Origin of the sequence: Streptomyces sp. NBC_01013 (assembly GCF_045162765.1) — a bacterium.
Lineage (GTDB): Bacteria > Actinomycetota > Actinomycetes > Streptomycetales > Streptomycetaceae > Streptomyces.
Window position 1 is genome coordinate 1,608,203 of sequence record NZ_CP108687.1, and the last position, 57,671, is coordinate 1,665,873.

At 69.4% G+C, this 57,671-nt stretch carries 39 protein-coding genes (1 of these 39 cut by a window edge); 16 read left to right on the forward strand and 23 right to left on the reverse strand.

From position 1 onward, the window contains the following. A protein-coding gene (locus OG538_RS06925; protein ID WP_406091197.1) for a TIGR04222 domain-containing membrane protein crosses the window boundary here: on the forward strand, nucleotides 1-191 show its 3' portion. The gene continues 613 nt to the left of window position 1, outside the view; only the last 191 of its 804 coding nucleotides appear in the window; its start codon lies off the left edge, out of view; the stop codon is at nucleotides 189-191. Nucleotides 192-325: 134 nt separating this feature from the next. Here the strand turns inward: OG538_RS06925 and hemQ are convergent, their stop codons facing one another. Both hemQ and hemG read right to left on the reverse strand, forming a co-directional pair. Further along, complete coding sequence (hemQ, locus tag OG538_RS06930) at nucleotides 326-1,060, reverse strand: hydrogen peroxide-dependent heme synthase (RefSeq protein WP_406091199.1); 735 nt, start codon at nucleotides 1,058-1,060, stop codon at nucleotides 326-328. 4 nt (nucleotides 1,061-1,064) lie between these two features. Then, complete coding sequence (gene hemG / locus OG538_RS06935) at nucleotides 1,065-2,561, reverse strand: protoporphyrinogen oxidase (protein WP_406091201.1); 1,497 nt, start codon at nucleotides 2,559-2,561, stop codon at nucleotides 1,065-1,067. Nucleotides 2,562-2,688: 127 nt separating this feature from the next. Between hemG and OG538_RS06940 the strand changes: the two genes are divergently transcribed. Together OG538_RS06940 and OG538_RS06945 are read left to right on the forward strand one after the other, a co-directional pair. Further along, on the forward strand, nucleotides 2,689-3,657 hold the full coding sequence (locus OG538_RS06940) for a DUF4349 domain-containing protein (RefSeq protein WP_406091203.1): 969 nt from the start codon (nucleotides 2,689-2,691) through the stop codon (nucleotides 3,655-3,657). Between the two features lie 85 nt (nucleotides 3,658-3,742). Then, nucleotides 3,743-5,125, forward strand: a complete 1,383-nt coding sequence (locus tag OG538_RS06945) for an FAD-dependent oxidoreductase (protein WP_406091205.1) — start codon at nucleotides 3,743-3,745, stop codon at nucleotides 5,123-5,125. A gap of 25 nt (nucleotides 5,126-5,150) precedes the next feature. On the opposite strand, the gene hemE is transcribed toward OG538_RS06945, so the two are convergent. Then, nucleotides 5,151-6,224 carry a uroporphyrinogen decarboxylase gene (gene hemE / locus OG538_RS06950; protein ID WP_406091207.1) on the reverse strand — a complete coding sequence of 358 codons (1,074 nt, stop codon included), beginning with the start codon at nucleotides 6,222-6,224 and terminating at the stop codon, nucleotides 5,151-5,153. Nucleotides 6,225-6,316: 92 nt separating this feature from the next. On the opposite strand from hemE, the gene OG538_RS06955 reads away from it, so the two are divergent. From OG538_RS06955 to OG538_RS06975, 5 genes are all read left to right on the forward strand, one after another. Continuing rightward, the gene (locus OG538_RS06955) at nucleotides 6,317-6,976 is read left to right on the forward strand and encodes a DUF3000 domain-containing protein (RefSeq protein ID WP_406091209.1); all 660 of its coding nucleotides are present in this window, start codon (nucleotides 6,317-6,319) and stop codon (nucleotides 6,974-6,976) included. 376 nt (nucleotides 6,977-7,352) lie between these two features. Next, entirely contained in the window at nucleotides 7,353-8,015 is a 663-nt protein-coding gene (locus OG538_RS06960) for a response regulator transcription factor (RefSeq protein ID WP_093899280.1), read from the forward strand. 125 nt (nucleotides 8,016-8,140) lie between these two features. Then, nucleotides 8,141-9,415, forward strand: a complete 1,275-nt coding sequence (locus OG538_RS06965; RefSeq protein WP_406091211.1) for a ribonuclease D — start codon at nucleotides 8,141-8,143, stop codon at nucleotides 9,413-9,415. Between the two features lie 245 nt (nucleotides 9,416-9,660). After that, complete coding sequence (locus tag OG538_RS06970; RefSeq protein WP_406091212.1) at nucleotides 9,661-10,881, forward strand: thiolase family protein; 1,221 nt, start codon at nucleotides 9,661-9,663, stop codon at nucleotides 10,879-10,881. After that, nucleotides 10,878-13,010, forward strand: coding sequence for a 3-hydroxyacyl-CoA dehydrogenase NAD-binding domain-containing protein (locus OG538_RS06975; protein ID WP_406091214.1), 2,133 nt, complete (start codon nucleotides 10,878-10,880; stop codon nucleotides 13,008-13,010). The genes OG538_RS06970 and OG538_RS06975 overlap by 4 nt, the downstream gene beginning before the upstream one ends. Nucleotides 13,011-13,082: 72 nt before the next feature. Here OG538_RS06975 and OG538_RS06980 read toward each other — a convergent pair whose 3' ends face one another. Next, a complete protein-coding gene (locus OG538_RS06980) occupies nucleotides 13,083-14,381 on the reverse strand; it encodes a phosphodiester glycosidase family protein (protein WP_406091216.1) in 1,299 nt (432 codons plus the stop codon). Nucleotides 14,382-14,636: 255 nt separating this feature from the next. On the opposite strand from OG538_RS06980, the gene OG538_RS06985 reads away from it, so the two are divergent. Further along, nucleotides 14,637-16,322 carry a hypothetical protein gene (locus OG538_RS06985; RefSeq protein ID WP_406091218.1) on the forward strand — a complete coding sequence of 562 codons (1,686 nt, stop codon included), beginning with the start codon at nucleotides 14,637-14,639 and terminating at the stop codon, nucleotides 16,320-16,322. Between the two features lie 68 nt (nucleotides 16,323-16,390). On the opposite strand, the gene OG538_RS06990 is transcribed toward OG538_RS06985, so the two are convergent. The 5 genes from OG538_RS06990 to OG538_RS07010 all read right to left on the reverse strand — a co-directional run bounded on the left by OG538_RS06990 (nucleotide 16,391) and on the right by OG538_RS07010 (nucleotide 25,954). Next, on the reverse strand, nucleotides 16,391-17,119 hold the full coding sequence (locus tag OG538_RS06990) for an Ig-like domain-containing protein (protein WP_406091220.1): 729 nt from the start codon (nucleotides 17,117-17,119) through the stop codon (nucleotides 16,391-16,393). Between the two features lie 84 nt (nucleotides 17,120-17,203). Then, on the reverse strand, nucleotides 17,204-21,664 hold the full coding sequence (locus tag OG538_RS06995; protein WP_406091222.1) for a glycosyltransferase: 4,461 nt from the start codon (nucleotides 21,662-21,664) through the stop codon (nucleotides 17,204-17,206). Next, the gene (locus OG538_RS07000) at nucleotides 21,661-22,851 is read right to left on the reverse strand and encodes a CDP-alcohol phosphatidyltransferase family protein (RefSeq protein ID WP_406091224.1); all 1,191 of its coding nucleotides are present in this window, start codon (nucleotides 22,849-22,851) and stop codon (nucleotides 21,661-21,663) included. Before OG538_RS07000 ends, OG538_RS06995 begins: the two co-directional genes overlap by 4 nt. Nucleotides 22,852-23,065: 214 nt before the next feature. Further along, a complete protein-coding gene (locus OG538_RS07005) occupies nucleotides 23,066-24,559 on the reverse strand; it encodes a hypothetical protein (protein WP_406091226.1) in 1,494 nt (497 codons plus the stop codon). A gap of 315 nt (nucleotides 24,560-24,874) precedes the next feature. After that, on the reverse strand, nucleotides 24,875-25,954 hold the full coding sequence (locus tag OG538_RS07010; protein WP_406091228.1) for a hypothetical protein: 1,080 nt from the start codon (nucleotides 25,952-25,954) through the stop codon (nucleotides 24,875-24,877). Nucleotides 25,955-26,261: 307 nt separating this feature from the next. On the opposite strand from OG538_RS07010, the gene OG538_RS07015 reads away from it, so the two are divergent. Further along, nucleotides 26,262-27,359: an LCP family protein gene (locus tag OG538_RS07015; protein ID WP_406091230.1), complete on the forward strand. Its 1,098-nt coding sequence runs from the start codon at nucleotides 26,262-26,264 to the stop codon at nucleotides 27,357-27,359. 57 nt (nucleotides 27,360-27,416) lie between these two features. Here the strand turns inward: OG538_RS07015 and OG538_RS07020 are convergent, their stop codons facing one another. The 9 genes from OG538_RS07020 to ngcE all read right to left on the reverse strand — a co-directional run bounded on the left by OG538_RS07020 (nucleotide 27,417) and on the right by ngcE (nucleotide 39,530). Continuing rightward, nucleotides 27,417-28,922, reverse strand: a complete 1,506-nt coding sequence (locus OG538_RS07020; RefSeq protein ID WP_406091232.1) for an amino acid permease — start codon at nucleotides 28,920-28,922, stop codon at nucleotides 27,417-27,419. 160 nt (nucleotides 28,923-29,082) lie between these two features. Next, entirely contained in the window at nucleotides 29,083-31,011 is a 1,929-nt protein-coding gene (gene dxs, locus OG538_RS07025) for a 1-deoxy-D-xylulose-5-phosphate synthase (protein WP_406091234.1), read from the reverse strand. A gap of 169 nt (nucleotides 31,012-31,180) precedes the next feature. Further along, nucleotides 31,181-32,479 (reverse strand): sugar ABC transporter permease, encoded by a 1,299-nt coding sequence (locus tag OG538_RS07030; RefSeq protein ID WP_406091236.1) that lies wholly within the window; start codon nucleotides 32,477-32,479, stop codon nucleotides 31,181-31,183. Next, nucleotides 32,476-33,264 (reverse strand): ATP-binding cassette domain-containing protein, encoded by a 789-nt coding sequence (locus OG538_RS07035; protein WP_078622658.1) that lies wholly within the window; start codon nucleotides 33,262-33,264, stop codon nucleotides 32,476-32,478. Before OG538_RS07035 ends, OG538_RS07030 begins: the two co-directional genes overlap by 4 nt. A 231-nt stretch (nucleotides 33,265-33,495) precedes the next feature. Next, nucleotides 33,496-34,563 carry a sugar ABC transporter substrate-binding protein gene (locus OG538_RS07040; protein ID WP_406091238.1) on the reverse strand — a complete coding sequence of 356 codons (1,068 nt, stop codon included), beginning with the start codon at nucleotides 34,561-34,563 and terminating at the stop codon, nucleotides 33,496-33,498. A 123-nt stretch (nucleotides 34,564-34,686) separates the two neighbouring features. Then, the gene (locus tag OG538_RS07045) at nucleotides 34,687-35,886 is read right to left on the reverse strand and encodes an ROK family protein (RefSeq protein ID WP_406100020.1); all 1,200 of its coding nucleotides are present in this window, start codon (nucleotides 35,884-35,886) and stop codon (nucleotides 34,687-34,689) included. 215 nt (nucleotides 35,887-36,101) lie between these two features. Continuing rightward, nucleotides 36,102-36,968 (reverse strand): carbohydrate ABC transporter permease, encoded by an 867-nt coding sequence (locus OG538_RS07050; protein ID WP_406100021.1) that lies wholly within the window; start codon nucleotides 36,966-36,968, stop codon nucleotides 36,102-36,104. A gap of 142 nt (nucleotides 36,969-37,110) precedes the next feature. Further along, nucleotides 37,111-38,034, reverse strand: coding sequence for a carbohydrate ABC transporter permease (locus OG538_RS07055; RefSeq protein WP_406091240.1), 924 nt, complete (start codon nucleotides 38,032-38,034; stop codon nucleotides 37,111-37,113). Nucleotides 38,035-38,084: 50 nt separating this feature from the next. Beyond that, complete coding sequence (gene ngcE / locus OG538_RS07060; RefSeq protein ID WP_406091242.1) at nucleotides 38,085-39,530, reverse strand: N-acetylglucosamine/diacetylchitobiose ABC transporter substrate-binding protein; 1,446 nt, start codon at nucleotides 39,528-39,530, stop codon at nucleotides 38,085-38,087. Between the two features lie 499 nt (nucleotides 39,531-40,029). Here ngcE and OG538_RS07065 point away from each other — a divergent pair, with 499 nt between their 5' ends. After that, on the forward strand, nucleotides 40,030-43,875 hold the full coding sequence (locus OG538_RS07065) for a GH92 family glycosyl hydrolase (RefSeq protein ID WP_406091244.1): 3,846 nt from the start codon (nucleotides 40,030-40,032) through the stop codon (nucleotides 43,873-43,875). A 99-nt stretch (nucleotides 43,876-43,974) separates the two neighbouring features. Here OG538_RS07065 and OG538_RS07070 read toward each other — a convergent pair whose 3' ends face one another. From OG538_RS07070 to xylB, 4 genes are all read right to left on the reverse strand, one after another. After that, nucleotides 43,975-44,619: a histidine phosphatase family protein gene (locus tag OG538_RS07070; protein WP_406091246.1), complete on the reverse strand. Its 645-nt coding sequence runs from the start codon at nucleotides 44,617-44,619 to the stop codon at nucleotides 43,975-43,977. A 135-nt stretch (nucleotides 44,620-44,754) separates the two neighbouring features. Next, nucleotides 44,755-45,642, reverse strand: a complete 888-nt coding sequence (locus OG538_RS07075) for an aminoglycoside phosphotransferase family protein (protein ID WP_406091248.1) — start codon at nucleotides 45,640-45,642, stop codon at nucleotides 44,755-44,757. A gap of 699 nt (nucleotides 45,643-46,341) precedes the next feature. Then, a complete protein-coding gene (gene yicI, locus OG538_RS07080) occupies nucleotides 46,342-48,597 on the reverse strand; it encodes an alpha-xylosidase (protein WP_406091250.1) in 2,256 nt (751 codons plus the stop codon). A gap of 53 nt (nucleotides 48,598-48,650) precedes the next feature. Continuing rightward, nucleotides 48,651-50,135: a xylulokinase gene (xylB, locus tag OG538_RS07085; RefSeq protein ID WP_406091252.1), complete on the reverse strand. Its 1,485-nt coding sequence runs from the start codon at nucleotides 50,133-50,135 to the stop codon at nucleotides 48,651-48,653. Between the two features lie 268 nt (nucleotides 50,136-50,403). Here xylB and xylA point away from each other — a divergent pair, with 268 nt between their 5' ends. The 5 genes from xylA (at nucleotide 50,404) to OG538_RS07110 (ending at nucleotide 56,218) form a co-directional block, all read left to right on the forward strand. Then, on the forward strand, nucleotides 50,404-51,573 hold the full coding sequence (gene xylA / locus OG538_RS07090; protein ID WP_406091254.1) for a xylose isomerase: 1,170 nt from the start codon (nucleotides 50,404-50,406) through the stop codon (nucleotides 51,571-51,573). A gap of 175 nt (nucleotides 51,574-51,748) precedes the next feature. Beyond that, the gene (locus OG538_RS07095) at nucleotides 51,749-52,987 is read left to right on the forward strand and encodes an ABC transporter substrate-binding protein (RefSeq protein ID WP_406100022.1); all 1,239 of its coding nucleotides are present in this window, start codon (nucleotides 51,749-51,751) and stop codon (nucleotides 52,985-52,987) included. 11 nt (nucleotides 52,988-52,998) lie between these two features. Beyond that, entirely contained in the window at nucleotides 52,999-53,970 is a 972-nt protein-coding gene (locus OG538_RS07100) for a carbohydrate ABC transporter permease (RefSeq protein WP_406091256.1), read from the forward strand. A 5-nt stretch (nucleotides 53,971-53,975) separates the two neighbouring features. Continuing rightward, nucleotides 53,976-54,830 carry a carbohydrate ABC transporter permease gene (locus OG538_RS07105; protein WP_406091258.1) on the forward strand — a complete coding sequence of 285 codons (855 nt, stop codon included), beginning with the start codon at nucleotides 53,976-53,978 and terminating at the stop codon, nucleotides 54,828-54,830. 8 nt (nucleotides 54,831-54,838) lie between these two features. Then, entirely contained in the window at nucleotides 54,839-56,218 is a 1,380-nt protein-coding gene (locus OG538_RS07110) for a GH1 family beta-glucosidase (protein ID WP_406091260.1), read from the forward strand. Between the two features lie 138 nt (nucleotides 56,219-56,356). Here the strand turns inward: OG538_RS07110 and OG538_RS07115 are convergent, their stop codons facing one another. Continuing rightward, nucleotides 56,357-57,589, reverse strand: coding sequence for an ROK family protein (locus OG538_RS07115; protein WP_406091262.1), 1,233 nt, complete (start codon nucleotides 57,587-57,589; stop codon nucleotides 56,357-56,359). Between the last annotated feature and the right edge of the window lie 82 nt (nucleotides 57,590-57,671).

Sequence of the window (57,671 nt, forward strand, 5' to 3'; positions counted from 1 at the left end):
CCAGGATGGAGGTGCACCCGTACGGGTCCTGGGCCTCCCCCGCCGGGCAGCGACTGCTGGACGCACGCTCGGCGTCCGCGGGCAGCCGCCAGGGCGATGTCCTGCTGGCGGTCGCCGTGCGGGGCGTGCGCGCGGTGGCCGACCCGGCGCTGCGGGCCGCGCTCGGCCACGGCGCACGGAGCACCCCGTAAATGACACCGGTGCGGCGCGCTGGAAGCACGCCGCACCGTGAGCCGAACCCGGTGTCGCTGGAACGGCGGGCGGCACGGTGTGCCGCGGGTTCCGCCGTCTGATCTTCCGGGTTGGGGTGATCGGAACCCGCTCGCTACGCGAGCCCGGCCACCAGGTCTGCGACCGACTTGCGCCGGCCGGTGAAGAAGGGGACCTCTTCGCGGACGTGCATCCGCGCCTCGGAGGCCCGCAGGTGACGCATGAGGTCGACGATGCGGTACAGCTCGTCGGCCTCGAAGGCCAGCACCCATTCGTAGTCGCCGAGGGAGAAGGAGGCGACGGTGTTGGCGCGCACGTCCGGGTAGCCACGGGCCATCTTGCCGTGGTCGGCGAGCATGCGGCGGCGGTCCTCGTCCGGCAGCAGGTACCAGTCGTAGGAGCGCACGAAGGGGTACACGCTGATGTAGTCGCGCGGCGTCTCGTCGGCGAGGAACGCCGGGACGTGCGACTTGTTGAACTCGGCGGGGCGGTGCAGCGCCATGTTCGACCAGACCGGGTCGAGGCTCTTGCCCAGCCGGGTGCGCCGGAAGAGGTTGTACGCCTCCTGCAGGGCGTCCGACGTCTCGGCGTGCCACCAGATCATGACGTCCGCATCGGCGCGCAGGCCGGAGACGTCGTAGGTGCCGCGCACGGTGATGTCCTTGGCCTCGAGCTGGTCGAACAGCTCCTGCACCTCACCGGAGTACGCCGCGCGGTCGGTGTCCGCGGGCAGCACGTCGCGAAGCTTGAAGACGGACCACAGTGTGTAGCGGACGACGTCGTTGAGGTCCTTCGCCTTCTTGCCGGCGTTGGGGGCCTTGCTTGATGTCACAGTCTCAGGAGCACTCATACGGCTATTGTCCCGCCTCGCTCCGTGTGCCCTGAACCAGGGTCGAAGTGGCGATGATCTCTCCCGTGCTCGCGCGGTCCTCCCCCGACATGTCCCGGACGATCTCGTCCGCGGCGCGCTGGGCACTCGCGATGCAGGCAGGGATGCCGACCCCGTCGTAGACCGCTCCGCAGACGCGCAGCGCGGGCAGTTTGGCGACCTCGTCGCGGATCCGGGCGACGCGGCCGAGATGGCCCACGGGGTACTGGGGCAGTCCGCCGATCCACCGGGTGACCCCACTGGCTACGGGCTTCGCGGCCAGTCCGGTCGCTGCGGCGAGGTCGCTCAGCGACACGTCGACGAGTTCGCCGTCCTCACGGTGCAGATGGTCCTCCTCGCCGTAGCGGCCCACCGAGGTCCGCAGGACGAACAGGTCCGGTGCCGCGTCGGAGACCCACTGCCACTTGTGGGTGGAGAAGGTGGCGGCCTTGATGGTGTGGCCGTCGACCGGGGGCACCAGGAAGCCGGAGCGGCCGTCGAAGGCCTTGGAGCCCGTCACGTCGGAGCGCCGGAAGGCCATGGTGACCAGGGCCATCGACGCGTACTCGACGCCCGCGAGCTCCGCGGAGGCGGCCGGGGACTCGGCGGCGAGCAGGGTGGAGGCGGACCAGGCGGGGGTGGCGAGGACGATGCCGTCGGCGGTGATCACCCGGGTGTCGGTGCGTACGGTCCAGCCGTCGGCGTTGCGGGTCAGGCCCAGCACGGGGGTCTCGGTGAGGATCTCGCCGCCCCCGGCACGTACGGCGTCGGCCACGGCGCCGGGCAGGGTGCCGAGGCCCCCGTCGATCCCCTGGAAGACCGGCCCGCTCTGCTGCCGGGCGGCGGCCTGCTCCTGGATCCGGGTGACCCCGTCGAGCAGGGAGCCTCCCTGCCGGGCGACCTCGAAGAGCTGCGGTACGGCGGCCCGCATCGAGATCCGGTAGGCGTCCCCCGCGTACACCCCGCCCAGGAGCGGCTCGACCAGCCGGTCGACGACCTCGCGGCCGAGCCGGTCGGCCACGTACGCGCCGACGGCCACGTCCTCACCCACGGCGCTCGAGGTCAGGTCGCGTTCCTGCGCGATGCGCGCGAGGCCCTCGGCCGAGAGAACGTCACCGAGAACCGACGGGTCGCCGGGTACGCCCATCACGTGGCCCTTGGGCATGGGGCGCAGCGCGTCGCGCGTCCACAGCGAGGCGTTGGCGGTGGCGGGCGGCTGGAGCCGGTCGCCGAGGCCCACGGCACGGGCCAGGGCGACCGTCTCGGGCCGGCGGGCGAGCGTCGACTCTGCGCCGAGGTCGACCTGCACGCCCGCGACCTCACCGGTCATGAGCTTGCCGCCGAGGCGGCCGGTGGCCTCCAGGAGGGTGACCCTCAGACCGGTGCCGAGGAGCCGGTGGGCGGCCGCGAGTCCGGCGATGCCGCCGCCGATGACGACGACGTGGCCGGGGACCCTGTCCGCGCGGTGTGGTGAACGCTGCATGCCCCCACTCTCTCAAACCTCTTCCGAGTCCTGACCGTGACCGCTTCGAAACCGGCGTTCCGAAACCCGGACCCCCGCCTCGGACGTCGAACCGGAGCCAGTAATCACCCGTCCTGGGGGGACAGTTATGCAGTCAGCGCCCACTACCCGTACCGGCAGACGCACGGCCCGCCGCTCGCGCACGGCTCTCGCCGCCGGGCTGCTCACCGCAGTCCTCGCGCTGAGCGGCTGCGGCGCCGGTGCCGACGACTCCACTTCCGATCAGCGCGCCCTTTCCGCCGACGAGCGCGACGGTGCGCAGAACAAGGCGGACGCCGCCGCCGGGGAGGCGGCCGCGGGCGCCAAGGAGAGCGGCGCCGAGGAGGGGGCTTCGAAGTCGGGGACGCCGAAGAAGCCGAATCCGGCGACCGCCACGCACGTCATCCGTACCGCCTCGCTGTCCGTCGAGGTGAAGAGCGCCGCCAAGGCGGCCGCCACCGCCCGCACCGTCGCGCAGAACGCGGGCGGGCTGGTCGCCGGCGAGTCCACCGAGCAGGTGGACGACACGCACGACTCCTCGCACCTCGTGCTGCGCGTTCCGCAGGGCGAGTACGACGGTGTGCTGCGGGAGCTCTCGGGGGCGGGAAAGCTCCTCTCCCGCACGTCGACCGCCAAGGACGTCACCGACCAGGTCGTCGACGTGGAGAGCCGGATCGCCACCCAGCGCTCCAGTGTGGCGCGGGTGCGCAAGCTGATGGACCGGGCCGACAGACTGGTCGATGTCGTCACGCTGGAAGGTGAACTGAGCAGTCGTCAGGCCTCGTTGGAGTCCCTGCTCGCCCAGCAGGCCTCGCTGAAGGACCGCACGGCGCTGGCCACGATCACGCTCGACCTCATGGAACCGGAGGCGGTGCCCGAGAAGGACGAGGACCCGGGCTTCCTGGACGCGCTGAGCGGCGGCTGGCACGCCTTCCTGACGATGCTGCGGTGGCTCGCCATGGCGGTGGGCGCCACGGCGCCGTTCCTGGCCGTCGCGGCCGCCCTGCTGGTCCTGTGGCGGCTGCTGCGCCGCCACCGGAGCGGGAGGGAGGGGACGCAGCCGCCGGCCGGCACGTGAGGGCCGCCCGGGGGCGCCGCCGCGCCCCCGGGGTCCGCCGCGCCGTAGCGTGGGCCTTTTCGCAGTGGCGTCGAAGGGACCTGGCATGGCGGCGGAACGACTGGTGGTCATCGGCGGTGACGCGGCGGGCATGTCCGCCGCATCCCAGGCACGCCGGCTCAAGGGCCCGGACGAGCTGAGCATCACCGCCTTCGAGCGCGGTCACTTCACCTCGTACTCGGCCTGCGGCATCCCGTACTGGGTCGGCGGTGACGTCGGGCAGCGGGACGACCTGATCGCGCGGACCCCCGAGGAGCACCGGGCCCGCGACATCGACCTGCGGATGCGCACGGAGGTGACGGAGATCGATGTCGCGGGGCAGCGGGTGCGCTCCCTGGACCGGGAATCGGGCGAGACCTCCTGGACGGGCTTCGACAAACTGGTGATCGCGACGGGAGCCCGTCCCGTACGGCCCGCGCTGCCCGGTATGGAGGCGGCCGGGGTGCACGGCGTGCAGACCCTGGACGACGGGCAGGCCCTGCTCGACACGCTGGACCGGGCGAAGGGCCACCGCGCGGTCGTCGTGGGCGCGGGCTACATCGGCGTCGAGATGGCCGAGGCGATGCTGAAGCGCGGCTTCGCGGTGACCGTGCTCAACCGCGGCGAGCAGCCGATGGCGACGCTCGACCCCGACATGGGACGCCTGGTCCACGACGCGATGGACGGGCTGGGCATCACGACCGTGAACGGGGCCGGGGTCACCGCGATCCGTACGGGTGCCGACGGCCGGGTGAGCGCCGTGGAGACGGCCGGCGCGAGCTACCCGGCGGACGTCGTGGTGCTCGGCATCGGCGTCGAGCCGGAGACGACGCTGGCCCGCGCCGTCGGGCTGCCGGTGGGTCCGCACGGCGGCCTGCTCACCGATCTGTCGATGCGGGTCGTGGGCCACGACAACATCTGGGCGGGCGGCGACTGCGTCGAGGTCCTCGACCTGGTGGCGGGGCGCACCCGCCACATCGCGCTGGGCACGCACGCCAACAAGCACGGCCAGATCATCGGGGCCAACGTCGGCGGCGGTTACGGAACGTTCCCGGGCGTGGTCGGTACGGCGGTGAGCAAGGTCTGCGACCTGGAGATCGCCCGCACGGGTCTGCGCGAGAAGGATGCCCGTGCGGTGGGCCTGCGCTTCGTCACCGCGACGATCGAGTCGACGGGCCGGGCGGGCTACTACCCGGGGGCGCGGCCCATGACCGTGAAGATGCTCGCGGAGTACCGCACGGGACGGCTGCTGGGCGTGCAGATCGTGGGCCGCGAGGGGGCGGCGAAGCGGGTGGACGTGGCGGCGGTGGCGCTCACCGCCGGGATGACGGTCGAGCAGATGACGGCCCTGGACCTGGGCTACGCGCCGCCGTTCTCACCCGTGTGGGACCCGGTCCTGGTCGCGGCCCGCAAGACGGTGGGGGTGCTCCGGAAGGCGGGCACCGCCTGAGCGGCGCCCGCCTTCCGGGCCTCTGTCAGCGGGCGGTGCTGGTGTGGACGTATTCGACCAGGCGTGTCAGCGCGTCCGGGGCCATCGACGGCATCACCCCGTGGCCCAGGTTGAAGATGTGGCCCTCCAGGCCGGCGGCCGCGTCCAGCACCTCCTGGGTCTTGGCCTCCACGACGGCGGTCGGGGCGAACAGCACGGCGGGGTCGAGGTTGCCCTGGAGCGCCTTGCCGGGGCCGACGCGACGCGCTGCCTCGTCCATCGGGACCCGCCAGTCGACGCCGACGACATCCGCGCCGGCCTCGCCCATGAGGCCGAGCAGCTCACCGGTGCCGACGCCGAAGTGGATGCGCGGAACACCGTACGACGCGACAGCGTCGAACACCTTCGCCGAGGCGGGCAGAACGGAGCGGCGGTAGTCGGCGGGGGCCAGGGCGCCCACCCAGGAGTCGAACAGCTGCACCGCGGAGGCGCCGGCCTCGATCTGGACCTTGAGGAAGGCGCCGGTGATCTCGGCGAGGCGGTCGATCAGATCGGCCCAGAGCTCCGGGTCGCCGTACATCAGGGCCTTGGTGTGCTCGTGGTTGCGGGACGGGCCGCCCTCCACGAGGTAGCTCGCGAGGGTGAACGGTGCGCCCGCGAACCCGATCAGCGGGGTGGACCCCAGCTCGGCGGTGAGCAGACCGATGGCCTCGGTGACGTACGAGACGTCCTCGGGGGTGAGGTCGCGCAGCCGGGCCAGGTCGGCACGGGTGCGGATCGGCTCGGCGATCACCGGTCCGACGCCGGGCTTGATGTCGAGGTCGATGCCGATCGCCTTGAGGGGGACGACGATGTCGCTGTAGTACACCGCGGCGTCGACCTTGTGGCGGCGCACGGGCTGCATCGTGATCTCGGCGACGAGCTCCGGCATCATGCAGGAGTCGAGCATCGGGATGCCTTCGCGCACCTTCAGGTACTCGGGCAGCGAGCGCCCCGCCTGGCGCATGAACCAGACCGGCGTGTGCGGCACGGGCTCGCGCCGGCACGCCTTCAGGAACGCCGACTCGTGGGTGGCTGGGGTCTTCGTCTGGTGGCCCGAGGGGCGGTCAATGGCGCTCACACACAGAATCTTCGCACGCGCACGGAAGGAGCCCTGCCCCGCACGGGTGTCCTTCCGCGCGCGCGGCTCCGGTTCCGCCTACTCTTCCCGGCATGGCTTCGGCGCAGGGACACTTCTCCGATCAATCCGATGGTGCTGACGGCACGGACAGTGCGGAGGGTGATTCCGTCCCGCCCGCGTTCCGTTCGGCGGTGGACGCGCTGCGCTCGGCGCGCCTGCGGCCCGAGCTGGAGGTGGAGCCGACACGGCCACCGAAGCGCCTGGCCCCGTACGCCTACGCGCTGGAGGCGGCCGTCGTGGACGGCGAGGACGATCTTGCCGACGGGCGGCTCGTCCTGCTCCACGACCCTGCCGGGCACGAGGCCTGGCAGGGCAATTTCCGGCTGGTCACGCTGGTGCGCGCGGAACTGGAGCCGGAGATGGCCTCCGATCCCTTGCTGCCGGAGGTGTGCTGGTCATGGCTGACCGGTGCGCTGGAGGCGCGCGGCCTGTCCTACGGGGAGGCGGGCGGCACGGTGACCCGGGCGGGTTCGCACTACTTCGGCCAGCTGGCGACGCGGCGCCCGGCGACGCAGATCGAGATCCGGGCCTCCTGGACACCGCGCGAGGGGCGCGGCGGCGTGCCTGACACGGCGGCGCATCTGATGGCGTGGGGCGATCTGCTGTGCCAGATCGCCGGCCTGCCGCCGTCGGAGCCGGTGGACGCGGCGGTGGTGACGCTGCCGCAGCGGCGTGGACCGCAGGTTTCGTAGGGTCGTTTCCGCCACCCCGGGTTTCGCAGGCCTGCTCCGCCTCCCCCGGTTTCGCAGGCCTGCTCCGCCGCCTTTGGGTTTCGCAGGCCTGCTCCGCCACCCCGGGTGTGTGGGCCGCCTCTGACGCCGCAGGTTTCACAGGCCGTCCCCGTCACCCTGGGTCGTGACGCTGTGTCACGAAACTTCGTACAGTCACCGGCTCTCTTTTCGTACAATCGATCGCGCGTCCTATTTGCCCGAATTGTTACTCACCAAATCGTGATCTTCCTCTAAAGGAGCAGGGGTCTGCTGCCGAAGGAGTCAATGACCCTTCAAGCACGGTTCGCCCCGGCTTCATCCCCGAGCCGGCCCGTCCCGCCACTCCCCAGGAGGCCTGGTGTCCGTTCTCCTCGAGCAGCCCGCAAGCCTGGTCGCCTACCGCCCGAACAAGCCGACGGCCATGGTCGTCGTGGCCGACCCGCGCGTCCGTTCCACCGTCACCCGCCATCTGTGGGCACTCGGAGTACGTGACGTCATCGAGGCGTCGTCCATCGCGGAGGCCCGCCCCCGCGTCGGCAACCCGCGCGACATCTGCGTAGCCGACGTCCACCTGCCCGACGGTTCCGGGCTGACCCTGCTGTCCGAAACCCGAGCCGCCGGCTGGCCGAACGGCCTCGCCCTCTCCGCCGCCGATGACATCGGCGCCGTGCGCAACGCCCTCGCGGGCGGCGTGAAGGGCTACGTCGTCACCGGCACCCGTACCAACATCGGCCACCCCACCCGTCCCGGCGTCGCTCCCATCGGCGCCACCGCCGCCCGTATGCACCGCCGTCCCCCCGGCACCCCGAGCCACCCGGGCGGCTACCGCGAACTGTCCGGCCGCGAGGTGGAGGTCCTGCGGCTCGTCGCCGAAGGGCAGTCCAACAAGGCAATCGGCGTCTCCATGGGGCTGTCCGCCCTCACCGTCAAGAGCCACCTCGCCCGAATCGCCCGCAAGCTCGGCACCGGAGACCGTGCAGGCATGGTCGCCGTCGCCCTGCGGACGGGCATCATCCACTGATCCCCGACGAATACGCACCCCCGCCGGTGTGCAGAGATGCGGAACCGGCTGGTTTACATGCATCGGCGCCCGCCGGCGGATCATTCCGTCGACGGGCGCCGTACATACACAGATACCCTTGACACGTGACCGACGCCCAAGAGACCGCAGCAGACACTTCACTGCGAACCACCGGGGGCGCCCCCCCGGACGACGTCGCCCCGGCGCCGATCCCCTTGCTCGAACCTCGCGAGGGCATTCCACCGGTGGTGGCCTCCGACGATGCCCTGGCCGGGGTGATCGCGGCCTTCGCCGCGGGCTCCGGCCCGGTGGCGGTGGATGCCGAGCGCGCCTCCGGCTACCGGTACGGGCAGCGCGCCTACCTGGTTCAGCTGCGCCGTGACGGCGCGGGCAGCGCACTCGTCGACCCGGTGGGCTGCCCCGATCTGTCCGGCCTGGGCGAGGCGCTGCGCGGCAGCGAGTGGATCCTGCACGCGGCGACCCAGGACCTGCCCTGTCTGCGCGAGATAGGGATGACGCCGACCGGGCTCTTCGACACCGAGCTGGCCGGGCGGCTGGCCGGGTTCCCGCGGGTCGGCCTCGGCGCGATGGTGGAGAGCGTGCTCGGCTATTCGCTGGAGAAGGGCCACTCGGCCGTCGACTGGTCCACCCGCCCGCTGCCCGAACCCTGGCTGCGCTACGCCGCACTCGACGTCGAGCTGCTGATCGACCTGCGCAACGCCCTGGAGCAGGAGCTCGACCGGCAGGGCAAGCTGGAATGGGCGCAGGAGGAGTTCTCCGCCATCGCCTCGGCGCCCCCCGCGCCCCCGCGCCAGGACCCGTGGCGCCGCACCTCCGGCATGCACAAGGTCCGGCGCCGCAGGCAGATGGCGGTGGTCCGGGAACTGTGGACCATGCGTGACCAGATCGCCCAGCGCCGCGACATCTCCCCCGGCAAGGTGCTCGGCGACGCCGCGATCGTGGAGGCCGCGCTCGCGCTCCCGCCGAACGCCCACGCGCTGACCGCGCTGCCCGGCTTCGGCCACCGCATGGGCCGGCGCCAGCTGGAGCAGTGGCAGGCCGCCGTGGACCGGGCGAAGGAGCTGCCCGACTCGGAGCTCCCGCAGCCCGGCCAGCCCTTGGCCGGACCGCCGCCGCCGCGCGCCTGGGCGGACAAGGACCCGGCCGCCGCGGCCCGGTTGTCGGCCGCCCGCACAGCCGTGTCCGAGCTCGCGGAGCGGCTGCACATGCCGCAGGAGAACGTCATCACCCCCGACACCGTGCGCCGGGTGTGCTGGGAACCGCCCAAGAAGCTCACCCCGGACGCGATCGAGGACGCGCTCTCCGGTTACGGCGCGCGGCGCTGGCAGATCGAACAGGTGGCCCCCATCCTGATGCGCGCGCTCGCTTCGGAGGCCTGAGAACGCATCGCACAGGGGCGTATTCACGCCAGGTTGGCGCGGCCCGCTGCGCCGCGGGCGTCCTCTCCTTCCATGGCCCGGGCGGCCCCTCATGGGGCCGCCCGGGCCATTTTGCGGATGTGACCTTCGCCGCTCCCGCCACAAGGGGTGGGCAGTCCGGTTACCCGCAAGTAGCATGAGGGTGGCGGCACGCTCCCGGGCGTGCCCCGCAGCAGTGCCATCCCGCACCCTGGAGGAGAGCCACCGTGCCTCGTACCATCCGGGACGTCGTCTTCGTCGACGGCGTCCGCACCCCGTTCGGCAAAGCGGGCCCGAAGGGCATCTACCACGAGACCCGCGCCGACGATCTCGTCGTGAAGGCCATCCGGGAGCTGCTGCGCCGCAACCCGGACCTGGACCCCGCGTTGATCGACGAGGTCGCCATCGCCGCGACCACGCAGATCGGTGACCAGGGCCTCACGCTCGGCCGCACTGCCGGAATCCTGGCCGGGCTGCCGCAGTCGGTACCCGGTTACTCCATCGACCGCATGTGTGCGGGCGCACTGACCGCCGTCACCTCGACGGCCGGCTCCATCGCCTTCGGCGCGTACGACGTCGTCGTCGCCGGTGGCGTCGAGCACATGGGCCGCCACCCGATGGGCGAGGGCGTGGACCCGAACCCGCGCTTCGTATCGGAGAAGCTGGTCGACGAGTCCGCCCTGTTCATGGGCATGACCGCGGAGAACCTGCACGACCGGTACCCCACGATCACCAAGCAGCGCGCCGACGAGTACGCGGTGCGTTCGCAGGAGAAGGCCGCCAAGGCGTACGCCAACGGCAAGATCCAGCAGGACCTGGTGCCGGTCTCCGTGCGCCGCACCAACCCGGAGGCCGGTGAGACGGGCTGGGGCCTGGTCACCGCCGACGAGCCGATGCGCCCGGGCACCACCATGGAGTCCCTGGCCGGTCTGAAGACCCCGTTCCGCGCTCACGGCCGCGTGACCGCCGGCAACGCCGCGGGCCTCAACGACGGCGCCACCGCCTCGCTGCTCGCCGCCGAGGACGTGGCCCGCGAGCTGGGTCTCCCGGTCAAGATGCGTCTGGTCTCCTACGCCTTCGCGGGCGTCGAGCCGGAGGTCATGGGTTACGGCCCGATCCCGGCCACGGAGAAGGCCCTGTCGAAGGCCGGCCTGTCCATCTCGGACATCGGTCTCTTCGAGATCAACGAGGCGTTCGCCGTGCAGGTGCTCGCGTTCCTGGAGCACTACGGCATCGCCGACGACGACGCCCGCGTGAACCAGTACGGCGGCGCGATCGCGTACGGCCACCCGCTGGCCTCCTCCGGTGTCCGGCTGATGACCCAGCTGGCCCGTCAGTTCGAGGAGCAGCCCGAGGTCCGCTACGGCCTGACCACGATGTGCGTCGGCTTCGGCATGGGCGCGACGGTCGTCTGGGAGAACCCGCACTTCGACGGAGGCAACAAGTGAGCACGACCACCACTGAGCTTCTGAAGGGTGCGGCCGAGCTGTTCCCCGGCGAGGTCGTCACCCAGGCGCACGTACGCCACCTGGACCTTCCGGCCGGTGCGGGTCGTTTCGCCCTCATCACGCTGGACAACGGCCTGGACCACACCAAGCCGACCACCTTCGGACCGCAGTCGCTGGCGAACCTGAACGCCGCCATCGACCAGGTCGAGAAGGAGGCCGCCGAGGGTGCGATCACCGGCATCGGCATCACCGGCAAGCCGTTCATCTTCGCGGTCGGCGCCGACCTCAAGGGCGTCGAGCTCCTGAAGGAGCACAAGGACGCGCTCGCCATCGGCAAGGGCGGCCACGACGTCTTCCGTCGCCTCTCCGGTCTCGCGGTCCCGACCTTCGCGTTCTACAACGGCGCGGCCATGGGCGGCGGCGTCGAGGTCGGTCTGCACTGCTCGTACCGCACGGTCTCCAAGGCCCTGCCCGCCTTCTCGCTGCCCGAGGTCTTCCTCGGTCTGGTCCCCGGCTGGGGCGGCTGCGCGCTGCTTCCCAACCTGATCGGCGCCGACCGCGCCGTCTCGGTGATCATCGAGAACTCGCTGAACCAGAACCGTCAGCTCAAGGGCAAGCAGGTCTTCGAGCTCGGGATCGCCGACGCCCTCTTCGAGGGTGCGGACTTCCTGGAGCAGTCGCTGATCTGGACGGCGAACGTGCTGAACGGCACGGTCACGGTCGAGCGCCCCGAGGTCGACCGCGGTGACGCCTGGGACCAGGCAGTCGCCCGCGGCAAGGCCATCGCCGACTCCAAGGTGCACGGCGCCGCTCCGGCCGCGTACCGCGCGCTGGACATCATCGCCGCGGCCAAGGACGGCGACCTGGGCGCCGGCTTCGACCGTGAGGACCAGGCCCTGGCGGACCTGATCATGGGCGGCGAGCTGCGCTCCGGGATCTACTCCTTCAACCTCGTCCAGAAGCGCGCCAAGCGCCCGGCCGGTGCCCCGGACAAGGCCCTGGCCCGCCCGGTCACCAAGGTCGGCGTGGTGGGTGCGGGCCTGATGGCCTCGCAGCTCGCCCTGCTGTTCCTGCGCCGCCTCGAAGTGCCGGTCGTCCTGACCGACATCGACCAGGCACGCGTCGACAAGGGTGTGGGGTACGTCCACGCCGAGATCGAGAAGCTGCTCGGCAAGGGCCGCATCAACCAGGACAAGGCCAACCGCCTGAAGGCCCTGGTCTCCGGTGTGCTGGACAAGGCGGAGGGCTTCTCCGACGCCGACTTCATCATCGAGGCCGTCTTCGAGGAGATCGGCGTCAAGCAGCAGGTGTTCGCGGAGGTCGAGGCGGTCGCTCCGGCGCACGCGATCCTCGCCACCAACACCTCGTCCCTCTCGGTCACCGAGATGGCGTCGAAGCTGAAGAACCCCGAGCGGGTCGTCGGCTTCCACTTCTTCAACCCGGTCGCGATCCTCCCGCTGCTGGAGATCGTCCGCGGCGAGCAGACCGACGACGCCTCGCTGGCGACGGCCTTCGGTGTCGCCCGCAAGCTGAAGAAGACCGCGGTCCTGGTGAAGGACGCCCCGGCGTTCGTCGTCAACCGCATCCTCACCCGCTTCATGGGCGAGATCCAGAACGTCATCGACGAGGGCACCCCGGTGGAGGTCGCGGAGAAGGCCATCGAGCCGCTCGGCCTGCCGATGTCCCCGCTGGTACTCCTGGAGCTCGTCGGCCCGGCCATCGGCCTGCACGTCTCCGAGACCCTGAACCGCGCCTTCCCGGAGCGCTTCACCGTCTCCGAGAACCTGGCCGCGGTCGTCAAGGCCGGCAAGCGCGGCTTCTACGTGTACGACTCCGGCAAGCCGGAGCTGGACCCGGAGGTCGCGGCACTCCTGAAGCAGGGCGACTCCGTCCTGTCCGAGGAGCAGGTCCGCGACCGCGTCCTGGACGCGGTGGCGCAGGAGATCGGCCTGATGCTGGACGAGGGCGTCGTCGCCGAGGCCCAGGACATCGACCTCTGCCTGATCACCGGCGCGGGCTGGCCCTTCCACCTGGGCGGCATCACGCCGTACCTGGACCGCGAGGGCGTCTCCGAGCGGGTCAACGGCAAGAAGTTCCTGGCTCAGGGCGTGGCGAGCGTTCCGGCGTAACACGCTTCGCTGATACGCGGACGGGCCGTACCGGGTTGTTCCGGTACGGCCCGTCCGCATGTCACGGGTGGTTCAGGAACCCTGCCGCGGGACGACCACGAGGGCGTTGGAGACCTTGCGCTGCCGGGCGTCGTCCGTCTTCCCCGGGTCCGAGGGACTGTTGCGGACCTTGTCCCGCACCACCATCGTGCTCGATCCGCCGCCGTCGAGGTTCATGGCGTCCACGGCTCCCAGCGAGACCATGATCCTGGCCGCCTCGGTGAGACTCACGCCCTCGCTGACGCCCGGGCGGCGGCCGTCGAACACGACGAGCAGAAGGGTGCCGTCCGCCCGGATCCCGGCGACGGTACGGGGGGAACGGGTGCGCACGGCTCCTGGGGAGACCCCGTTGGCGGCCGCGTTGATCCAGGTCCGGCCGGCCCGGACGAGCGCCGGGCCCGCTCCGAGGACAGAGGCACCGGTGAGGTCCACCTCCTGTCCGCCGGGGGCCGTCACACGGGACGACACGGTGAGGGTGCGCCCCCCGGCCGCGTGCTCGCGGAGCCAGGACGCTCCGGAACCGATGCCCACCAGTGCCCGCCCGCCTCGCGGGACCGGGCCCCCGGCGGGGCTTCTCAACGCTGTCACCGCGGCACGGGCGTCGAGCACCGCCTCGACACTGCCGCGGTCCGCGCTCGGGGTCGGCCCACCCCACCGGGCGGAGAACTCGACGAGCTCGTCCGGGTCGAAACAGACACGTCCGGGAAGCGGCGCCACCGTCCGTACACCGGTGTCGGCGAGCCGGTCGCCGCCCACTCCTCCGCAGCCGACGATCCGGCCCGGCACCCGGTTGGTTCCGTCCACGCCGGCGCGAGCACCGTCGGACGAGATGACGTGCGTCGAGGAACCCAGCTCGGTGATACGGGGGCGCCGCCCCGGGCCCAGGACCAGCGCGGTGCGCCGGCCCGCCGCCTCGCTCAGCAGCGCGCCGTGCGAGACGTAGAGTCCGAGCGGATCGCCCGCGTAGCGCGCGGAGTCCATGTCGAAGAAGGTGCCGTTCACCGCGGCAACCGCCTGGGCCCGGCGGGCGATGTCGCGCACGGTGTCGGTCCCCTGCACGCTGCCGCCGTCGCCTGCCTCGACGTCGGCACGGGCGTCCTGACGTACGGTCAACACGCTGATCCGGACCGGGCTGCCGTCCTCCAGTGTGTGAACCGACTGCTGGAACGAGACGCCCTCCGGCAGTGCGGCTGCCGGGCGCGAGGCACCCGGGGCCGGGCTGGGCGGCTGCCCGTCCCCGCCGCCCGGACCGGCCCCGGCCCGGGCGGTACACGCCGCGACCAGCAGTGCGAGGGATACCGCCGTCGTGCGAGCCCGCCACCGTCTGTTCATGCCGCCACTCCCCTGCCCCCGGACGACGGACAGTCTGAGTCCGGGCACGGCTCGGGGATTCACCGTCGATATCAGCCATATGACGGTGCGGATGCTATCAACACCACCGACCGCCCGGGAGATCCCCGTTGATGAACCGGCTCAGCCTTCTTGATTAATTCGGGGTCGACTTGCGGAGCGACGGCCGGATAGACTCGGACGGCTTCCGCCGGGGGGCCGTGTCCGGAATCACACAAGAGCAGGCAGCGTATCTCGATGACTACAGCACTTCCTCCTCTCGTCCCGAATCTTGCGGCCGTCGACCGGCGCCGAGTGGTCACCGAGAAGGACACGGCGGGCGCATTCCCTGTGGAGTACCGATTCCGCCCGGCAGAGGGGGACGCACGCCATCTGATCGTGGTCTTCTCCGGGCTCGGGGCACCCAACGGATATCACTTCGCCGGTAAATCGCTCATGGAGCTGCGAGCCAATATCCTGTGGATTCGGGATGATTTCGACGGCCACTACAGCTATTACATGTGCCGGGACATGGATTTCGGAATCGAAGCCTCGGTGTCCGCAATCATCGAGCGCACGCTCGCCCGTCTCGGTCTCGGCCGGAACCAGGTCAGTCTCCTAGGCGTTTCGAAGGGCGGCAGTGCGGCCCTCTACTACGGCCTGCGCTACGGATACCGAAACATCGTGACCGTCGTACCGCAATTCTTGATCGGCAGCTATGTGCGCGACCGGCCGGTGACCGGTCAGTACATGCTGGGCGAACTGATGCCGCAGCAGAACGTCGACCTGCTGGACGGTGCCGTACCTGAAATGCTGAAGGCGCGTGGCGGGCAGGGGCACAACATCTATCTGTTCTCATCCGAGGCGGATGAGCAGTACGAGACGGAAATCGATCCGCACCTGCAGCTCTTCTGGGCCTGCGAGAACTTCAACTTCATTCGCACCGACTCCCCCATGGTTCGTCAGCACGGCGAGGTCTCCGGCTACAACATGCCGCTCATCGCAGGGCTCCTGTCGGCCCTCACGGAGGGGGCCGATCCACGCCTGGGGTTCCTGGAGAACGGAAACTGGCAGGTCAACGAAGTTGAGCGGCAGTCATACCTGCACGAGCAGCGCGCATCCGACGCGTTGACGGCCGTCGTGAAGAAGCAGGACATACGCGGGGCGAACATCCTGCTGTCCGGCGATGCCTTCATCCCCGGAGAGACGCCGCACTCCCTCCCCATGACGACGAAGAGTCTCGTCATGGAAAGCGGCAGCCGCCAGTTCGAATTCCCACTGGCCACGACGGAGGCTAAATATCTCTACAGCCAGTACTTCGACCGGTTCGCCTGCGACTACCCCTACGGAGGATTCGAACCGGAGACACCTTCGGGGATCTCGATGAAGGGAATCCCGGTCGGGGTCTACGATCTCTCCGTCAGGGTGACAAGCCGGACCGAGGGAATAGACAGGCGCACCCCCCTTGTGGCTCGTCGCCCCTTCGACATCAGGCGGCCCATAGGCGGCAACGAGGCGGCTCTGATCGGAGACGGAAAGCAGGTCCGCCTCATCCGACGGCCCATCGTCGGCCAGTTCTCGGCAGAGACCGCGTTCTCGTTGGAGACGACCTGGCTGAGGGAGCGGACCCTTCATGTGGAGGGCGTCTTCTTCGTCCACGGCGTCGAAGCCGGCGAGCGGGGGCACGGGCAGTACTATCTGGTACTTCAGGGCGGTGATGCCACGTACTCCTACCGGCTCGGAATGTCACGCAAGACGGCTGCGATCCGGAAGCACGTGAGGCGGGGCGATTTCAGCAGTTATGACTTCGCCTACTTCGCCACCTCCGGTTACAACGGGGTCGACCTGCAGCGGGCAGCAGCGGGTGTGTACGAGGTCTGCATCTCGTTGAGCACGGGTGGGTCACTGTTCTCGGCATCAGCGGGAAGTATCACGCTGGAGTGAGGGCGGGGACGATGAATTCCGCGGCACGGTGCCCGGCACCGCAATCCGCGGATCCTCCCCGCGAGTGTTCAGCTGTAGCTGGGAATCGGCCCGGGCGATGATCCGAATTCACCGATCTGTATGGCCACCTCGGACCAGGTGCGGTAGCCCCGCACATCCTCGTAACACAATTCGAACGAGTCATAGCCCACGTGTGACGGCTCGGCCTCGTAGACCACACTGCCGTCGGCACCGCAGGTGAGTACGCCGTGCCTGGCGAGGCCCACCCCCACGAGCCGCAGCCCGGCGACGGGGGTGTGTCCGGCCGGCAGGACGGCGCGGCCTCCCTGGCGCAACACCATGCTCTGTCCGGGCACCGTGTGCCGGCGGACCCGGAATCCGTTGTCGGACAGGATGGGCGACGACACCAGTTTGTCGCCCTGACTCGGCATCAGGCCGATGCTCACCCGGGGCAACAGCACAGCCCCCTCCGGGGCGTCGTCGTTCACCCGGACGAGGCAGTTCAGCACGCGGGGCTCGACACCGCTCACGTAGGTGGCGAATCGCCCGTTCTCCAAGTGGCTCATGCCGGGGTGGCGGGGCATCGTCGCGATGTCACCGAGCAGGTCGTCGAGCAGATACCCGTACGTCCGGTAGACGCCGCCCGCCGGGGTCAGCGAGAGACCGAGGCCGATCTCCTGACCGGGAACGACCGGCAGGGCCGGGTCGACATCGGCGAAGAGTTCCAGGACGCCGCCGAACTGCGGTATCCCGGGGTGCGCCACCGTGGCGCGGACGAGTGGGTACCAGTCGTTCACAGCGCCGCCCCGCCCGTCCCTGCGGTGGCGACACGACCGACCGCACGGGTCCCGTGCCACGATTCCCTCACGTACTCCACGTCGTCACGCCCTCTCACGCTGCTGTTCCTCGGGCCGCCCCATGACGAGCGGCACCGACATCCGCCCCGGGTCCCCGCCCGCCGTGGCGTCCATCGAATCGATGACGTCGAAGGCGCGGGAGCAGTTGTTGGTGTCGCGCAGGACGAAGAACTCCTCCGCGCGGCGCCGGTATTCGGGTTCGACCTCGAAGCCGCGGGCGATCGAGGCGATGATCTCGTCCACCGCCCGGTCGACGGTGCCGCACGCCGGACCGAAGCCGTCGCGCGCCAGGTCGAAGTACCCGCGCTTGTAGTGCTTGCTGTAGAACGCCTCGTCGTCGAAGTTCGTGTAGACGATCGGCTTTCCCATGTACGCGACGTCGAAGAAGACCGACGAGTAGTCGGTCACGAGCATGGAGCACTCCCGCATGGCCAGCTGTACGTCCCGGCCGGTCGAGGAGACCGTGATGGACGGGTGGTCGATCCGGAAGTGCTTCAAGTACGGACGGATCTCGTAGTGCGGCATGAACTCCAGCTCCACGCCGTAGTGCTGGAGGGCGCCGAGCAGCCTCTCGTCACGAAGCAGCGCGGAGAAGAACCGGTAGTACTCCGAGGCCGCGAACGGGATCTCGGGCTTGGCCGCCTTGTTGTACGACGGGGCCACGATGTCGCGTCGCCAGGTGGGCATGACCAGGACATTGCGCGGTCCTGCGACCGGTTCGAGGGCGTCGTAGCGCGGCAGGCCGGTCGCGGCCACCCGGTCGTACCCGTAGCCGCAGTGCTCGGCGTAGTAGGCGCGCTCGCTGCGGCCCGTGGTGAGGACCATGTCGACGTTCGTGACCTGCGCGTGGATGGACCCGACGACGTCGTTGTAGACGACGCCGTGCTGGAGGAAGACCCGCTTGTAGCGCAGCAGGTCACCGTACCCGCGCAGGAAGGCGCGCTTGGACAGGCCCGGGAAACCGAGATAGGCCTCCAGGTCGTAGGCGTTGATGAGCCGGGTCGCGTGGAGCAGGTAGGCGCGGTACTTCCAGGACAGCCGGTCGATGACCCTGCCCAGGTGGTCGATCTTCCCGCGGTCCGGGGAGTCGCCGTTGATGGCGTAGTACACCTTGCGCTTCGGCTCGTTCTCCCTGATCCACTTGAACAGGTGGTACGAGTTGTCCTGCGCGGTGTCCTCTCGCTCGCCGATGATCCAGATGTCCTTGCCGTGAAGCTTCGGATACATCAGCCAGTACAGCAGCCGGGTGCGCCAGCCGGTACGGCCCGGAAGGGAGTTGCGCACCTCTTCGCACAGGCGTCGCAGCGCGTACCGGCCCCTGCGGAACCGGCCGCTGATCCTGCGCAGGGAGACGGTCTCGCCGGCGGACACGGACAGGCGCACCCGGGCCCGGCCGGAGCGGTGCACGCCCTTGAAGCGGTGCAGCATCTGACGGGCCTCGATGGCGATGTCATGGGTGCGTTCGCCGTCGTGGACACGTATCCGCAGGGTCAGGTCACGGTTGGAGAGCGCGGTGAGGTCGCCGGGGCGGGCGGTGGCGCGCCAGCCCGCGTACCAGTCCTGTTCGTTGCGGGCGCGCCAGCGGTCGCGCCGGTAGACCTGTTCGACCGGGAGTCCGGTCTCGTGCCGGCCGTCGCTCAGCACCAGTTCGAGGCGGTTGTCGAACAGCTGGGAGATGTCGACGCCTGAGAGGACCAACAGCCCTTCGAAGTGAAGGTCCTCACCGTCGGGGACGAAGGTCTCCAGCACGGCCTTGTGCCGGTCGACGCGCAGCAGCGACGTCTCGGTGCGGTCCGCTTCGAGACGGCGGTGCATGCCCGCGTCGTCGACGAGGAGGTGGGGCAGGTAGTCGGGTTTGGCGTACGGGTCGCAGAACAGCTCGTAGTTGTCCGTGCGCACCGCGTGGTGCTGGAGGCGCGACATCGGCACGCCCGCGTACTGCAGGATCAGGTCGTCGGGTATCGGCCGGTAGATGTCGACCAGGACCGGGAAGATCCCGGCTATCTCCGTGCGGCTCATGATCCGGTGGATGTTGCGCAGGTGCGGCTGCATGGAGCGGACCACGAAACGCATGGCCAGCCGGGCGGTGCGCACGTTCAGCCGGTCGGTCATCCGGATGAGGTGGCGGCAGAGGCGGATCAGCTCCTGGGTCTTGACCGGATCGTTCCACGTCAGGTCGAACAGGGAGTCCCTGCGCTCCGGATCACGGACGAACCAGGTGGCCGTCGGCGCGGTGGTCACGGTCCGCGCGTGCAGCATGGCCGGCACCGCCAGCCAGGCGTCCTCGAAGCCGGGACCGTGACCGCTGCGCAGTCCGTGCCGGCGCAGCAGCGAGGTCCGGAAGAGCTTGGCGCCCAGCTCCGTGGAGAAGATCAGGTACGGGGCGTCCTCCAGCCGCTCGATCCGGGGCGCCTTCGCGCCGAAATAGCGTGTCCACGGCGCGTCACCGCCGGCGCGCGGCCCGGGGAAGTTGTCCTGGTCGCCGACCACCACGTCGGCCTTGCACCGTCGGGCCGCGGCCACCAGCCGTCCCATGCAGTTCTCGCCGAGGATGTCCTGCGCCCGGGAGAACGTCACGTAAGGGGCGCGCACGTAACGGAGCCCGTTGTCGTAGCTCGAACGCGCCCCCAGCCTGATCTGCGGGACCACCTCGACGTTGCCGTGGTAGGCCGCGAACTCGGCGAGCTGCGCGGACGTGGCGTCGGTGGAGCCGTCGTCGACGAAGATCACCTGGGTCGCGGCGAACTCCCGCTGCGCGAGCAGGGAGCTGAGGAACTCGAACAGGTTGTACTCGTCGTTGTGGCAGTGCACGACGAGCGCGCAGGCGTACGCCTCCGGGGTCGCCGCCGCCTCGGCAGCCGGTCCGCCCTCCCACCACAGCCACGGGGTTCCGCGCGGGTGATCGGTGGTCTGCTGCTCGGCGGTCTCGGGGCGCAGCGCGAGGTTTCCGCTGACCGTCTCGTAGATCTCGTACGTGTCGTCCGGACCGCGGTACCGCTCCCGCTCGATGTCGAGCCCGGTCACCGCGACGGCGGTGGTGGCGCGCTCCCCCGCGTGCCGCATCTGTACGAACAGGTTCCAGTTACCGGCACGGCCCGCGGCGCCGAGGGTGGAGTCGAGGTCCACCATGGTGTGGTACCTGATGAACTCCTCGTCCACATCCACGCCGGTCACCTCGAAGGTGTGATCGGCCTTCGTGCTGCGGCGGCGCAGTACGGCGGTCAGTTCGAGCTTGTCCTTCGGGCCCACCCTGCCGAACTGGTTGCGGATGTAGCCGGTGACGTGGAGCGTGCTGTCACGGATCTCCACCAGGGTGGCCTGGTTGAACAGCCTGGAGTCGGACAGGCTGTTGCCGGCCAGATCGAGATCGGTCACGTCCAGGAAGCGCTCGGCGTGCGGCCTGCCGAGCAGCGCGGCGGACCAGTAGACCCTGTCGTCGCGTCGCACCAGGTCGGAGCTGAGCACGCTGCGCCGCTGTGTGTAGTCGGAGACGGTGAGCGCGATGTCGACCCGTGCGTGCAGCAGGCTGAAGGCCCGTACCCGCTCCAGTGGGCCGCACAGGTCGTAGACCGCCAGGGGAAGGGTCTTCAGATACGGCGCGACGAAGCCGGCGAACCCCGACCGGAACTCCTCGTCGCCTGCCCTCAGTTCGGGCGTGTACAGCCGAAGGTCGTGCGAGAGGAATTTGGCGGCCTTGTGCGCCAGCAGGTCCTGTGCTCCCTGATGGATCAGGAAGGCGTCCGCGTACTGGTGCACCAGCACCCGGTCACGGATGCTGCGCAGTTCGCCGCGCCGGTTGGTGATGGAGGGGGTGTCGGTGTCGCGCTCCCAGATCCACCGGTAGACGGGGGCGGCGAGCAGGGTGAGGGAGCGGGCGCGGTACCAGGCGACGGTGGAGAAGTAGGTGTCCTCGAAGAAGACCTCTTCGGGGAAACGGATGCCGTGGTCGAGCAGGAAGTCCAGCCGGTACAGCTTCGCTGCGGCGATGGGGTCGTCGAAGAGCTCGGGCATCGCGCGCAGCCCGCCCTCGACGGTGCGGTCGGTGCCGTACAGCTGGGGCTGCCAGACCGTGATCTCTTCCTTGGCGAGGTTCACGCGCAGCGCGCGGCCCGCGGTGATGTCGGCGCCGGTGGCGAGCGCGGATTCGAGCAGGGTCTCGCAGGCCTTGAGCGGGAGTTCGTCGTCGGCGTCCAGGAACATCACGTACTGGCCGGTGGCGGCGTTGATGCCGTTGTTGCGCGGGGCACCGACGCCGCCGCTGTTCTGCGCGCGTTCGATGATCTTTACGCGGTGGTCACCCGCGGCGAATTCGCGGGCGGCCTGGAGGGTCCCGTCGGTCGACGCGTCGTCCACGACGATCACTTCGAGGGCGCGGTGCGTCTGGGCCAGGACGGACTGGAGGGCCCGGCCGAGCGTGGCGCTCGCGTTGTAGGCCGGAACGACCACCGACACGGTGCGGAGGGAGGGGTCGGCGGGCGAACTCATCGTACGGACCCTTCGCTCTCCGCCCAGTAGGGCAGCGTTCGCAGCTGCTGCGTCTCGATGTCCTGGGCATGCGGCGCGTACGGCTGGGGGTAGGGCTGGAACCCCAGGTCGTCGTCCATTTCGGGGAGCGGGAACTGCTGGACCAGGACCGCCCGCTCATCGTCGATGACGTCGCCCGGTTCGCCGGCCCTGCGGTGGCGTCCGCGGTGCAGGTGCTCCGCGATCACACCGGCGTTGGACGGCTTGGTGGCGAGCTCGTCCATCAGCCGGGTGAAGTCACGGGTGGACAGCCAGAACTTGTACATGATCACGAGCTCGAAGAGGCCGAGCGCCGCAGCGGACACGGCCGTCGTCCACAGGATCTGACCGATCAGGGGCGCCACGATGAAGATGAACATCTGGAACTCGATGCCGCTGATGAGGTGCGGCCTGATCCGGCTGCGCAACAGGGCCTGGCGGAAGCGGGTGTACCAGGGGAAGCGGTGCCGGAACTGGGCGTGCAGGTCGACCACTTCGCCGCCCTGCTGCTTGAGGACGTCGGCCTCGACGCCGGGGTTCTCCCTGAGCAGGTCCTCGATGAAGACCACCTTGGGCTGCTCGGGCGCGGGCCCTCCCTGCAGCGTGGCGCCGGTCGCGTCCCGTTCGGCCTGCTCGTCCTCCAGCGCCTTGCGCTCCAGCGTGACCTTCTCGATCTTCATGCGCATGGACATGCGCATCTTGTAGATCTGCAGGGCGTCGACGTACCGGAGCATGTCGAGGAAGACGACGGCGAGCGCGGCGAGGAGGTAGAGCTCGTTGTGCGTACGCAGGTACTGGCCGCCCATGAGGGCGAGTGCGCAGAAGAGCACCCTGATGCGGTCGAAGACGTAGTCGAGCCAGCCTCCGAAGACGCTGCCGTTGCCCTTGAGACGGGCGAGCTTGCCGTCGATGCAGTCGAGGATGAAGCTCAGGTGGTAGAGCGCCGCGCCGATGACGAGCGACAGGGTGTCGCCCTTGAGGAAGAAGTACGCGGAGCCGAGCCCGACGAAGAGCGCACCCCAGGTGACCCTGTTCGGGGTGATGAACTTGAACTTGGCCATCCCGATGAGCATGCGGGTGGCGATGGGGTCAACCAGGAGAACCGTCCACCAGGCGTCGCGCTTCTTGCACGTCAGCTTCTGCACAGCGCGCAGCGACAGTTTCCCCATAACCCCTCAGACCCGGCTCAGCGTGAGCAACGCAGCCCCATAGGCCTGCAAGAAGTCGCAATCAAGGGGCGTTCACATGATGGACACATCAGATTCACCGATGATCCACATAAAGACAGGATGAGACCATAGCAAGTTCAAGGTCAAACCAAAAGTTGCCAATAGCGGTCGCACGGACGAAAGTCGACGCCAGGGACGCTCGGGGGATTCTCGGCTACGCGGTGATCCACGAGGTGAAGGCAAGACCACTCGCATCCGGTTCCTGGCGTGCGAGTCTCAGCCGGCCGTCGGTTCCCAGCAGTGCGAGAACCGCCCTGCCGCGGCCGTCGGCAGCCACGGCCGGAGGCACCATCGACGCCTCGCCCGCGTCGAACCACCACACGCCGCTGTCGGGCCGGCCGTCCGCGTGCGCCCCCACCGAGCAGGCGCCCGACTGCCCCGAGCGCGCCAGCACCGTGCAACTCCAGCCCTGGATCTCCACACCGGCGACCGCGGCGACCGGGCCCGTACCGTCCAGGCCGCCCAGTCCGACCGCGCCGACGCCGCCGACCTCCACGCACACCTCGTTGGTACCGGAGTAGCGATAGCGCAGCGTGCCCGACTCGGGCGCCGCCGACAGCGAGCCGGGGCGGGGGCTGATGGAGCTCGTCGAGTCCAGCACCCAGTCGCCCGAAGGGGTCTCCCGGTGCCAGCGGACCGCCGCCGCCGTGTCCCTGGCCCGTGCCCAGACCTCGGCACCGCCGAGACGTCCGGGCAGCGCGATCAGCTCATCGGCGACCGGCATGCCACGCAGGTGCTGCCAGCCGCTCCACCGCCCGTCCGGTGACTGCCGGCGGGTGCTGACCCCGTGCCCGAAGTTCCGTACGAAGACGTGCAGGTTTCCCTCGGTGTCGAAGACCACAGCGGGGAATCCGACCTCCCGGCCCTTGGCACGGTCGTTGCCGTTCGGGTTCCCCACCGAGTGCCAGGGGCCGATGGGACGCCCGCTCTGGTACTGGGTCGTCTGCACCACGTCGACGTGGTCCTTGCCGTCCGCGCGCTTCATCCGGCGCAGACCGAAGAGGTGCACATAGCCGTTGGCGTCCTGCACGACGGCGAGACCGGGAAGGAGGTCGGGCCCGTCGAGAAGTTCCGGTCCGCCCCACTCGCCCCCGCCCGCGACGTGCTCCGTCCAGCGCAGCACCCCGGCCGCGGACGGAAGGTATGCGGAGAGCCGCCCGTCCATGCCTCTGACCAGCCATCGCGTCGGCTGCGCATGGCGCGCACAGGCATGTGCGCCCAGGTGCGGGTCCGAACCCGCCCGGTAGCACTGCACGAACACCGGAGATCCGGATTCCCGCTGGTACGTACGGGCCGCAGAGATCGTCGCGCGCGCCACACTGCCGCGCAGCGGCGGCTCGGTGATCACCGGACGCTTGGTCTCCAGGTCGAACGAGGCATGTGCGGGATCCGGATCGAGGGTGCTCACCCGCAGGGGACGCAGCTCCCGCAGGGCGTCGCGCACGAGCGCTGTCATCTTCCCCACCTCGGCATCGATGACCCAGGGGTCCGTCCGCACCTGGACACCGCGCCGCACGCCGTCCGTGACGGCGTGGTCGAGCGCCGCCCGTTCCTCCGGTGTTCCCGGCTGCGCACAGACGATGTCGACCGTCGCGCCACTCTCCTCCAGCGCCAACAGGTCCAGGGCATCGCCCGGGGTGGCGACCACGATCACCAACCCCCCGGAGCCACGCGCCGAAGGCCGTGCCGTGCGCGCCGGTGCCGGCGTGCCACGGTCCGACCCGCGCTCCCCTCTGCGTGCCATGCTCCCGACGCCCCCCCTCATGTGCGGATCCGGAGCTTCACGGTCACTCCGGCTTACCAGAAGATATGCACTCTTTCTTCCGGTCGGAAAATCTCCCCATAGTGGTCCAGTATCCGATTGATCCCGGCAGGTGTGATCAATTTTGGCATCTACGGCAGCAATTGATGCCAACGAGAGCATCGGGACGATCAACCGCGGTCGGGCGATCAGCCGAACCGGTCACAGCTCACGCCACTGCTCGAAGCTCAGCCCCGGCCCGTCCGTCTGCCGCGCCACGCGCGGGGCGCCGTCCGCACCGGCCACCGCCATCACCACCCGGCCCCGGGCATCGTGCATCAGTGCCGGAGTGGTCAGGCAGGGCACTCCGGTGTCGGACCACCACACGCCGTCGCCTTCCTTCTCCGTCACCCCGACGCCGACGACAGCACAGCCGTTCGCACCGCGATGGGCCAGCACCGTGCAGTCGAAGCCGTCCAGAACCGTGCGGATCACGGCCTGCGCACCGTCGCCCGGGGCGCCGCCGAGCGGCATGGGCCCGGCGTCGGCACGAAAGGCGACGACACCGCCGGCCGGATCGGTCCCGTAGTACGTGGCACGGCCGGGAGCCGTCTCCAGCGCGGCCAGCGAACCGGGCCTCAGCGTGATCCCCAGGCGCTCGGACCCGCCCCAGCGGCCGCTGGGCTCCGCCTGCTCCCAGTGCAGCGCACCCTCGTCCGTCGCGGCGAGGACCGTGACGCAACCGGAGCTGAGCGCGACCACGGCGGGTTCGCCTTTGACGTGCTTGCCGTGCAGGACTCCCCAGACGCCCCATTTGCCGCCGGGCTTCTCCCGGAGCAGCCTCATGCCGCCGTCACCGTCGCGGACGGCGATGTGCAGCTCGCCGGGCCGGCTGACGACGGTGACGGGCGCGCCGAGCGCGCCGCCCCGGTGGGCTTCCTTGTGCGGGGTGCCCAAGGGATTCCAGGCCGATGTCGGGCGGCCCGTCTGGTACTGGATCGCGTGCACGATGTCGACGGCGACGTCACCGCCGGCCACCTTCTGTTCGCGGCGGCCGACGAGGTGCACGTAGGCGTCGGCGTTCTGGGTCACGGACAGGTGCGTGAGACGCGGTGTCGGTACGTCGTCCGGAGTGCCCCATCCAGGGCCCCCCGGACGGTCCTCGGTCCAGCGCCGCAGCCCGCCGTCGCCGGCGACGAACGCGGTGAGCCTGCCGTCCTTCCCCCGGGTGAGCCAGATGCCGCGGAGCGCCTCGGCTTCAGGCACGACCTTCGAGGTCGCACGGGCATCCTGTCCGGGCATGGTCTGTGATCACCTTTTCGAGAACTGAATTCCGACAACTCGCACAGTGTTTCGAAGCTGTCACATCCTAAAGCCCCTGCACGGAAGCCTCTCCCAGGGCTCACTGCCGTACGAAATCGCCGCCGCCGCCCGGCTCCGCCGTCCGCCCGCTATGTCACAGTCACGCCACAGACTTCGTACGTACACCAGATCGACTGTCTATAGTGCTCACTCACCAGGAAAACGCGGACCGGCTCAACCCCCCACCCGAGTCCCACCCCATCACCTGCGCCCCGACCAGGCCATAAGTTGTGAGGACTCACTCAGGATGAGCCAAGACGCCATTACGCCCGGACACCGGAGCTCTCCGGAGACGCCGTCCCGCAGGGGCAAGCGTGTGCGGACGCGGGGCCAGCGCATACGCCGGGCCATCCTGCTGTCCGTTCTGGTTCTCGCCATCGCGGCCGGTGGCACGGCCTACTGGCTGTACAGCCGGCTGGACGGGAACATCAAGGGCGTCGACATCAACAAGGCGCTGGGCGAGGACCGCCCCGAGAAGCTCCCGACGAGCGGGCAGAACCTCCTGGTCCTCGGCTCGGACTCGCGCGCCGGGGCGGAGAACAAGGAACTGGGCGGCGGCGGAAGCGTCAGCGGGGCCCGCTCCGACACCGCGATGGTCGTGCACATCCCCGAGGGGCGCAGCAAGGCCGTCGCCATCTCCATACCCCGCGACACCCTGGTGACCCGGCCCGAATGCACCAAGGCGGACGGGACCGAGGTGCCTTCCGCGGACCGCAGGATGTTCAACTCCGTCTACTCCCAGGTCGGTCCCGCCTGTGTGGTGAAGACCGTCGAGAAGATGTCCGGCGTACGCATCGACCACTACCTGGAGATCAACTTCGCCGGGTTCAAGGGTCTCGTCGACGCCATCGGCGGCGTCACCGTGGACGTCCCCCAGGACATCCACGACTCGTCCTCCGGTCTCGACCTCACCGCCGGGCCCCACAAGCTGGACGGCACCCAGTCCCTCGCCTACGTCCGTACCCGGCACGGCATCGGCGACGGCAGCGACCTCGGACGCATCGGTCTCCAGCAGCAGTTCCTGTTCGCCCTCCTCAGCGAGGTCAAGAAGCAGGACCTGCTGGGCAGCCCGACCAGCGCCTACAAGATCGCCAACTCCGCGACCAAGTCGCTGACGACGGACGAGGGCCTCGCGTCGCTCACGTCGCTGACCAGCTTCGCCCGCTCGATGAACGGCGTCGACCCGGCTTCGATGGAGACCATCATGCTCCCCGTCGCCTACGACAAGATCGACCCGAACCGGGTGGTGGCCGCGCAGCCGCAGGCCGGCGCGCTCTGGAAGGCCGTCCGCGAGGACGCCACGATCCCCGAGTCCGCCAAGAAGTCCCCCGCCACCGGCGGCTGACGCAGCGAAGGACAGCCCGGCCCCGCCGGCCCGTACGGGCCGGCGGGGTCTTCGGCGTCATGCCCGGGTGCGGTTCACCCGGCTGTGCCCGCGTCCGTACGAGAAGTAGATGATCACGCCGATGACCATCCAGATGCCGAACCGCAGCCACGTCTCCGCCGGCAGGTTGAGCATCAGCCAGACCGAGGCGGCCACCGAGGCGATCGGGAGCAGCGGGACCCACGGCGTGCGGAAGGCCCGGTGCAGGTCGGGGCGGGTGCGGCGCAGGACGATGACGCCGAGGGCCACGACCACGAACGCGAAGAGCGTGCCGATGTTCACCAGCGTCGCGAGCTCGTTGATGCTGGTGAAGCCCGCGATGATCGCGATGAGCCCGCCGAGCAGGATGGTCGGGCGGTACGGGGTCCGGAACCGCGGGTGCGTCTTCGAGAAGAACCGCGGGAGCAGGCCGTCACGGCTCATCGCGAAGAACACCCGGGTCTGCCCCAGGAGCAGGATCATGCAGACCGTGGTGAGGCCGACGGCGGCACCGAAACTGATGACACCGGCGTAGAACGGGTGCCCGACGGCCTTGAACGCGTCGGCGAGCGGGGCGCTCACGGAAAGCTCGGTGTAGTTCTGCATTCCGGTGACGACGATCGATACGGCGACGTACAGCGCGGTGCAGATGAAGAGCGAGGCCATGATGCCGCGGGGCATGTCGCGCTGAGGGAGCTTGGTCTCCTCGGCCGCCGTGGCCACCACGTCGAAGCCGATGAAGGCGAAGAAGACGACCGAGGCGGCGGTGAAGATACCCATGACGCCGAAGTTCGTGGGGGAATAGCCGAAGATCAACTGGATCAGCGGGGCGTTCAGGCCCGATCCGGTGGTCTGGGGCTGCGCCTCGGGGATGAAGGGTGAGTAGTTCGCGGTGTCGATGAAGAAGAGGCCCGCGATGATCACGATCAGGACCACCGTCACCTTGATGGCGACCACCACGGTGGTGACCCGGGCGGAGAGCTTCATCCCGAGCACGAGGATGACCGTCAGCACCAGGACAAGGGTGAAGGCGAGGACGTCGAAGCCGAATCCCTCCGCCACGTCGGGACCGGACAGCGCGTCGGGCAGGTGCCAGCCGGCGTTGTCCATCAGTGAGCGGACGTAGCCGGACCAGCCGACCGCCACCACCGCCGTGCCGAGCGCGAACTCCAGCACCAGGTCCCAGCCGATGATCCAGGCGACCAGTTCGCCGAGCGAGGCGTAGGAGAAGGTGTACGCCGAGCCGGCCACCGGGACCGTGGAGGCGAACTCCGCGTAGCAGAGGGCGGCCAAGGCGCACACGATGCCCGCGACCACGAAGGCGATGGCGGTAGCGGGGCCTGCCGTCTCCTTGGCCACTTTGCCGGTGAGCACGAAGATGCCGGTGCCGATGATGACCCCCACTCCGAAGACCGTGAGGTCCAGGGCGGAGAGGGATTTCTTGAGGGCGTGCTCCGGCTCCTCGGTGTCGCGGATCGACTGTTCGACCGTCTTGGTCCTGAACAGTCCGTCTCCGCTGGGGGGCAGGTCCTGCTGGGTGCTCACCGGCGTACCTCCACGCACTCGTCGTGCACGCCATGATTCGGACCCGACGACCCGTCGACCGCCCGCAGCACGCCGCACACGTCGGTATTTCACGCGAATGGGCCGGTCGGACCACCCGTACAGGGTGGGCGACCGGCCCAATCGGTGCGCGAAGCGCGGATCAGTCCCGGACGGGCTCCACCACGGAGCGGCTCTCCGCGTCCGTCTCGTAGCGGCCGTCGAGCCTGGCGACCAGACCGGTGACCTGACGGGCGATGTCCGGTGCGGTCAGCCCGATCTCGGCCATGACCTCCTTGCGGGAGGCGTGGTCGAGGAAGACCGGCGGGATGCCGAAGTCCCGCAGCGGTACGTCGACGTCGGCGTCGCGCAGCGCCTGGGCGACCGCGGAGCCCACGCCGCCGGCCCTGCTGTTGTCCTCGACGGTGACGACGACCCGGTGCTTCGCCGCGAGCGGGGCCATGGCCTCGTCCACGGGCTTGACCCAGCGGGGGTCGACGACCGTGGTCGAGATGCCCTGGGCGTCGAGCAGGTCCGCGATCTCCAGGCACATCGGAGCCAGCGCCCCGATGGAGACGAGCAGGACGTCCGGCCGGGCGGCAGCCGGCTCACGGAGCACGTCCATGCCGCCGACCGTGCCGACGGCCTTGACCGACGGGCCGACCGCGCCCTTGGAGAAGCGGACGACCGTCGGGGCGTCGTCGACCTCGACGGCCTCGCGCAGCTGGGCGCGGACCTGGTCGGCGTCGCGCGGGGCGGCGATCCGGAGCGACGGCACGCACTGCAGGATCGACATGTCCCACATGCCGTTGTGCGACGCGCCGTCCGTACCGGTGACCCCGGCCCGGTCCAGGACGAACGTCACACCGCACTTGTGCAGGGCGACGTCCATCAGGACCTGGTCGAAGGCACGGTTGAGGAAGGTCGCGTACACCGCGAAGACGGGGTGCAGACCGCCGGTGGCAAGGCCCGCCGCGGAGACCGCGCCGTGCTGTTCGGCGATGCCGACATCGTAGATCCGGTCCGGGAAGGCCTTCTCGAACTTGGTCAGGCCGACCGGCTGGAGCATGGCCGCGGTGATCGCGACGATGTCCTCGCGCTCCCTGCCGAGCTTGACCATCTCCTCGCCGAACACGGAGGTCCAGTCGAGGCCGGAGGTGGCGACGGGCAGGCCGGTGTCGGGGTGGATCTTGCCTACGGCGTGGAAGCGGTCGGCCTCGTCCAGCAGGGCGGGCGTGTAACCGCGGCCCTTCTCCGTCAGGCAGTGCACGATGACGGGGCCGCCGAAGCGCTTGGCGCGCTGCAGCGCCGACTCCAGGGCCTCCAGGTCGTGTCCGTCGATCGGGCCCACGTACTTCAGGCCGAGGTCCTCGAACATGCCCTGCGGGGCGATGAAGTCCTTGAGGCCCTTCTTGGCGCCGTGCAGCGTCTCGTACAGCGGCTTCCCGACGACGGGGGTGCGCTCCAGGAGGTCCTTGCCGCGGGCCAGGAAGCGCTCGTAGCCGTCCGTGGTGCGCAGGGTCGCCAGATGGTTGGCGAGGCCGCCGATCGTCGGGGCGTAGGAGCGCTCGTTGTCGTTGACGACGATGACGAGGGGGCGGTCCTTGGCGGCGGCGATGTTGTTGAGCGCCTCCCAGGCCATACCGCCGGTGAGAGCTCCGTCACCGATGACCGCGACGACGTGGTCGTCCTTCTTCAGTACCTCGTTGGCCTTGGCGAGGCCGTCGGCCCAGCCGAGGACGGTGGAGGCGTGCGAGTTCTCGATGACGTCGTGCTCGGACTCGGCGCGGGAGGGGTAGCCGGAGAGGCCGCCCTTGCTCTTGAGCCTCGAGAAGTCCTGGCGGCCGGTGAGGAGCTTGTGCACATAGCTCTGGTGGCCGGTGTCGAAGAGGACCTTGTCCTTCGGCGAGTCGAAGACCCGGTGCAGGGCGATGGTCAGCTCGACCACGCCGAGGTTGGGGCCGAGGTGACCGCCGGTCTTGGAGACGGCGTCGACGAGGAAGGTCCGGATCTCTTCGGCGAGCTGCTCCAGCTGCTCCGGGTTGAGCCGGTCCAGATCGCGCGGTCCCGTGATGCGGGTCAGCAGCGCCACCCGTGCCTCCTTGCGTTCTAGCCTGATCGAACTTCTGCGGACCCGGTCGAGTCTAATGTTCCGGCCGCGCCCGTGTTCATCGGGCGGTGCGTGGTGCGTCACTCGGGGTGGCGCACGCAGGAGCGCCCGGCACCGGGGTGCGGTGCCGGGCGCTCCTGCGGATCCGCGGTCAGGCGCGGCCCGCGGTCTTCTGGGTCTTGCGCGAGACCGAGTCGATGATCACGGCGATGAGGAGCACTCCACCGGTGATCATGTACTGGATCGCGTTCGACGACAGGTTCATCTGGTTGAGGCCCTGGACGATCGACTGGATGACCAGGATGCCCAGCAGCGCGGACCAGACCTTTCCGCGTCCGCCGAACAGGGACGTACCGCCGATGACGGCTGCGGCGATGCACATCATGAGCTGGTTGCCGCCACCGAGCGAACGGTCGGCGCCGCCGGTCGCGGAGGCCAGGAAGAGACCGCCGACCGCGCCGAGCGTGCCGGAGATCATGAACACCGAGATGCGGATCCAGGACACGTTGATACCGGCACGACGCGCTGCCTCGATGCCACCGCCGACCGCGAAGATCTGACGGCCGTAGGTGGTGCGGCGCAGAACGAAGTCGGTGATGACCAGGATCGCGAGGAAGATCACCAGGGAGAGCGGGAGGCCCTGCTCCTGGTTGAACGCGTACGCGGCGAGGAGGCACAGGACGGCGAGCAGCACCGTGCGCAGGATGATCTCGCTCTGCGGGCGGTTCGGCAGCTCTGCGGCCTTGCGGCGGCGCGAGTCGCGCAGCTGCGCGAAGTAGAAGGCGACGATCACGAACACGGCGAGGCCGTAAGCGGCTGCGACGTCGGCGAAGTAGTAGCTGGTCAGGTCACGGACGAAGCTGCCGAGCGGGGTGGTGATGGTGGACTTGTCGCCCATCACCCAGGTCTGCAGACCGGCCCAGCCCAGGAAGCCCGCCAGCGTCACGACGAACGCGGGCACGCCGATCTTGGCGAAGACGATGCCGTGGAAGGCGCCGATGACCGTGCCGGACAGGATGCCGACGACGATGGCGAGGGAGTCGGGTATGTCCGTTCCCACCACGGCCCACACCGCACCCGCGAGACCCGCGACGGAACCGACCGCGAGGTCGATCTCGCCGAGCAGCAGTACGAAGACGATGCCCACGGCCATGATGCCGGGGCCGGCCGCGTACAGCGTGATCTGGTCGAGGTTGTACGAGGTGAGGAAGTTGCCGGTCTCGAGCTGGAAGACGATGCCGATGATGATCAGGCCCACGACGACAGGCAGCGAACCGATCTCGCCCGAGCGCACCTTGCGCTTGAACTCGGTCCAGTAGCCCTTGAAGCCCTGCTCACGTACGAGCAGGCGGGGGTCGACGACCTTGACTGCGCCGGCCGCTGCCGCGGGGGCCTCGGGGGCCTCTGCCTGGGCCGGGACCTTGGCCGAAGTCTCGTTGACGTTGCTCACTTGGATGCCTCCGCGCTGCGGGACTTGCGGCGGGTCACGGCGTTGTCCGTGGCGCCCGTGATCGCGGCGATGATTTCTTCGTGGCTGGTCGTCGCCACGGGGAAGATGCCGTTGTTGTGGCCGAGTCGCAGCACGGCGACCTTGTCGGCGACAGCCTTCACATCGGCCATGTTGTGGCTGATGAGGATGACGCCGAGGTTCTGCTCGCGCAGCCGCTCCACCAGGTCGAGGACCTGTGCGGTCTGCTCGACGCCGAGGGCCGCGGTGGGCTCGTCCAGGATCACGATCTTGGGGTTGCCGACCAGGGCACGGGCGATGGCCACGACCTGGCGCTGACCGCCGGAGAGCGCGGCGACCGGGATACGGACGCTGGGGATGCGGATGGAGAGTGTGGACAGGAGATCCTGTGCCCGCTTCTCCATGGCGACCTCGTCGAGGACGCCACCCTTCTTGATCTCGCGACCGAGGAAGAGGTTGGCGACGACGTCCAGGTTGTCGCAGAGCGCGAGGTCCTGGTAGACGGTGGCGACACCGAGGTTCTGAGCGTCGTGCGGACGGCTGATGTCCACCTTCGCGCCCTCCCACTCGATGACTCCCTCATCGATGGGGTGCACGCCGGCGATCGTCTTGACCAGCGTGGACTTTCCTGCACCGTTGTCGCCGACGAGGGCGACCACTTCTCCGGCGTGGACTTCGAGATCGACACCGGAGAGGACCTGGACCGCTCCGAATCGCTTGAAGACTCCACGCAACGCCAGCACGGGCGTCTGTGACACGTGAACCATCTCCTTCGCCGCCTGACCGGCGGGGATGTGCCGCCTGACCGGCGGAGACGCCGCGCCACGAGGGGCAGCGTCGACGTACTGGAAGTACTGGGGGAAGAATGTCCGGCACCCGGCCGGCAGCGGGGTGTGGGCCGACCGGGGCCGGACAGTCATGGGGCGGGCGGACTCCGCCGTGCGGGGCGGATCAAACCCGTACGCGCCAGGGTCTGTCGGCCCTGGCGCGAGGAGGGACTACTTGATGTTCAGTGCGGTGCACTTGGCGGCGATGTCCTTGACGCAGACATCGGCGGCCTTGTAGATGCCGTCCTTGATCACGGTGGACTCGATGTTGTCCTTGTTCACCACGGTCGGCTCGAGCAGCGTGGAGGGAACGCCGTCCGTCTTGCCGGCGGCGCCGATGTCCTTGCCCTGGAGCAGGTTGACGGCGAACTGGGCGGCCGTCGGGGCGAGCTGCTTCGGCGACTTGTAGATCGTGAAGGTCTGCGTGCCGGCGATGATCCGCTGGATACCGGGGAGCTCGGCGTCCTGGCCACCCACCGGGATGTCCTTGATGCCGGCGTTGTCCAGGGACGTGATGATGCCGCCCGCCATGCCGTCGTTGGCGGAGTAGACGGCGTTGATCTTGCCCTTGCCGACCGAGGAGATGGCGGCGGTCATCTTCTCGCCGGCGATCTTCGGGTCCCACTCGCCGGACGCTTCGTAGGCGATCTTGACCTTGCCGTCGAGGGACGCGTGGGCGCCCTTCTTGAACAGGCCGGCGTTCGGGTCCTTCTCGTCACCGTTGATCATGACGAGGTTGGAGCCGGCCGCCTTGGAGCCGAGGGCGTCGAGGATGGCCTGGCCCTGGAGCTTGCCGATCTTCTCGTTGTCGTGGCTGACGTAGGCGTCGGCACCGACGATGGCGCGGTCGTACGCGACGACCTTGACGCCCTTCTTGTGTGCGTCGGCAACCCACGCGGCGGACTTCTCGGCGTCGACCGAGGAGATCGCGATGACCTTGATGCCGTCGGCGATCTGCTGCTCGAACTGCTGCTTCTGCTGGCCGACGTCACCGGCCGCGTTGTTGTAGACGACCTCGCAGTCCGCGCAGTCCTTCTTGACCGCTTCGATGAACAGCGGCTTGTCCAGCGTCTCGTAGCGAGCGGTCTTGTTCTCCGGGAGCAGCAGACCGATCTTGGTCTTGCTGCCCGAGTCCGCAGAGTCCTTCTTGTCGTCGCCCGCCTTGCCACAAGCGGCGAGGGAGACGGCCATCGAGACGGCGGCCGTGCCTATGACGATGCGTCGCGTCATTGCGTTCATTGCGGGTGTGCCTCCCTGACGAGGCCGCAGCGTTGCGGCCGAGGTGGATTGGAGTCAACTCGGCCGCAGGCGTGACGTCAAGGAGTAAATTCTTAACGAGATGACAACGGTGCCATCCGTTATCTAAGTGAAGGCAGGCGTCGCCGCGGGGAGGGTGCTCTCCAAAAGGGTCGAATCGCCCATCTCGTTCAGAACGAGGGCCAGTGCGCCCAGCACCTCCGCACGCCCGCCGAGGGCGCCGGGGAGCACCGAGAGCTGTCGCGCGGCACTGGGGATCGCATAGCGCGACACGGAGTCGCGGATGGGCCCGAGGACCAGTTCGCCCGCCTCCGCGAGCGAGCCGCCGAGCACGACGCGGCTCGGGTTGAGCAGATTGCAGAGGTTGGCCACCCCGCTGCCGATGTGCCGCCCCACGTCACCGATCACCCGACGGCAGCCGGGGTCGCCCTCGCGGGCCAGCTGGACCACCCGCTCCATGGTGAGATCGGACCCGTGGCTGGGCTGGAGCAGGGGCAGGACGTACCGCGCGGCCGTGAAGGTCTCCAGGCACCCGCGGTTGCCGCAGCGGCAGACAGGGCCCGATTCGTCGAGGGTGATGTGGCCGATCTCGCCGGCCGTGCCGCCGGGCCCCCGGTAGATGTGCCCGTCGATCACCAGACCGGCCCCGACACCGCTGGCGACCTTGATGTACGCCAGGTCCCGGACCCCGCGGCCGCTCCCCCACACCAGCTCGCCCAGCGCCCCGAGGTTGGCGTCGTTGTCGACGTACACCGGCACGCCGAGGCGTCCGGCGAGCTCTTCGCTGGGGTTGATGCCCGTCCAGCCCGGCAGGATCGACGTGGAGCCCAGCGTGCCGGACTCGACATCGATCGGGCCGGGAACACCGAGTCCCACCCCGATGACCTTGCCCGGGCTGATCCCGGTGGTCGCGATCAGCCGGTTGACCAGCTGTTCCGCCCGGCCGAAGCCCTCGGCCGACGAGGCGTCCACGTCCAGCGGCTCGGACTCCTCGGCGAGCACCTGATGGGCCAGGTTCCCGACCGCCACCCGCAGGTGCGTATGTCCGAAATCGACGCCGATGACGATGCCCGCGTCCCCGCTGAGCGAGACACTGCGAGCCCGTCGGCCACCGGCCGAGGTGGGCGTCACCTCGACGGTGCCGCCCTCCTTCAGTTCACGAACGATATTGGAGACGGTGGCCGCGGAGAGGCCAGTGCTCCTGGCGATCTCCGCCTGCGTGAGCGAACCCGCCATACGTACGGCGCGCACGACCCGCTCAAGGTTGGCGCGATGCAGAGATGTCTGCGACCCCGGAGTCTCCATCGACTCTCTCACTCCTGCCATATTCTCCAACATGTGAACCCTAAGCTGAGCGTTTTGGGGTGCTCCCCGTCAAGACCTTGAGCAGTCGAAGCCTCGGATGAGCACGGAACCCCCTCGCCGCACGCTCCGCGAACTCCCCCTTACACAGACGAACCGCCCACCGGCAGGCTGCCGGAGGGCGGTTCGGTGGTTCAGCGGGGAAAGCGCTTGAGGCGTTACTTCACCGCTCCCGCGGTGAGACCGGCCACGACCTGCCGCTGGAAGACGATGTAGGCCGCCAGGACGGGGAGCATCGCCATCACGAGGCCGGCGAAGAGCCCGGACCAGTCGCCCTTGTAGCCCTGGCTGTTGGCCAGTTCGACCAGCCCCTGGGAGAGCACCCGGTGGTCGGGGTCGCTGTTCAGGACCGTCGGCAGCATGTACTGGTTCCACTGCCCCAGGAAGTTGAAGATGCCGACGCTGATCAGCCCCGGCTTCGCCATGGGCAGCATCACCTGGAAGAACGTCCGGGTGTGCGAGGCCCCGTCGAGCATCGCCGCCTCCGCCACGGACGTCGGTAGCGTCCGGAAGAAGGAGGTGAGGAAGAAGACGGTGAACGGCAGCGAGTAGGCGATGTAGACCAGGATCAGTCCGTGCGTCGTGTTCAGCAGCCCCATGTTGTTCATCACGAAGAACAGCGGGACCAGCGCCAGGATGATCGGGAAGCTCATCCCGCCGATGAACAGGTAGTACACGAAGCGGTTGCCCGGGAAGTCGAACCGGGCCAGCACGTAGGCCGCCATCGAACCGAGCAGCAGGGTGCCGATGAGTGAACCCCCGACCACCACGATGGTGTTCAAGAAGTATTCACTCATGTGCGCCTGGCTCCAGGCGCGGGACCAGTTCTCGAAGTGCAGCTTGTCCGGCAGCGCCCACGGCGTCGACAGGATCGAGTCGTCGGTCTTGAACGAGGTCATGACCGCCCAGAGCAGCGGCATGACCACCAGGATCGCCCAGATGATCAGCACACCGTGCGAGAAGACGTTGAGGACCTTGCCCTCACCGCTCTTCTTCTTGCCGCCCTGCGCAGGCTCCTTGGACACGGGGGCCGGTTCCGTCACCGTGACCACGGGAGGGGTTTCAGTGGCCTTCACGTGTGCTCACCTCGTACTGTCGAGCCGGCCGCCGGGACCGGGCTGTCTTGCCTGCTGGGGATCCGGGCAACGCGTCCCGGGAAGCACAGCATCAGAACTCCAGCCGCTCGCGCCGGCCCAGACGCATCACGATGGCGGCGAACACCATGGTGACGATGAGCAGCCCCACACCGATCGTGGTCGCGTATCCGGCCTGACCGTCGCGGAAGGCCGTCTGGTAGACGTACAGCGGCAGGACCGAGGTCGCGTAGTCGGGGCCACCGGGGCCCACGGTCATGACCTGTACGGCCGTGAACGCCTCGACCCCGAGCGCCAGGATGCCCATGTAGACCCACCCGGACTGCACCGTGTCCCAGAGCAGCGGCAGGGTGATCTTGAAGAACGTCGTGACACGGCTGGCCCCGTCCAGGAGCGCCGCCTCGTAGAAGTCCTTCGGGATGGAGGCCATTCCGGCGGAGAAGAGGACGACGAAGAATCCGACCGTCGACCAGACCAGGACGACCATGACGCAGATGAGCGCCAGGTTCGGGTCACCCAGCCAGTCCGGCTGGATGGAGTCGAGTCCGATTCCCTTGAGCGCCGAATTCAGCATTCCACTGCGGGGGTTGTACGCGAACTGGAACAGCAGGGCGACGATGACGATCGAGAGCACCTGCGGGAAGAAATAGGCGATCTTGTAGAACCCCGAGCCCCGCACGCCGGAGACCGCGGCGTTCTTACGCCGCCGGCCTCCGACATTGAGCATGAAGGCGAAGAAGAGCGCGAGGCCCAGCGTCACCAACGGCAGCAGCAGCACGAGCAGCACGCTGTGCTGCAGCGACTTCCAGAAAATGTCGTCCTTGAACATCCTCGTGTAGTTGTCGAGGCCGACCATCTTGAAGTCCGGGCTCAGGCCGGTCCAGTCCGTGAACGAGTAGTAGATGGACTGGATGAACGGCCAGATGACGAAGACCGCGTACAACGCCAGTGGGGCTACCAAGAACCCCACAATGAACCGGTACTTGCCGTGCTGCATCGTTTACCGACCCCGATCTTTCCGCGGGTGCCGCCGCTGGTGACGGTTACTCACTGGTGCTGGTAGTGCTTGATGGACTGGTCCTTGGCCGCGGCGTCCGCGAAGCCCTGGATCTTCTTGATGGCCTCGGCGGGCGTCAGACGCCCGGCCATCATCTCGCCGATGCCGGCAGTGCCGATCTGCTCCTTCTGGAGCTTGGCGTACCAGTCCTGCAGCCGCGGGTTCACCACGTTGTCGCCGGCCTTCTTCAGCGCGTCGACACCGGCCTGCATGGCCGTGGAGAGGGTCAGGCCGTCGGTGCCGCCGTTGAAGGCGCTCAGGGACTTGACCTGCTTGGTGAAGTTCTTGGAGGACTCCTCGGAGAGCATGATGCGCAGCTGCTCCATTCCGCCCTCCTTGTTCTTCGCCTTGGCCGGGACGACGAAGGGCTCGCCACCGGCGGCCCAGATGGTGCCGAACGGCAGCTTGTCGGACGAGTCCAGGCCGGAGGGGGCCGCGACCATCATCTTGAAGTCCTTGGGCGTGGTCGGCGCCGCCTCGTTCTCCACCCACGAACCGTTCGGGATGAAGAGCGCCTTGCCCTTGGTCCACTCGGTCTGCGACTGGATGTGAGTCAGGCCCGGGGTGCCCTTGAGGATGTACCCCTTCTTGTACAGCTCGTAGTACGCCTCGAACGCCGCCTTGACCGCGGGGTCCTTCCAGGCGTTCGGCTCAAGGTTGTCGATCTTGTCGAGAACCTCCCGGCCGCCGATCTTGGCGATGAACGGGTAGAGCGAGAACGGCAGGTAGTACGGGTACTTGCCCGGGTACGTCCAGCCGGCGATGCCCTTCTTCTTCGCCTTCGCGCAGAGGGCGAGCATGTCGTCCCAGTTCTCGGGGTACTGGGCGTCCAGGTTGTCCAGCGCGGTCTGCGAGTACCAGACGCCGTACACGGTGTACGCGTAGTACATGACCCAGACCTGCTCGCCGTCGAACTGGCCCATCTCCAGCACACCCGGGCGCAGGGTGTCGCGGACCTTCTTGCTCGGGTCGTCGATGGACGGGGCGTCCATCAGCGGCGTCAGGTCGAGCAGCTGCTTCTTGCCGACGAGGACACCCATGTCCATCTGCTCGGCACCGGAGTTGTCGATCAGGTCCGGAGGCGTACCGCCGTTGAAGCGCGGCTGCAGCTGCGACTGGATCTTCTGCGTCGCGGCGTGCTTGACCTTGGCCTTCGGGAACGCCGCGGTGTACTTCTTCTCGGCGTCGATCGCGTACTGCTGGCCGAAGCCGCCGTCGAAGATGACCACGTCGAGCGCGGCCGTCTCGTTGACGCCCAGCGGGTTCTTCGCGCTGGTCTTGCCCTTCTTGACCGAGTCGTCGCTGCCGCCGTCACTGCTCGCACAGGCGGACAGGAAACTCATCGTCGGGACAGTGATCAGACCGAGTGCGGCAGACCGCTTGATCACATCGCGACGGCCAAGGCCCTCATTCTTGTGGGCGGAGGTGGATCCCATGCTCAAGTCCTCGCCTTCTCCAGGACTCAGGCGGTGTGTACCGGTCGCCCGTCGATATTCGCCTCAGGCGAAGGGCCCCGCCACCGCGGTCAGTTGCGCTTGGGTGGTACAGATTTCTGGCTGGTCGGTGCAGTGGGGGGCACGAGGAGACCGAACAGCGGACGCACCTGCGGCGCCTCGTTGTCCTGCCCCCGTGTCTCCCCTTGCCGCACAGTTGGAAAGAAGCTGTGCAGACGCCGACAGGTATAGTCCACTTGTCGCCAACTGAGCAAGATCGAATGCAGGTTTGGACGGCAGTCTTTCCCGAGTTGAGACCTCGCGGATACCTCGGCACCGCACGGCCTCCTTCGGATGTAACGATTTCCGCATTCCGGTCGATTCCCACACCGGCTCTGATCCAACACCCTTGACACCAACAGCCACTTCACTCCCTACTAGTTCCTGCGCCCCCCTCTGACAACGTTGTCCAAGCGCACTTCCTCGGGAGGAATGGCTCGGCATGCAGCCCCGACATGGTTCTCGCAAGAGAAAAAGCAGCACCGCCGCGCTGATCGCGGCCTCACTCGTCGTTCTCGTGACCGCCCCCACCGCGGCCGCGGCCACAGCGGCCGGCACGGGCGCGAAGGGCCAGAAGGCCGCCGGCGACCGGATATTCAGCTCATCCTTCGAGGCCGACGAGAAGCAGCCGGACTGGCGCAATACCGTCGAAGAAGGCCCTGACGGCAAGAAGCGGACATCGGGTATCGATGGAGGCTTCTCCTCCGGAATACCGGGCAATGTCACCGACAAGGTCACAGATGTCCGCGCCAGCGACGAGAACACCGGCGGCGGCGAGGTGAAGGAAAACCTCGTCGACGGCGAATCCGGCACGAAGTGGCTGTCCTTCGAGCCCACCGCCTGGGCCGAGTTCGACCTCGTCGAGCCCGTGAAGGTCGTGACGTACGCGCTGACGTCGGCCGACGACCACGACGAGCGGGACCCCAAGGACTGGACCCTGCAGGGCTCCGAGGACGGCAAGAGCTGGACGGACCTGGACACCAGGACCGGCCAGACCTTCAGCGAGCGCTTCCAGACCAAGTCGTACGACTTCACGGCGAACAAGGCCTACCAGCACTTCCGCCTGGACATCACGAAGAACAACGGCGCCTCCGACGCGACCCAGCTCGCCGACGTCCAGTTCTCCGACGGGGACACCTCCGCCCCCGCGCCCGACGACATGCGCAGCCAGATCGACCGCGGCCCGTCCGGCTCCCCCACCGCCAAGGCCGGCGCGGGCTTCACCGGCAAGAAGGCGCTGCGGTACGCGGGCACGCACAAGGCGGACGGCCGGGCCTACTCGTACAACAAGATCTTCGACGTCAACACGGCCGTCACCAAGGACACCGAACTTTCCTACCTGGTGTACCCCCAGATGGGCGAGACGGACCTGTCCTACCCGGCCACGCACGTCGCGGTGGACCTCGCGTTCACCGACGGCACCTACCTGAGCGACCTGCGCGCCACCGACACCAACGGCGGGCTGATGACCCCCGGCGGCCAGGCCGACGCCAAGCGGCTGTACGTCAACCAGTGGAACAAGGTCGACGCGCGGATCGGCACCGTGGCGGCCGGCAGGACCGTCGACCGGATCCTCGTCGCGTACGACTCCCCCAAGGGCCCGTCGAAGTTCCAGGGCTGGATCGACGACGTCAAGATCGCCCCGAAGGCGCCCGAGAAGCGCAGGACGCACCTCTCGGACTACGCCTCGACCGTCCGCGGCACCAACTCCAGCGGTGGCTTCTCCCGGGGCAACAACTTCCCCGCGACCGCGGTCCCCAATGGCTTCAACTTCTGGACGCCGGTCACCAACGCCGGATCCACCAGCTGGCTGTACGACTACGCACGCGGCAACAACGACGACAACCTGCCCACCCTGCAGGCCTTCAGTGCCAGTCATGAGCCGAGCCCCTGGATGGGCGACCGGCAGACCTTCCAGCTGATGCCGTCGGCGGTCTCCGGCACCCCGGACGCCTCGCGCACGGCTCGTGCGCTGCCGTTCAAGCACGAGAACGAGACGGCAAGGCCCCACTACTACGGGGTGACGTTCGAGAACGGTCTCAAGGCCGAGATGACGCCGACGGACCACGCGGCGCGGATGCGGTTCACGTATCCGGGCAAGGACGCGAGCATGGTCTTCGACAACGTCTCCAACGACGGTGGGCTCACGCTCGACCCGGAGACCAGCTCCTTCACCGGGTTCTCCGACGTGAAGAGCGGCGGCTCGACCGGTGCCACCCGTCTCTTCGTGTACGGGGTCTTCGACGCCCCCGTCACCGACAGCGGCAAGCTCTCGGGCGGCGGCGGTGCCGATGTCACGGGCTTCCTGCGCTTCGACGCCGGCAAGGACCGGACCGTCAGCCTGCGGCTCGCCACCTCACTGATCAGCATCGACCAGGCGAAGCAGAACCTCGCCGCCGAGATCCCCGCCTCGCGCTCCTTCGCCCGGGTCGAGGACAAGGCACAGGACGCCTGGGACGACCTGCTGGGCAAGGTCGAGGTCGAGGGCGCGTCCGCCGACCAGCTGACCACGCTGTACTCCAGCATGTACCGGCTCTACCTCTACCCGAACTCGGGCTTCGAGAAGGTCGACGGCAAGGACACGTACGCCTCCCCCTTCTCCCCGCAGGTCGGCTCGGACACCCCGACGCACACCGGCGCGAAGATCGTCCCGGGCAAGGTGTACGTCAACAACGGCTTCTGGGACACCTACCGGACGACGTGGCCTGCGTACTCCTTCCTCACGCCGAAGAAGGCCGGCGAGATGGTCGACGGCTTCGTCCAGCAGTACAAGGACGGTGGCTGGATCTCCCGCTGGTCCTCCCCCGGCTACTCCGACCTGATGACCGGCACCTCCTCGGACGTCGCGTTCGCGGACGCGTACGTCAAGGGCGTGAAGTTCGACGCCGAGGCGGCGTACGACGCGGCCCTGAAGAACGCCACGGTCGTCCCGCCGTCCTCGGGCGTCGGCCGCAAGGGCATGGAGACGTCCCCGTTCGCCGGGTACGCCAACACCTCGACCCACGAGGGCCTTTCCTGGTCGCTCGAGGGCTACCTCAACGACTACGGCATCGCACAGATGGGCCAGGCGCTCTACAAGAAGACGCACAAGCAGCACTACAAGGACGAGTCCGAGTACTTCCTGAACCGGGCCCGTAACTACGTCGAGCTGTTCGACGACAAGGCCGGCTTCTTCCAGGGCAAGGACGCCGAGGGCGACTGGCGGCTCCCGTCCGACCAGTACGACCCGCGGGTCTGGGGCTACGACTACACGGAGACCAACGGCTGGGGCTACGCCTTCACCGCCCCGCAGGACAGCAAGGGCCTCGCCAACCTGTACGGCGGCCGGGACGGTCTGGCGAAGAAGCTGGACACGTACTTCTCCACCCCCGAGACGGCGGGCCCGCAGTTCGTCGGCTCGTACGGCGGCGTCATCCACGAGATGACGGAGGCCCGTGACGTGCGGATGGGCCAGTACGGTCACAGCAACCAGGTCGCGCACCACGTCACGTACATGTACGACGCTGCCTCGCAGCCGTACAAGACGCAGGAGAAGGTCCGCGAGGTCCTCGGCCGCCTGTACACGGGCAGCGAGATCGGTCAGGGCTACCACGGCGACGAGGACAACGGCGAGCAGTCGGCCTGGTTCCTCTTCTCCTCCCTCGGCTTCTACCCGCTGGTCATGGGCAGCGGCGAGTACGCGATCGGCTCGCCGCTCTTCACCAAGACCACCGTGCACCTGGAGAACGGCCACGACCTGGTCGTCAAGGCGCCGAAGAACAGCGCGAAGAACATCTACGTCCAGGGCCTGAAGGTCAACGGCAAGAAGTGGACCTCCACCTCGCTGCCGCACGACCTGCTGGCCAAGGGTGGCGTGCTGGAGTTCGACATGGGCTCGAAGCCGTCGGCCTGGGGTACCGGGAAGGACGCCGCCCCGGTCTCGATCACCAAGGACGACAAGGTGCCGTCGCCGAGCAAGGACGTGCTGAAGGGCGAGGGCGCGCTGTTCGACAACACCTCGGCCACCACGGCCGCGGCCTCCACGGTGGAGCTTCCGGTCCCCTCGGCGACGAACGCGGTCCAGTACACGCTGACGTCGGGCGATGCGGCCAAGGCCCCGAGCGGCTGGGTGCTGCAGGGTTCCGCGGACGGCACGACCTGGAAGGACCTCGACAAGCGGTCCGGCCAGTCGTTCGCCTGGAACAAGCAGACGAGGGCCTTCACGGTGAACGCACGCGGTTCGTACGCGCACTACCGGCTGGTGCTCGACGGTGAGGCGACGCTCGCGGAGGTGGAGCTGATCTCCTGACCCTGCGCACGTCACGGCCGGCCGGTACCTCCTCGGGGGGTGCCGGCCGGTCGCGTGTTCACCGCGTCGTGCGGGCAGGGCTTCGGCGGATTACCGCACTCAGGCGTGTTCCAGGGTCTCCGGGACCGCCGTGGGGAACAGGCTCTCCGGAAGGGTCACGTTCCAGGCCGTGATGACCGGCTGGCCGTGCTCCGTGCCGAGCCGGGAGACGGCACCCGTGGCGAGCTGGAAGAGCGTGCCCTCGGCGGGGGGCAGTCCGAGGTAGCGGGCCGTCAGGACGCGCAGGAAGTGGGAATGGGCGACGAGCGCGATGTCCTCGGCACCGGCGCGTCCGGCGGCTTCCCGGACCTCGGCCAGTACCCGGTCCGCCCGTTCGCCGACCTCTGCCGGGGTCTCGCCGGGGTGCGCCTCGGGGCCGGGCGTGACGCCGTCCGTCCAGAGGTTCCAGTCGGGACGGACGATATGGATGTCGTGGGTGGTGATGCCCTCGTACCCGCCGTAGTCCCACTCGCGCAGCTCGGGGGTGATGCGGGGCGCCGCGAGTCCGGCGAGCTCGGCGGTGCGCCGGGCCCGTACCGAGGGGCTGACCAGGGTGAGCGCGATGTCGCGGTCGGCGAGCAGGGGCGCGAGAGCACGGGCCTGGCGTTCACCGAGGGGCGTCAAGGGCAGGTCGGTGTGGCTCGTGTGCTGTCCGTTGCGGGACCACTCGGTCTCGCCGTGCCGGATCAGGATCAACTCGCCCATGTGAAGGCCATCCGCTCTCAGTGCTGTTTCCGCTCATGTGCTGTCGGTGGTGCGAACCCCGTGGTCCACGATTGCATTCCGGCCGGGGCGAGGCGGGCGGGCGCGCCCGGGGGTGACCTGATGCGGCTATGCGCGCTACCGCTGATCGGCGAGGATCTCCGCGATGACGTGCCGCCCGGTGTCTGCCATGTACGCGTTGGTCTCCCTGTAGTAGTGAAGCTCCATCAGCGCGATCGAGAGCGCCCAGCCGATGCCCCGCGCCCAGGCCGCGTCGTCCGCCTCCACGGCGGCGCGAAAGAGGCCGCGCGCCTCCGCGGGCAGTACGTACCAGGCGGCGATGAGGTCGACGGCGCAGTCGCCCAGGCCGAGGCAGCCGAAGTCGATGACGGCGGTGAGCCGGCCGTGGGCCGTCAGCATGTTCCCGGGCTGCAGGTCCGCGTGGATCCAGACGGGAGGGCCGGTCGGTGCGGGTGCGCGCAGGGCCGTCTCCCAGACCCTGGCCGCCGCCCCGGTGTCGATCTCGGTGCTCAGGTCCACGAGGGCCGCGCGGACCGCGGAGTCCCGGGTCCCCAGGGTTTCGCTGCGGTAGGACGGCGGTCCGTCGGTGGGATCGACGCGGTGAAGGGCGGTGATGAAGCGGGCCAGGTCCCGGGCGAGCGGGGCGGCTTCGGCGCAGTCGCCGACGACCGGGCAGTTGCCGCCGATCCACCGGTAGACGGACCAGGGCCACGGAAAGCCCTCGCCGGGGACACCCGCGCCCAGCGGCACGGGGATCGCGACCGGGAGCGAAGGCGCGAGGCGCGGCAGCCAATGGTGCTCCTTGGCGGTGTCGTCGGCCGAACCCGCGGTACGGGGAAGCCGCACGACCAGGTCCGCACCGAGCCGGTACATCGCGTTGGCGGTGCCGGCGGCGACCCGCTCGACGGGGCGGCCGGACCAGTGCGGGAACTGCGCGGTGATCAGTCGGCGGACCAGGGCGTCGTCGGTCTCGGGCTCATCGGCGTGCATCTTGCCTGCGCTCATTCGTGCCGTCCTGAAGCGGATGTTTCCGGTCGGCCGACATCCGACCCCGGGATGGACGCACACGTCAACCGCAGCCGGCCGGGCCCCACACCCAGGTTGGCGAAGAGACCGATGAGCCCGCCGACGACATAGCTCATGACGTCGGCGGTCGGTGGAACCCACACCACCCGCACCGGGCACGCGTCCTGGAGGGGTGGCAGGGGCGAAGTCACTCGCGACCGGGGCGACGGTGGCGGCCGCTGTCGCGGTGACGGTGGCGGACCGGCCGTCGCCGGGCCCGATCACCTGGACGGTGCCGTTGAAGACCCCGCCGGTCACGGTCGATGCGGTGACCTCGATCCTCCGGTTGCCCACCGGCGGGCCGTTGGTGTCGGTGAGGGTGAACTGGGTTCGGTACGTTGCCAGTTCGTACGTGTTGACCTGGGCCGACGCCGGATTTTGGCTCATCCGGCCGCCCGGACCTGCGTAGGTGGACGGGTTGAGCCTGCACAGCCGCAGTTCGCCCGCGGCGTTGGCGGTGAAGCCGTCATCGAACTTTTCACAGGCCTTGTCTGACACATCGTCATCAACCCGTCCCCGAGCGACGCGCCCGGCAAAGCCATTGCAACGTGACGCCGCGTCAGTTCCGCTCGACCGGCCCCGCCGGCCCCTCCGCTCCGACGCACCTGATGCCGGAACGCGAAGGGGCCGGGCCCGCCCTCAGCCCTTGACGACGTCCAGCGAGGTCCCGCCGACGACCACGACCTCGTACGGCCGGTCCGTGTCCGCCGTGACGCGCAGGGTGCCGCCCTCGCGGACCAGTTCGTACGTGGCGGCGGGGGCGCCCGTGAGGTCGGGGACCGTCACCGTGCGGGTGAAGTCGCCCAGGCCCTCGGGGGCGTACACCCGCAGCTCCAGGTCCTGAGTCCACTCGCCGTCGGGGCGCGAGGCGTCCGCGCCCAGCGGCAGGACCGCGCCGGGGCGGACCAGCAGCGGGAGGCTGTCGAAGCCGTGGGTGTCCCGGCGCCAGGCGGGGCCGCTGACGGTCTCGCCGGTCAGGAGGTGGGTCCAGATGCCCTCGGGGACGTAGTACTCGACCTGGCCGTCCTCGCTGAAGACCGGCGCCACCAGGAGGTCGGGGCCCAGCAGGTACTGGCGGTCCACCGTGCGGGTGGCCGGGTCCTCGGGGAACTCCAGCAGCATCGGGCGCATGGTGGGGACGCCGGTGCGGTGGGCCTCGACGGCGGCGCCGTAGAGGTACGGCATCAGGCGGTGCTTCAGCTCGGTGAACTGCTTGGCGACCGCGACCGCCTCGTCGCCGAACTCCCACGGCACGCGGTACGACGAGGAGCCGTGCAGGCGGCTGTGCGAGGAGAGCAGGCCGAAGGCGAGCCAGCGCTTGAAGACCGCCGGGTCGGGCGTGCCCTCGAAGCCACCGATGTCATGGCTCCAGAAGCCGAAGCCGGAGAGGGAGAGGGAGAGCCCGCCTCGCAGGGACTCGGCCATCGCCTCGAAGGAGGACCAGCAGTCGCCGCCCCAGTGGACCGGGAACTGCTGACCGCCGGCGGTGGCGGAGCGGGCGAAGAGCACCGCCTCGCCCTGGCCGCGCTCCTTCTCCAGGATGTCGAAGACGGCCTTGTTGTACAGGTGCGTGTAGTAGTTGTGCATCCGCTCCGGGTCGGAGCCGTCGTGCCAGACGACGTCCGTGGGGATGCGCTCGCCGAAGTCCGTCTTGAACCCGTCGACGCCCTGGTCGAGGAGGGTCTTCAGCTTGGCCTGGAACCAGGCGGTGGCCTCGGGGTTGGTGAAGTCGACCAGCGCCATGCCGGCCTGCCACTTGTCCCACTGCCAGATGTCGCCCTCGGGGGTGAGGACGAAGTAGCCCTTCTCGGCGCCCTCCGCGTACAGGGCGCTCTTCTGGGCGATGTACGGGTTGATCCAGACGCAGATCTTCAGGCCCTTGTCCTTGAGCCGGGCGAGCATGCCGCCCGGGTCGGGGAAGGTGTCCGGGTCCCATGCGAAGTCGCACCACTGGTACTCGCGCATCCAGAAGCAGTCGAAGTGGAAGACGGAGAGCGGGATGCCGCGCTCGGACATGCCGTCCACGAACGAGGTGACGGTCGCCTCGTCGTAGTTGGTGGTGAACGACGTCGTCAGCCAGAGGCCGAACGACCAGGCCGGCGGCAGGGCCGGGCGGCCGGTGAGCGCGGTGTAGCGGGTGAGGACGTCCTTGGGCGTGGGACCGGCGACGACGAAGTACTCCATCGTCTGGTCCTCGACGCTGAACTGCACCTGCCCGACGGCTTCGGAGCCGACCTCGAAGGAGACCTTGCCGGGGTGGTTGACGAAGACGCCGTAGCCGCGCGAGGAAAGGTAGAACGGGACGTTCTTGTAGGCCTGTTCGCTGCTGGTGCCGCCGTCGGCCTGCCACATGTCGACGACCTGGCCGTTCTTGACGTACGGGGTGAACCGCTCGCCGAGGCCGTGGATCGTCTCGCCGACGCCGAGGGCGAGCTGGGCGAACATGTGGTGGCCGCCGTCCTGGACCGTGGCGAAGGCGGTTCCCTTGCGTCCGGCGGCGGTCAGCACGCGGCCGTCCGCGTCGAGGAACTCCAGGCCGAAGCCGCCCTCGGTGGGGAGCCGGAGGGTGAGCGGACCGCTGGTGAGTTCGGCGGTGGGGCCGTCGGCGCGGGTGGTGGCCGCGCTGTCCCCGGTGGCGCCGGGGAGGGCGAAGTCCGGGCCGGGGCGGCGCTTGCCCGCGAGGTGGGTGACGCGGACGCCGATGACGCCTTCGGCCGCCGCGTACGCCTCCACCGTGATCAGGGGGGCGTTGAGGGTGTCCCCGCGCCGCGTCACGCGCTTGACGGCGGCGTGGGCGGTGAGGCGGTCGGCGTCGAGGCGCAGGTCGCGGATTTCGGTGGCGTACGAGGCGTTCACACCGTCTCGCATCTGCCAGAAGCCGTCGGTGAACTTCATGGGGGGTCTTCCTTGGCCGGTGGTACGGGTGTTCGGAGGGGTGGGGTACGTCGTCAGGGGTGCGTCGTCAGAAGTGCGGGGGCCGCCCGGTCGAGGACCGACGTCACCCGGTCCCAGGTGGCCGTGTCCCTGGGCACGGCGGGCAGTTCGCGGCCCTCGCCGGTGCCCCACTCCGTCGCCACGACCACCGGATCGCGGCCGGTGGCCGCGCCCGCGGCGAGGGCGGCCGCTCCGAGGGCGACCAGCTCGGCCGAGGCCGGGAGGATCACCGCACGGCCGGAGAGCCGGCGCACGGTCTCCACCCACATGGCGCCGCGCGCTCCCCCGCCGATCAGCCGCAGCGGCGCGTCGGGCGCGTCGAGCGGCAGTTCGTCCAGGGCGCGCAGAACGGCGACGACCGCGCCCTCGTAGGCGGCGCCGAGGATCTGCTGCCGGGTCGTGTCGTGCCGCAGCCCGTGCAGAAGACCGGAGGCGGCGGGGAGGTCCGGGGTGCGCTCGCCGTCCAGGAAGGGCAGCAGCACGGTCTCACCGCCGGGTGCGGCGTCCTCGCGGTCCAGGCCGAGCAGCTCGGCGACCTTGTCCACGGCGAGGGTGCAGTTCAGGGTGCAGCCCAGCGGGAGGCGGGTGCCGTCGGTGGCGGCGAAGCCGGCGAGCAGCGCGGAGTGCGGGCGGTTGCGGGTGGCGGCGAAGACGGTCCCCGAGGTGCCGAGGCTGACCACCGGGTGGTCGAGGAGCCCCTCGGCACCCAGGCCCAGGCCCACCGCCGCGGCCATGTTGTCCCCGGTGCCGGCGGCGACCGGGATTCCGGCGGGCAGACCGAGGGCGCGGGCGGCCTCGGCGGTGAGGTGTCCGGCGCGGGTGGCTCCGGTGGCGGCGACCGTGGACAGCATGTCCGCACGGATACCGGTGAGGGCGAGCAGCTCGGGGTCGTAACTCCGGGTGGCCGGGTCGTACCAGCAGGTCCCGGACGCGTCGCCGGGATCGGTGACGGCGGCGCCGCTGAGCCGTTCGGTGAGGAAGTCGTGCGGGAGGCGGACGGCGGCCGTCGCGGCGGCGGTGACCGGTTCGTGTTCCTTCAGCCACATCCACTTGGCGGCGGTCATCGAGGCGACGGGCACGGAGCCGGTGCGGTGCAGCCAGGTGTCCCGGCCGAGTGCCGCGGTGAGGGCGGCGGCGTGCGGGGCGGAGCGGGTGTCGTTCCACAGGAGGGCGGGGCGCAGCGGGCGGCCTTCGGCGTCCAGGGTGACGAGTCCGTGCTGCTGGCCGGCCACGGCGATCCCGATGACGGCTGCCGGGTCCAGGCCCGATTCGGCGAGGGCGGTGGCGACGGCCGCGCACAGGGCCTGCCACCACTGCTCGGGGTCGCTCTCGCGGGCGCCGCCGTGGCCGGTCACGGTGTGCGGGGCGCGGCCGACGGCCAGGAGCCGGCCGGTCGCGGTGTCGACGACGGCCGCCTTCGTGGACTGGGTGGAGCTGTCCACGCCGATGACGGCCGATGCCGGTGCGGTGGCCGGATTCCTGGCTGGTCGCGACGGCATGTCGTACCTCGTTCCTGTGGGTCCCGGTTTTGATCGTACACAAAACAAATAATTCTTCGAAGCGCTTCGACGATCCTCGAAGCTACCGACACCCCACCCCACTTGGGCCGCAGGACCCCTGGAGAGCTGCCGCGTTGCCCCTATGTGACGGGTGTGTCACCAGGATGGTCTAGAAACAAACGCCAAGATGCCGTATTAGTACTGCCAGCAAACAAATCGGTCGGACGGCAGAGCAGCCGCCCGGGCCATGTCGACAAGAGGCAGAAGAATGTCGAACCGCTTCACCCCCACCCCCGCCGACAGGTTCACCTTCGGGCTCTGGACCGTCGGCTGGCGAGGCAACGACCCCTTCGGTGACGCCACCCGCCCCGCCCTGGACCCGGTCGAGTCCGTCGAGCGCCTCGCGGAGCTCGGCGCGCACGGTGTGACGTTCCACGACGACGACCTGATCCCGTTCGGCTCCTCGGACTCCGAGCGCGCCGCGATCGTGACGCGTTTCAAGGACGCCCTGGACCGCACCGGTCTCAAGGTCCCGATGGCCACCACCAACCTCTTCACCCACCCCGTGTTCAAGGACGGCGGCTTCACCTCCAACGACCGTGACGTCCGCCGCTTCGCGCTGCGCAAGGTCATCCGTAACATCGACCTCGCGGTCGAGCTGGGTGCCGAGACGTATGTCGCCTGGGGCGGTCGCGAAGGAGCCGAGTCGGGCGCCGCGAAGGACGTACGCGTCGCGCTGGACCGCATGAAGGAGGCCTTCGACCTCCTCGGCGAGTATGTCGTGGACCAGGGCTACGACCTCAAGTTCGCGATCGAGCCCAAGCCGAACGAGCCGCGCGGCGACATCCTGCTGCCCACCGTCGGCCACGCCCTGGCCTTCATCGAGCGCCTGGAGCGCCCGGAGATGTACGGCGTGAACCCGGAGGTCGGCCACGAGCAGATGGCCGGGCTGAACTTCGCGCACGGCATCGCCCAGGCGCTGTGGGCGGGCAAGCTGTTCCACATCGACCTCAACGGCCAGTCCGGCATCAAGTACGACCAGGACCTCCGCTTCGGCGCCGGCGACCTGCGCCAGGCCTTCTGGCTCGTCGACCTGCTGGAGAGCTCGGACTACGCGGGCCCGCTGCACTTCGACTTCAAGCCGGTGCGCACCGACGGCATCGACGGGGTGTGGGAGTCCGCGAAGAACTGCATGCGCAACTACCTCATCCTCAAGGAGCGCGCGCTGGCGTTCCGGGCCGACCCGGCCGTCCAGGAGGCGCTGGCCGCCTCCCGTCTGGACGAGCTGGCGCAGCCCACCGCCGCCGACGGCGTCAAGGCCCTGCTCGCGGACCGCTCCGCCTACGAGGACTTCGACGTGGACGGCGCCGCACAGCGCTCGATGGCCTTCGAGGCCCTCGACCAGCTCGCCATGGAGCACCTGCTCGGCGTCAGCTGACGCCCGGGTGTCCGGCGGGCCTCCGCCGGACACCCCTGACGGCCTCTCCCGGGCGCGGGCCTGCCGGACCCGCGCCGGGGCGGTTGGATCCACCTCGTCGGGACACAGTGGTCCCCCCGGGCCGGCACCCCTCTCACGCAAGGGCACCATCGTGACAGCACCTTCTCCGGACGGCATGCGCCAGCCGCGCCGCCGTCATCACCGGCGGGTCATCGTCCCGCTCACCGTCGTCTCCGCGCTGATCGGCGGCGTCGTCCTCTCCGGCTGCGGGCAGCAGCGCGACCCGGACGTGTACACCGTCATGAACTCGTCGACCGACGAGTCCTACCACCGCTGGGACGCCCAGACGCTGGCCCGGTGCAGCAAGACGCTCGGGGTGAAGATCGAGCAGCAGAGCGTCCCGGCCTCGCAGGTGATGACAAAGGCCCTGCGGATGGCGTCCTCGAAGTCACTGCCCGACGTGCTCCAGCTGGACGCGTCGGAGATGCCGACGTTCGCCGAGGCGGGCGGTCTGATCCCGCTCAAGGACCTCGGTCTGACGACGAAGGACATCCCCGAGGGGATCGTCAACTTCGGTTCGTACCAGGGGAAGTACTACGGGGCGGCGCGCACCGTGAACACCCTGGCGCTGTTCTACAACAAGGACACCCTCGACCGGGCCGGCCTGAAGGTGCCCACCACCTGGGCCGAGATGCAGGAGACCGCGAAGAAGCTCACCCAGGGCAAGCGGTACGGCCTCGCGCTCAGCGCGGGCGGCGCCGAGGACGGTGTCTTCCAGTTCACCCCCTTCATGTGGTCCAACGGCGGCGACGAGACGAAGCTCGACAGCCCGCAGGTGGCCGGGGCACTGGACTACTGGAAGAGCCTCCTCAAGGACGGCTCCCTGTCCAAGTCCACGGTCAACTGGACCCAGGCCGACGTGAACGACCAGTTCATGGCCGGCAACGCCGCCATGATGATCAACGGTCCCTGGCAGGTCGAGACCCTCAACTCCAAGAAGGGGCTGAACTGGGGCATCGCCCAGATCCCGGTCCCCGAGGCAGGCGACGACTCGGTGGGTCCGCTGGGCGGCGGGGTGCTCACCGTGCCCAACACCGGTGACGAGGCGCGGGAGAAGATGTCCGCCCGGATCATCGGCTGCATGTCCGGCGAGCAGGAGGAGATCACCTACGCCATCAACAGCTGGATGGTGCCGGCCAACCAGAAGGCCGCCGCCGAGTGGCGCAAGAAGACTCCGGAACTGGCCGCCCTCGCCGACCAGGTCGCCACGGCCCGTTCGCGTACCGCGAAGCTCGGCGCGCAGTGGTCCTCCGCGTCGCTGGCCCTGCAGAGCGCCTTCCAGTCCGCGCTCACCGGTGAGTCCAGCGAGGCCGCCCTGAAGCGTGCCCAGCAGCAGGTCACGAGCGGGAACTGAGGTAACGAACCATGTCATCCACCACAGCCTCGGCCGCCACGCTGCCGGCCGGCCCCAAGGCCCCTTCGGCCGGTGCGGTCAAGAAGCCCGTGAACCCGCGGAGCGCCAAGCGGCGCAGGACGCTTGCCCAGTGGGGGTTCATCGCCCCCGCCGTGATCTTCATGGCGCTGTTCTTCGGCTACCCGCTCGTCCGCAACATCGTGATGAGCTTCCAGGACTACTCGCCGTCCACCTTCTTCACCGGCAAGGCGCCGTTCAACGGCTTCGACAACTGGAGGAACGTCTTCAGCGACGGGCTGTTCGGCAAGGCTCTCTGGCAGACGATCCTCTTCACCGTCGGATCGCTCGTCGGCCAGTTCTGCATCGGCCTGGCCCTCGCCGTCTTCTTCACCCGTCGCTTCCCGCTGAACGGGATCCTGCGCTCGCTGATCCTGCTGCCGTGGCTCGTCCCGATGGTCGTCTCCGGCATCGTGTGGCGGCGCATCTTCGACCAGGACACCGGTGTCCTCAACTCCTTCCTGGGCACCGTCGGCCTCCCCGGTGACACGCCGTGGCTCACGAGCACCGGCATGGCGCTGATCTCGGTGATCCTGGTGAACATCTGGATCGGCATCCCGTTCAACATGGTGATCCTGTACGGCGGTCTCCAGGAGGTTCCCAAGGAGCTGAACGAGGCCGCCGCGCTCGACGGCGCGTCCGCCTGGCGTACGTTCCGCTCGGTCACCCTGCCCATGCTCAAGCCCGTCATCACCGTGGTGCTGGTGCTCGGTTTCATGTCGACGGTCAAGATCCTCGACCTGGTCCTCGCCCTCACCGACGGCGGACCGGCCGACTCCACCCAGACACTCGGCACGCTCACGTACCAGAACTCCTTCGTCCAGATGGACTTCGGGGCCGGTGCGGTGGTCGGCAACATCCTGATCCTGATCTCCGCCGTCTTCGCGGTGTTCTACCTGCGCGTCAACCGCAATGAGGGGAAGTGACCGGCATGGCGACCACCACCCAGATCCCCGCCGCCCCGGCTCCCGCCGTCCACCGGCCCAAGCGCCGCTGGGGTGCGACCGTCTTCGGCGTCGTCGTCCTCGCGGTGATGCTGTTCCCGCTGTACTGGATGATCAACACCGCACTGCAGCCGGACGCGAGCCTGGTCGACGTCGGCCCCGTCCCGACAGGCGTGGACTTCTCCGGTTTCACTTCCGCCCTCACCGACCAGGGCGGCAACCTGCTGACCTCGCTGGCCGTGGCGCTCGGCGCCGTGGCCATCTGTCTGGCGATCTCCGCGCCGGCCGCGTACGGCCTGGCGCAGTTCAAGCTGCGCGGCAGCAGGACGATCGTCTTCGGCACACTCATCACCCAGATGGTGCCCGGCATCGTCATCGCCAACGCCCTGTACAGCGCGTACGTGGACCTCGGCCTGGTCAACTCCTACTTCGGGCTGATGCTGGCCGACGCCTCGCTCGGCATCCCCTTCGCGATCGTGCTGATGCGCTCGTTCATGGTGTCCATCCCGCGTGAGGTCATCGAGGCCGCCGAGGTCGACGGCGCCGGCCGCATCCGTACGTTCATCCAGGTCGTCCTGCCGATGAGCCGCAACTCCCTGATCACGGCAGGCCTGTTCTCGTTCCTGTACGCGTGGAGCGACTTCATGTTCGCGCTGACCCTGAACACCACGGACGACGTCAAGCCGATCACACTGGGCATCTACCAGTACATCGGTGCCCACGTCGGTGACTGGGGTTCGGTCATGGCCGCGTCCGTGCTCTCCGCGGTCCCGGCGGCGGTTCTGCTCGTCCTGTCCCAGAAGTACATCGCTGCCGGGATCACCGGCGGCTCGGTCAAGTAGGGGTTTCCATGAGTGACTTCCCGGTCTTCCCGCCCGGTTTCGTCTTCGGCGCGGCCACGGCCTCGTACCAGATCGAAGGCGCCGTCGACGAAGACGGCCGCGGGCCGTCCATCTGGGACACCTACAGCCACACGCCCGGGAAGACCGACGGCGGTGACACCGGTGACGTGGCCTGCGACCACTACCACCGCTACCCCGAGGACGTGGCGCTGCTGCGCGGCCTCGGTGTGGACTCGTACCGCTTCTCGATCGCCTGGTCGCGCATCCAGCCGACCGGCAGCGGGGCGATAAACGCCAAGGGCCTGGACTTCTACTCGCGGCTGGTGGACGAGCTCCTCGAAGCGGGCATCGAGCCGGCGGCCACGCTGTACCACTGGGACCTGCCCCAGGCCCTGGAGGACGAGGGCGGCTGGCGGGTGCGCGAGACCGCGGAGCGGTTCGGGGAGTACACGGCGATCATGGCGGAGCACCTGGGCGACCGGGTGCCGCGCTGGATCACGCTGAACGAGCCGTGGTGCAGCGCGTTCCTCGGCTACTCCGTCGGCCGGCACGCGCCGGGCGCGAAGGAGGGGCGCGGGGCCCTGGCCGCCGCGCACCACCTGCTCGTCGGCCACGGCCTCGCGATGAACGCGCTGCGGGCGGCAGGTGTCCGCGAGGCGGGCATCACGCTCAACCTGGACCGCAACGTCCCGGCCACCGAGTCGGACGCCGACCTCGCCGCGGTCGTCCGCGCGGACACCCAGCACAACCTGGTGTGGACCGAGCCGATCCTGGCGGGCCGCTACCCGGTCACCGAGGAGGAGACCTGGGGCGAGCTCATCACCGCGCAGGACTTCCGGCGCGAGGGCGACCTGGAGCTCATCTCCCAGCCGGTGGACTTCCTGGGCATCAACTACTACCGCCCGATCGTGGTCGCCGCCGCCCCGCACCGCGAGGCCGACCCGGCACTGCGGGTCGCCACCGACAACCGCTACAGCGAGGGCGAGTACCGGGGCGTCCGCAAGACGGCGATGAACTGGCCGGTCGTGCCCGAGTCGTTCACGGACCTGCTGACCGCGCTGAAGCAGACGTACGGGGACGCGCTGCCGCCCGTGCACATCACGGAGAACGGCTCGGCGGAGTTCGACACCGTGGACGCGGACGGCTCGGTGCACGACGCGGACCGCGTCGAGTACCTCCGTACGCACCTGGCGGCGCTGCGGGCGGCGATGGACGCCGGCGTGGACGTCCGCGGCTACTACGTCTGGTCGCTGCTGGACAACTTCGAGTGGGCGCTCGGCTACGCGAAGCGGTTCGGGATCATCCGGGTCGACTACGACACGCTGGAGCGCACGCCGAAGGACAGCTACCGCTGGTACCAGGAGCTGATCGCGGCGCACCGGAAGTAGCGCCGGTCCCCCAGCCGCCCCGCTCGCCGTACGCACGGCGGGCGGGGCGGTCTGCTGCGGGCCTGTCCGCGGTGGAGCGGGGCGGCTCCCGCGCGTAGCCGGCCGCGGCGAGCAGGGCGGCGGCGGCCCGGCCCCCCGTCAGCGCGCCGCGTACGCGGCCGGGTCCGCCAGGACCTCGCGCACCACCCGCGCCGCCGCGCCCCGTGCCGCGTCGCCGGAGAGCGAGGAGGCCCGCAGCCCGCTGCCGTCGCTGTGCCACCGGCCCGACACGACCCGCTCCGCGAGCTGCGCCTCGGCCGCCTCGGCGAGCCACGGCATCAGGTCGCGGTAGATGCCACCGAGGACGACGGTGCCCAGATCGAAGAGGTTGACCGCCCCGGCCAGCACCACACCCATCCGGTCACCGGCCGCCCGCAGCACCTCCAGGGTGCCCGGGTCGCCCTCCCTCGCCCGCTTCTCCAGCTCGCCGAGACCACGCACACCCGCCGCCGGGTCGATGCCCGCGGCCCGCAGCAGGGCCGCCTGACCGGCGTACTGCTCAAGGCAGCCCCGGGCGCCGCACCCGCACAGCGGGCCCTCGGGGTCGACGACCACATGCCCGACCTCGCCCGCGAAACCGTGGGCGCCACGCAGCAGCTCCCCCTGGAGCACCAGCGCGCCGCCGACGCCGATCTCGCCGGTGAGGTAGAGGAAGCAGTCGGCGTCCCCTAGGCCGCCGAACCACAGCTCGGCCAGGGCCGCCAGGTTGGCCTCGTTGTCGGAACTGACCGCCAGCGCCCGCCCGGCAGGCCTCAGCGTGCTGAGCGCCTGCCCGAAGATGCCCTCGGCGGCGACCCGGTACCAGCCGAGGTTGGGTGCCTGGCGGACCATGCCGCCGGAGACGAGCCCGGGCAGTGCCAGCTCGACGCCGAAGGCCCGCAGACCCTGCTCACCGGTCGAGGTGATGACCCGGTTGGTGAGCCGGGCGGCATGGGCGAGGACCTCGGCCGGCGGGGTGTTCCTGTTGTCGATGTGCTCGGTGACGCGGACCCGGTCGGTACCGGTGAGCCCGACCGCGCACACCGAGACGTAGTCGATGTTGATCTCGACGCCGAGCCCGGCCGGGCCGGTGTCCGAGACCTTCAGCACCGTGCCGGGGCGGCCGGCGCTGCCGCTGAACGTCTTGCCGGACTCGGTGAGGTGATCGAGCTCCAGCAACTCCTCGACGAGCGAGGAGACCGCGGCCCGGGTCAGCCCGACGCGGGCCGCCACCCGGGCGCGGGTCGCCTCGCCCTCCTCCAGGACAGCGCGCAGGACGAGGCCGAGGTTGTTGCGGCGCACGGACTCGGTTCCGGCCTTGGCGCCCGGCGAGGTGGGATGGATCGTCGTCATCAGACCTTCGAGCGTAGGCCCTCGGCGTCCCGCGCCGCGCACACGTCCGCGGACGAGCTGCGGTTGCGTGCCGGTGCGGGAC

Bases quoted from the DNA above. Each gene is read 5' to 3' on its own strand.
- OG538_RS07015 (WP_406091230.1), top strand. From the start codon at position 26,262: ATGAGCCAAGACGCCATTACGCCCGGACACCGGAGCTCTCCGGAGACG.
- OG538_RS06940 (WP_406091203.1), top strand. From the start codon at position 2,689: ATGCAGTCAGCGCCCACTACCCGTACCGGCAGACGCACGGCCCGCCGC.
- ngcE (WP_406091242.1), bottom strand. From the start codon at position 39,530: ATGGGATCCACCTCCGCCCACAAGAATGAGGGCCTTGGCCGTCGCGAT.
- OG538_RS07000 (WP_406091224.1), bottom strand. From the start codon at position 22,851: ATGGGGAAACTGTCGCTGCGCGCTGTGCAGAAGCTGACGTGCAAGAAG.
- hemG (WP_406091201.1), bottom strand. From the start codon at position 2,561: ATGCAGCGTTCACCACACCGCGCGGACAGGGTCCCCGGCCACGTCGTC.
- OG538_RS06985 (WP_406091218.1), top strand. From the start codon at position 14,637: ATGACTACAGCACTTCCTCCTCTCGTCCCGAATCTTGCGGCCGTCGAC.
- OG538_RS06980 (WP_406091216.1), bottom strand. From the start codon at position 14,381: ATGAACAGACGGTGGCGGGCTCGCACGACGGCGGTATCCCTCGCACTG.
- OG538_RS06955 (WP_406091209.1), top strand. From the start codon at position 6,317: ATGGCTTCGGCGCAGGGACACTTCTCCGATCAATCCGATGGTGCTGAC.
- OG538_RS07100 (WP_406091256.1), top strand. From the start codon at position 52,999: ATGTCATCCACCACAGCCTCGGCCGCCACGCTGCCGGCCGGCCCCAAG.
- OG538_RS07095 (WP_406100022.1), top strand. From the start codon at position 51,749: ATGCGCCAGCCGCGCCGCCGTCATCACCGGCGGGTCATCGTCCCGCTC.
- OG538_RS06995 (WP_406091222.1), bottom strand. From the start codon at position 21,664: ATGAGTTCGCCCGCCGACCCCTCCCTCCGCACCGTGTCGGTGGTCGTT.
- OG538_RS07065 (WP_406091244.1), top strand. From the start codon at position 40,030: ATGCAGCCCCGACATGGTTCTCGCAAGAGAAAAAGCAGCACCGCCGCG.
- OG538_RS07070 (WP_406091246.1), bottom strand. From the start codon at position 44,619: ATGGGCGAGTTGATCCTGATCCGGCACGGCGAGACCGAGTGGTCCCGC.
- OG538_RS07110 (WP_406091260.1), top strand. From the start codon at position 54,839: ATGAGTGACTTCCCGGTCTTCCCGCCCGGTTTCGTCTTCGGCGCGGCC.
- xylA (WP_406091254.1), top strand. From the start codon at position 50,404: ATGTCGAACCGCTTCACCCCCACCCCCGCCGACAGGTTCACCTTCGGG.
- OG538_RS07105 (WP_406091258.1), top strand. From the start codon at position 53,976: ATGGCGACCACCACCCAGATCCCCGCCGCCCCGGCTCCCGCCGTCCAC.
- OG538_RS07035 (WP_078622658.1), bottom strand. From the start codon at position 33,264: ATGGTTCACGTGTCACAGACGCCCGTGCTGGCGTTGCGTGGAGTCTTC.
- OG538_RS07075 (WP_406091248.1), bottom strand. From the start codon at position 45,642: ATGAGCGCAGGCAAGATGCACGCCGATGAGCCCGAGACCGACGACGCC.
- OG538_RS07010 (WP_406091228.1), bottom strand. From the start codon at position 25,954: ATGCCCGGACAGGATGCCCGTGCGACCTCGAAGGTCGTGCCTGAAGCC.
- xylB (WP_406091252.1), bottom strand. From the start codon at position 50,135: ATGCCGTCGCGACCAGCCAGGAATCCGGCCACCGCACCGGCATCGGCC.
- OG538_RS07055 (WP_406091240.1), bottom strand. From the start codon at position 38,034: ATGCAGCACGGCAAGTACCGGTTCATTGTGGGGTTCTTGGTAGCCCCA.
- OG538_RS07045 (WP_406100020.1), bottom strand. From the start codon at position 35,886: ATGGAGACTCCGGGGTCGCAGACATCTCTGCATCGCGCCAACCTTGAG.
- hemQ (WP_406091199.1), bottom strand. From the start codon at position 1,060: ATGAGTGCTCCTGAGACTGTGACATCAAGCAAGGCCCCCAACGCCGGC.
- OG538_RS07115 (WP_406091262.1), bottom strand. From the start codon at position 57,589: ATGACGACGATCCATCCCACCTCGCCGGGCGCCAAGGCCGGAACCGAG.
- OG538_RS07040 (WP_406091238.1), bottom strand. From the start codon at position 34,563: ATGAACGCAATGACGCGACGCATCGTCATAGGCACGGCCGCCGTCTCG.
- yicI (WP_406091250.1), bottom strand. From the start codon at position 48,597: ATGAAGTTCACCGACGGCTTCTGGCAGATGCGAGACGGTGTGAACGCC.
- OG538_RS06945 (WP_406091205.1), top strand. From the start codon at position 3,743: ATGGCGGCGGAACGACTGGTGGTCATCGGCGGTGACGCGGCGGGCATG.